This window comes from Dactylosporangium thailandense (assembly GCF_059739745.1).
In genome coordinates this window covers 3688112-3744159 of sequence record NZ_AP029195.1, presented here as the reverse complement: position 1 = coordinate 3744159, position 56048 = coordinate 3688112, and the positions used below count along the sequence as shown (strand labels likewise).

General features: G+C 72.7%; 54 protein-coding genes and 1 pseudogene (2 of these 55 running past the window's edge). 26 read left to right on the top strand and 29 right to left on the bottom strand.

Annotated features, from left to right (window positions below):
• The 4 genes in view from AC6JBM_RS16845 to AC6JBM_RS16830 are tightly spaced (at most 45 nt apart) and all read left to right on the top strand, a layout consistent with a single transcriptional unit that may run on beyond the window.
• Positions 1-1082 carry the final stretch of a PA14 domain-containing protein gene (locus AC6JBM_RS16845; RefSeq protein WP_497986478.1) on the top strand. It extends 2815 nt beyond the left edge of the window, so only the last 1082 of its 3897 coding nucleotides appear in the window; its start codon lies beyond the left edge, outside the window; the stop codon is at positions 1080-1082.
• Positions 1079-3148 carry a glycosyltransferase gene (locus tag AC6JBM_RS16840; RefSeq protein ID WP_497984530.1) on the top strand — a complete coding sequence of 690 codons (2070 nt, stop codon included), beginning with the start codon at positions 1079-1081 and terminating at the stop codon, positions 3146-3148. Before AC6JBM_RS16845 ends, AC6JBM_RS16840 begins: the two co-directional genes overlap by 4 nt.
• Positions 3149-3193: 45 nt before the next feature.
• A complete protein-coding gene (locus AC6JBM_RS16835) occupies positions 3194-4666 on the top strand; it encodes a glycosyltransferase (protein WP_497984529.1) in 1473 nt (490 codons plus the stop codon).
• Positions 4656-6269, top strand: coding sequence for a glycosyltransferase family 39 protein (locus tag AC6JBM_RS16830; RefSeq protein ID WP_497984528.1), 1614 nt, complete (start codon positions 4656-4658; stop codon positions 6267-6269). The genes AC6JBM_RS16835 and AC6JBM_RS16830 overlap by 11 nt, the downstream gene beginning before the upstream one ends.
• Positions 6270-6389: 120 nt before the next feature.
• Here AC6JBM_RS16830 and AC6JBM_RS16825 read toward each other — a convergent pair whose 3' ends face one another.
• The 3 genes from AC6JBM_RS16825 to AC6JBM_RS16815 all read right to left on the bottom strand — a co-directional run bounded on the left by AC6JBM_RS16825 (position 6390) and on the right by AC6JBM_RS16815 (position 9199).
• Positions 6390-6848, bottom strand: coding sequence for a flagellar basal body-associated FliL family protein (locus tag AC6JBM_RS16825; RefSeq protein ID WP_497984527.1), 459 nt, complete (start codon positions 6846-6848; stop codon positions 6390-6392).
• A gap of 10 nt (positions 6849-6858) precedes the next feature.
• Positions 6859-7761, bottom strand: coding sequence for an OmpA/MotB family protein (locus AC6JBM_RS16820; RefSeq protein ID WP_497984526.1), 903 nt, complete (start codon positions 7759-7761; stop codon positions 6859-6861).
• Between the two features lie 190 nt (positions 7762-7951).
• Positions 7952-9199: an MFS transporter gene (locus tag AC6JBM_RS16815; RefSeq protein ID WP_497984525.1), complete on the bottom strand. Its 1248-nt coding sequence runs from the start codon at positions 9197-9199 to the stop codon at positions 7952-7954.
• 154 nt (positions 9200-9353) lie between these two features.
• Here AC6JBM_RS16815 and AC6JBM_RS16810 point away from each other — a divergent pair, with 154 nt between their 5' ends.
• Complete coding sequence (locus AC6JBM_RS16810; RefSeq protein WP_497984524.1) at positions 9354-10676, top strand: pectate lyase family protein; 1323 nt, start codon at positions 9354-9356, stop codon at positions 10674-10676.
• A gap of 18 nt (positions 10677-10694) precedes the next feature.
• On the opposite strand, the gene AC6JBM_RS16805 is transcribed toward AC6JBM_RS16810, so the two are convergent.
• On the bottom strand, positions 10695-11240 hold the full coding sequence (locus AC6JBM_RS16805) for a TetR/AcrR family transcriptional regulator (protein WP_497984523.1): 546 nt from the start codon (positions 11238-11240) through the stop codon (positions 10695-10697).
• A gap of 415 nt (positions 11241-11655) precedes the next feature.
• On the opposite strand from AC6JBM_RS16805, the gene AC6JBM_RS16800 reads away from it, so the two are divergent.
• Together AC6JBM_RS16800 and AC6JBM_RS16795 are read left to right on the top strand one after the other, a co-directional pair.
• Positions 11656-12405, top strand: coding sequence for an aminoglycoside adenylyltransferase domain-containing protein (locus tag AC6JBM_RS16800; RefSeq protein WP_497984522.1), 750 nt, complete (start codon positions 11656-11658; stop codon positions 12403-12405).
• A gap of 9 nt (positions 12406-12414) precedes the next feature.
• Positions 12415-14691: an ATP-binding cassette domain-containing protein gene (locus AC6JBM_RS16795; RefSeq protein WP_497984521.1), complete on the top strand. Its 2277-nt coding sequence runs from the start codon at positions 12415-12417 to the stop codon at positions 14689-14691.
• Between the two features lie 772 nt (positions 14692-15463).
• On the opposite strand, the gene AC6JBM_RS16790 is transcribed toward AC6JBM_RS16795, so the two are convergent.
• Together AC6JBM_RS16790 and AC6JBM_RS16785 are read right to left on the bottom strand one after the other, a co-directional pair.
• Positions 15464-16543, bottom strand: coding sequence for a sensor histidine kinase (locus tag AC6JBM_RS16790; protein WP_497984520.1), 1080 nt, complete (start codon positions 16541-16543; stop codon positions 15464-15466).
• Positions 16544-16563: 20 nt separating this feature from the next.
• Entirely contained in the window at positions 16564-17226 is a 663-nt protein-coding gene (locus AC6JBM_RS16785; protein WP_497984519.1) for a response regulator transcription factor, read from the bottom strand.
• A gap of 85 nt (positions 17227-17311) precedes the next feature.
• Here AC6JBM_RS16785 and AC6JBM_RS16780 point away from each other — a divergent pair, with 85 nt between their 5' ends.
• From AC6JBM_RS16780 to AC6JBM_RS16770, 3 genes are read left to right on the top strand one after another with little or no spacing between them, the layout of a single operon-like run.
• Positions 17312-18244: an ATP-binding cassette domain-containing protein gene (locus tag AC6JBM_RS16780; protein ID WP_497984518.1), complete on the top strand. Its 933-nt coding sequence runs from the start codon at positions 17312-17314 to the stop codon at positions 18242-18244.
• Positions 18241-19773, top strand: coding sequence for an ABC transporter permease subunit (locus tag AC6JBM_RS16775; protein ID WP_497984517.1), 1533 nt, complete (start codon positions 18241-18243; stop codon positions 19771-19773). The genes AC6JBM_RS16780 and AC6JBM_RS16775 overlap by 4 nt, the downstream gene beginning before the upstream one ends.
• Positions 19770-20498: an ABC transporter permease gene (locus AC6JBM_RS16770; protein ID WP_497984516.1), complete on the top strand. Its 729-nt coding sequence runs from the start codon at positions 19770-19772 to the stop codon at positions 20496-20498. The genes AC6JBM_RS16775 and AC6JBM_RS16770 overlap by 4 nt, the downstream gene beginning before the upstream one ends.
• Before the next feature lie 221 nt (positions 20499-20719).
• Here AC6JBM_RS16770 and AC6JBM_RS16765 read toward each other — a convergent pair whose 3' ends face one another.
• Positions 20720-21631, bottom strand: coding sequence for an alpha/beta hydrolase (locus AC6JBM_RS16765; protein ID WP_497984515.1), 912 nt, complete (start codon positions 21629-21631; stop codon positions 20720-20722).
• A 16-nt stretch (positions 21632-21647) separates the two neighbouring features.
• On the opposite strand from AC6JBM_RS16765, the gene AC6JBM_RS16760 reads away from it, so the two are divergent.
• From AC6JBM_RS16760 to AC6JBM_RS16750, 3 genes are all read left to right on the top strand, one after another.
• Positions 21648-21992 carry a winged helix-turn-helix transcriptional regulator gene (locus AC6JBM_RS16760; protein ID WP_497984514.1) on the top strand — a complete coding sequence of 115 codons (345 nt, stop codon included), beginning with the start codon at positions 21648-21650 and terminating at the stop codon, positions 21990-21992.
• Positions 21993-22062: 70 nt separating this feature from the next.
• Positions 22063-24504, top strand: a complete 2442-nt coding sequence (locus AC6JBM_RS16755; protein ID WP_497984513.1) for a glycoside hydrolase family 3 N-terminal domain-containing protein — start codon at positions 22063-22065, stop codon at positions 24502-24504.
• A gap of 103 nt (positions 24505-24607) precedes the next feature.
• Positions 24608-24904, top strand: a complete 297-nt coding sequence (locus tag AC6JBM_RS16750) for a hypothetical protein (RefSeq protein WP_497984512.1) — start codon at positions 24608-24610, stop codon at positions 24902-24904.
• 83 nt (positions 24905-24987) lie between these two features.
• Here the strand turns inward: AC6JBM_RS16750 and AC6JBM_RS16745 are convergent, their stop codons facing one another.
• Entirely contained in the window at positions 24988-25803 is an 816-nt protein-coding gene (locus AC6JBM_RS16745; protein ID WP_497984511.1) for a tyrosine-protein phosphatase, read from the bottom strand.
• 63 nt (positions 25804-25866) lie between these two features.
• On the bottom strand, positions 25867-26304 hold the full coding sequence (locus AC6JBM_RS16740; RefSeq protein WP_497984510.1) for a VOC family protein: 438 nt from the start codon (positions 26302-26304) through the stop codon (positions 25867-25869).
• A 62-nt stretch (positions 26305-26366) separates the two neighbouring features.
• Between AC6JBM_RS16740 and AC6JBM_RS16735 the strand changes: the two genes are divergently transcribed.
• Positions 26367-26756 (top strand): VOC family protein, encoded by a 390-nt coding sequence (locus AC6JBM_RS16735; RefSeq protein ID WP_350626096.1) that lies wholly within the window; start codon positions 26367-26369, stop codon positions 26754-26756.
• Between the two features lie 37 nt (positions 26757-26793).
• Here the strand turns inward: AC6JBM_RS16735 and AC6JBM_RS16730 are convergent, their stop codons facing one another.
• From AC6JBM_RS16730 to AC6JBM_RS16705, 6 genes and pseudogenes are all read right to left on the bottom strand, one after another.
• The gene (locus AC6JBM_RS16730; RefSeq protein ID WP_497984509.1) at positions 26794-28491 is read right to left on the bottom strand and encodes a CBM35 domain-containing protein; all 1698 of its coding nucleotides are present in this window, start codon (positions 28489-28491) and stop codon (positions 26794-26796) included.
• Positions 28492-28520: 29 nt separating this feature from the next.
• A complete protein-coding gene (locus AC6JBM_RS16725) occupies positions 28521-30338 on the bottom strand; it encodes a glycoside hydrolase family 127 protein (RefSeq protein ID WP_497984508.1) in 1818 nt (605 codons plus the stop codon).
• Positions 30339-30353: 15 nt separating this feature from the next.
• On the bottom strand, positions 30354-31157 hold the full coding sequence (locus AC6JBM_RS16720; RefSeq protein WP_350626056.1) for a carbohydrate ABC transporter permease: 804 nt from the start codon (positions 31155-31157) through the stop codon (positions 30354-30356).
• On the bottom strand, positions 31154-32029 hold the full coding sequence (locus AC6JBM_RS16715) for a carbohydrate ABC transporter permease (RefSeq protein WP_497984507.1): 876 nt from the start codon (positions 32027-32029) through the stop codon (positions 31154-31156). The genes AC6JBM_RS16720 and AC6JBM_RS16715 overlap by 4 nt, the downstream gene beginning before the upstream one ends.
• Positions 32030-32644: an extracellular solute-binding protein gene (locus AC6JBM_RS16710; RefSeq protein WP_497986477.1), complete on the bottom strand. Its 615-nt coding sequence runs from the start codon at positions 32642-32644 to the stop codon at positions 32030-32032.
• Positions 32645-32730: 86 nt separating this feature from the next.
• Positions 32731-33249: pseudogene (locus AC6JBM_RS16705) on the bottom strand (extracellular solute-binding protein); the annotation flags it as partial.
• Positions 33250-33432: 183 nt separating this feature from the next.
• Between AC6JBM_RS16705 and AC6JBM_RS16700 the strand changes: the two are divergent.
• Positions 33433-34413 carry a LacI family DNA-binding transcriptional regulator gene (locus tag AC6JBM_RS16700; RefSeq protein WP_497984506.1) on the top strand — a complete coding sequence of 327 codons (981 nt, stop codon included), beginning with the start codon at positions 33433-33435 and terminating at the stop codon, positions 34411-34413.
• On the opposite strand, the gene AC6JBM_RS16695 is transcribed toward AC6JBM_RS16700, so the two are convergent.
• The 4 genes from AC6JBM_RS16695 to AC6JBM_RS16680 form a co-directional block, all read right to left on the bottom strand.
• Entirely contained in the window at positions 34363-35883 is a 1521-nt protein-coding gene (locus AC6JBM_RS16695; protein ID WP_497984505.1) for a TolB family protein, read from the bottom strand. The genes AC6JBM_RS16700 and AC6JBM_RS16695 overlap by 51 nt on opposite strands.
• The gene (locus AC6JBM_RS16690; RefSeq protein WP_497986476.1) at positions 35880-36398 is read right to left on the bottom strand and encodes a SigE family RNA polymerase sigma factor; all 519 of its coding nucleotides are present in this window, start codon (positions 36396-36398) and stop codon (positions 35880-35882) included. The genes AC6JBM_RS16695 and AC6JBM_RS16690 overlap by 4 nt, the downstream gene beginning before the upstream one ends.
• 72 nt (positions 36399-36470) lie before the next feature.
• Positions 36471-37241, bottom strand: a complete 771-nt coding sequence (map, locus tag AC6JBM_RS16685; RefSeq protein WP_350626046.1) for a type I methionyl aminopeptidase — start codon at positions 37239-37241, stop codon at positions 36471-36473.
• A 43-nt stretch (positions 37242-37284) separates the two neighbouring features.
• Positions 37285-37437: a hypothetical protein gene (locus AC6JBM_RS16680; RefSeq protein WP_497984504.1), complete on the bottom strand. Its 153-nt coding sequence runs from the start codon at positions 37435-37437 to the stop codon at positions 37285-37287.
• A gap of 99 nt (positions 37438-37536) precedes the next feature.
• Here AC6JBM_RS16680 and AC6JBM_RS16675 point away from each other — a divergent pair, with 99 nt between their 5' ends.
• Both AC6JBM_RS16675 and AC6JBM_RS16670 read left to right on the top strand, forming a co-directional pair.
• The gene (locus AC6JBM_RS16675; RefSeq protein ID WP_497984503.1) at positions 37537-38262 is read left to right on the top strand and encodes a laminin G domain-containing protein; all 726 of its coding nucleotides are present in this window, start codon (positions 37537-37539) and stop codon (positions 38260-38262) included.
• Between the two features lie 10 nt (positions 38263-38272).
• Positions 38273-39028, top strand: coding sequence for an arylamine N-acetyltransferase family protein (locus AC6JBM_RS16670; RefSeq protein ID WP_497984502.1), 756 nt, complete (start codon positions 38273-38275; stop codon positions 39026-39028).
• Here AC6JBM_RS16670 and AC6JBM_RS16665 read toward each other — a convergent pair.
• Together AC6JBM_RS16665 and AC6JBM_RS16660 are read right to left on the bottom strand one after the other, a co-directional pair.
• Positions 38994-39680: a response regulator gene (locus AC6JBM_RS16665; protein ID WP_497984501.1), complete on the bottom strand. Its 687-nt coding sequence runs from the start codon at positions 39678-39680 to the stop codon at positions 38994-38996. The genes AC6JBM_RS16670 and AC6JBM_RS16665 overlap by 35 nt on opposite strands.
• A complete protein-coding gene (locus AC6JBM_RS16660; protein WP_497984500.1) occupies positions 39677-40951 on the bottom strand; it encodes a sensor histidine kinase in 1275 nt (424 codons plus the stop codon). Before AC6JBM_RS16660 ends, AC6JBM_RS16665 begins: the two co-directional genes overlap by 4 nt.
• Positions 40952-41103: 152 nt before the next feature.
• On the opposite strand from AC6JBM_RS16660, the gene AC6JBM_RS16655 reads away from it, so the two are divergent.
• From AC6JBM_RS16655 to AC6JBM_RS16635, 5 genes are all read left to right on the top strand, one after another.
• Positions 41104-41790, top strand: a complete 687-nt coding sequence (locus AC6JBM_RS16655) for an ABC transporter ATP-binding protein (RefSeq protein WP_350626034.1) — start codon at positions 41104-41106, stop codon at positions 41788-41790.
• Positions 41787-44156, top strand: coding sequence for an ABC transporter permease (locus tag AC6JBM_RS16650; RefSeq protein WP_497984499.1), 2370 nt, complete (start codon positions 41787-41789; stop codon positions 44154-44156). The genes AC6JBM_RS16655 and AC6JBM_RS16650 overlap by 4 nt, the downstream gene beginning before the upstream one ends.
• Before the next feature lie 11 nt (positions 44157-44167).
• Positions 44168-44818, top strand: coding sequence for a hypothetical protein (locus tag AC6JBM_RS16645; protein WP_497984498.1), 651 nt, complete (start codon positions 44168-44170; stop codon positions 44816-44818).
• A 5-nt stretch (positions 44819-44823) separates the two neighbouring features.
• The gene (locus AC6JBM_RS16640) at positions 44824-45264 is read left to right on the top strand and encodes a hypothetical protein (protein WP_497984497.1); all 441 of its coding nucleotides are present in this window, start codon (positions 44824-44826) and stop codon (positions 45262-45264) included.
• 347 nt (positions 45265-45611) lie between these two features.
• The gene (locus tag AC6JBM_RS16635; protein ID WP_497984496.1) at positions 45612-46961 is read left to right on the top strand and encodes a DUF4132 domain-containing protein; all 1350 of its coding nucleotides are present in this window, start codon (positions 45612-45614) and stop codon (positions 46959-46961) included.
• On the opposite strand, the gene AC6JBM_RS16630 is transcribed toward AC6JBM_RS16635, so the two are convergent.
• Positions 46958-47236, bottom strand: coding sequence for an SCO0607 family lipoprotein (locus tag AC6JBM_RS16630; protein ID WP_497984495.1), 279 nt, complete (start codon positions 47234-47236; stop codon positions 46958-46960). The two genes, AC6JBM_RS16635 and AC6JBM_RS16630, sit on opposite strands and share 4 nt — an antisense overlap.
• A gap of 19 nt (positions 47237-47255) precedes the next feature.
• Here AC6JBM_RS16630 and AC6JBM_RS16625 point away from each other — a divergent pair, with 19 nt between their 5' ends.
• Entirely contained in the window at positions 47256-48845 is a 1590-nt protein-coding gene (locus AC6JBM_RS16625; RefSeq protein ID WP_497984494.1) for a HEAT repeat domain-containing protein, read from the top strand.
• Between the two features lie 216 nt (positions 48846-49061).
• On the opposite strand, the gene AC6JBM_RS16620 is transcribed toward AC6JBM_RS16625, so the two are convergent.
• Together AC6JBM_RS16620 and AC6JBM_RS16615 are read right to left on the bottom strand one after the other, a co-directional pair.
• Positions 49062-49376, bottom strand: a complete 315-nt coding sequence (locus tag AC6JBM_RS16620) for a hypothetical protein (RefSeq protein WP_497984493.1) — start codon at positions 49374-49376, stop codon at positions 49062-49064.
• A 19-nt stretch (positions 49377-49395) separates the two neighbouring features.
• The gene (locus AC6JBM_RS16615; protein WP_497984492.1) at positions 49396-50106 is read right to left on the bottom strand and encodes an HD domain-containing protein; all 711 of its coding nucleotides are present in this window, start codon (positions 50104-50106) and stop codon (positions 49396-49398) included.
• 33 nt (positions 50107-50139) lie between these two features.
• Between AC6JBM_RS16615 and AC6JBM_RS16610 the strand changes: the two genes are divergently transcribed.
• The gene (locus tag AC6JBM_RS16610; RefSeq protein ID WP_497984491.1) at positions 50140-50937 is read left to right on the top strand and encodes an expansin EXLX1 family cellulose-binding protein; all 798 of its coding nucleotides are present in this window, start codon (positions 50140-50142) and stop codon (positions 50935-50937) included.
• On the opposite strand, the gene AC6JBM_RS16605 is transcribed toward AC6JBM_RS16610, so the two are convergent.
• The 4 genes from AC6JBM_RS16605 to AC6JBM_RS16590 all read right to left on the bottom strand — a co-directional run bounded on the left by AC6JBM_RS16605 (position 50934) and on the right by AC6JBM_RS16590 (position 53684).
• On the bottom strand, positions 50934-51284 hold the full coding sequence (locus AC6JBM_RS16605; protein WP_497984490.1) for a hypothetical protein: 351 nt from the start codon (positions 51282-51284) through the stop codon (positions 50934-50936). The two genes, AC6JBM_RS16610 and AC6JBM_RS16605, sit on opposite strands and share 4 nt — an antisense overlap.
• 6 nt (positions 51285-51290) lie before the next feature.
• Positions 51291-51656: a TetR/AcrR family transcriptional regulator gene (locus AC6JBM_RS16600; protein WP_497984489.1), complete on the bottom strand. Its 366-nt coding sequence runs from the start codon at positions 51654-51656 to the stop codon at positions 51291-51293.
• A gap of 1158 nt (positions 51657-52814) precedes the next feature.
• On the bottom strand, positions 52815-53285 hold the full coding sequence (locus AC6JBM_RS16595; protein WP_497984488.1) for a DUF427 domain-containing protein: 471 nt from the start codon (positions 53283-53285) through the stop codon (positions 52815-52817).
• 144 nt (positions 53286-53429) lie between these two features.
• Positions 53430-53684 (bottom strand): hypothetical protein, encoded by a 255-nt coding sequence (locus AC6JBM_RS16590; RefSeq protein ID WP_497984487.1) that lies wholly within the window; start codon positions 53682-53684, stop codon positions 53430-53432.
• 168 nt (positions 53685-53852) lie between these two features.
• Between AC6JBM_RS16590 and AC6JBM_RS16585 the strand changes: the two genes are divergently transcribed.
• Both AC6JBM_RS16585 and AC6JBM_RS16580 read left to right on the top strand, forming a co-directional pair.
• Complete coding sequence (locus tag AC6JBM_RS16585; protein WP_497984486.1) at positions 53853-54944, top strand: TetR/AcrR family transcriptional regulator; 1092 nt, start codon at positions 53853-53855, stop codon at positions 54942-54944.
• A complete protein-coding gene (locus tag AC6JBM_RS16580) occupies positions 54941-55594 on the top strand; it encodes a lysophospholipid acyltransferase family protein (protein WP_497984485.1) in 654 nt (217 codons plus the stop codon). The genes AC6JBM_RS16585 and AC6JBM_RS16580 overlap by 4 nt, the downstream gene beginning before the upstream one ends.
• Before the next feature lie 297 nt (positions 55595-55891).
• On the opposite strand, the gene AC6JBM_RS16575 is transcribed toward AC6JBM_RS16580, so the two are convergent.
• A protein-coding gene (locus tag AC6JBM_RS16575; RefSeq protein WP_497984484.1) for a DUF1810 domain-containing protein crosses the window boundary here: on the bottom strand, positions 55892-56048 show its 3' end. It continues 263 nt past the right edge of the window; the window shows 157 of its 420 coding nt (coding positions 264-420); the start codon falls outside the window, past its right edge — the gene reads right to left on this strand; it ends in the stop codon at positions 55892-55894.

The following is a 56048-nucleotide window of genomic DNA, read 5'->3' as shown; positions in this document are numbered from 1 at the left end:
CCGACCAGACGATCGCGTTCGACTGGGGCGCCGGCTCACCCGGCGCGCCGATCAACGCGGACAACTTCGTCGCCCGGTGGACCAAGACCGACACGCTCGCCGACGGCGTCTACCGGTTCAGCGGCGTCAGCGACGACGGCATCCGCGTCTATGTCGACAACGCGCTGATCCTGGACCGCTGGCAGGACCAGGACGCGCCCTACTCGGTCGACAAGGTCCTCCTCGCCGGCACCCACACGATCCGCGTCGAGTACTACGAGCACGAGGTCGGCGCCCAGGTGTCCTTCGCGTACACCCGGATCGGTGCGGTCACGCCGGACGATCCCTGGCATGCCGAATACTTCGCGAACCCGACCCTCAGCGGCGTTGCGGCCGTGACCCGGCTCGACGACGCCCTCGACTTCGACTGGGGTACCGGCTCGCCGGACCCGGCGATCCCGGCCGACCAGTTCTCGGCCCGCTGGACCAAGACGACCCAGATCGCCGCCGGCACCTACGAGTTCACGGTGGTCAGCGACGACGGTGCGCGGCTCTACGTCGACGGTGCACTGGTGCTGGACCGCTGGGTTGACCAGGGCCCGGAGCCGCACACGGTCACCCTTGCCCTTACCGAGGGGACCCATACGATCGTCCTGGAGTACTACGAGGCGTTCGTCGGCGCGGTCGCCCGGCTCAGCTACCGCCAGACCGATGGCCCGGCCACCCCACCGGCCCAGTTCAAGGGCGAGTACTTCGCCAACCCGACGCTGTCCGGCACGCCGGCGGTGACCCGCAACGACGATGTGGTCGCGTTCAACTGGGGCGAGGGCTCCCCGGCACCCGGGATCCCGGTCGACGAGTTCTCGGCGCGCTGGACGAAGACCGAGAGTCTCGCCGCCGGAACCTACCGGCTCACCGTCACCGCCGACGACGGCATAAGGGTGCTGGTCGACGGCGCCGTCCAGATCAACGGCTGGGTCGACCAGGGCCCGACCACCTACACCGCCGACGTCACGCTCAATGCCGGCCAGCACACCATCGTCATCGAATACTACGAGGCCTTCGTGACCGCATCCGTCTCCTACCGCCAGACACGCCTGTGACCACTACGAACGGCAGCCCGGCCGATGTCGGACCGGACGATGCTCCGACGGTCGTGCTCACCGCCCGGCCCGAGTTCACGATCGTGATTCCCACCCGCAACGAGGCGCGCAACGTCGGACCGCTGCTCGACCGGCTGCGCTCGGCCCTCGGCGAGGTCCGGGCCGAGGTGGTGTTCGTCGACGACAGCGACGACGACACGCCCGAGGCCGTCCGCTCGGCGATGGGCGAGCCGGGCCCCGACGTGCGGCTGCTGCACCGGCCCGAAGGGGCGCGCGCCGGTGGCCTCGGCGGCGCCGTGTCCGCCGGCATCGCCAGCGCCCGCGCGCCGTGGGCCATCGTCATGGACGGCGACCTGCAGCACCCGCCGGAAGTGCTGGTGGAGATCATGGCCGCCGCCCGGGCCGGCTCCACCGCCGACGGCCGGCCGGTCGACGTGGTCGTCGCCAGCCGGTACACCGGGGACGGCGCCGCCCGCGGCCTCGACGGACGGTTCCGGCGCCTGGCGTCCCGGGCCTCGGGGGCCGTCGCGAAAATCGCCTTCCCGCGTCGCCTGGCGGCGGTCTCCGACCCGATGAGCGGCTTCTTCGCGGTGCGCTGCGACGCGGTCAGGCACGTCGACCTGCGGCCGGTCGGCTACAAGATCCTGCTCGAGATCCTGGTCCGGGCGCGCATCGACCGGGTCCGCGAGGTGCCGTACACGTTCGAGGCGCGCGAGGCCGGCGCCAGCAAGGCGTCGGCGCGGGAGGGACTCCGGTTCGGCCGTCACCTGGCCGGGCTGCGGCTGAGCGCAGCCGCCCGGCCCGGGCCGGGCTTCGGGCGGGCCCTGGCGTTCGCCGGCGCGGGCGCCACCGGCGTCCTGGTCAACTCGGCGGTGCTGTGGGCCCTCAGCGGCCTGCTGCACCTGCCGTACCTGCTGGCCGCGGTCCTGTCCACCCAGGCGGCGATCACCTGGAACTTCTTCGTCGTCGACCGCTTCGTCATGCCGGCCTCCGAGCGGCAGGTGCACCGCCGGTTCGGCCGCTTCTGGCTGATCAACAACTGCCTCGCGCCGGTGCACCTGGCCGTCCTCGCCGGTCTCGTGCAGGGCCTCGGCCTGCACCTGCTGATCGCCAACGCGATCGGCATCGGCGTGGTGTTCGTCCTGCGGTACGTGGCGACCAGCCGGTGGGTGTACGGCGAGCGGGACGGCGCGGTCGCGGGTGCGATCCGCCGAGTCGCGGTCACCGGGCGCCGGTCGGTGCCGACCCGGATCGTCCTCGTGCTGCTGCTGACCCTGGCCGCCTTCCCGGCCGTCGCGCTCGCCGTCTGGCGCGGATTCGCCCACGGCCAGCACGTCTCGCTGCTCGTCCCGCTCGCGGCGGCGGGGGTATTCCTCGCGGAGCGGCTGGCGCCGTCGCCGGCCGAGCCGAAGGTGCACGACCGGCAGGTCGACGGGCTGATCGCCACGGTCCTGCTGGTGGCCGCGGTGACCTTGGCCGGCCTGACGCCGGCCAAGCCCGGCGTGGGCGCCCTCGAACTCGGGCTGGAGGCCTCGGCGGAGAAGTCCTCGATCGGGCTGGCGACCTGGGCGACGCTCGCCATGGTGTGCTACCTCGCGGGCGCGACCGTGCTGCTGCTCGGCACCCGCACCGCCGCCAGGCTCCGGTGGGCGCTGGTGCTGCCGCTGCTCGCCGCGAACGAGGCCGCACCGGCCGGACTCGCGCGCCTGCTCGGGCCGGTCGGCGGCGCACCCGCGCTCAGCGCGGTGCTGTGTCTGATGCTGGCCGGGCTGAGCTGTTACGGCCTGAGCCGCCGGCTGCTGGTGCGGGCCCCGATCGCCGTCGCCGCGGTGGCGCTCGTCGGTGCCCTGGCCGGGCTGCTCGACCGCCGGCCGCCGGCGACGTCGGACCTTGCGCTGACCCTGACCGTCGCCGGTTTCACCTTCGCATGGTTGCGCGATGTGGCGATGCCTCGCGCTGATGGCGTGCACTATGTGCCGAGGGGCCGGCTGGCTCTGGCCGCGCTCACCGTGGTCGCGCTGGCCCTGGGGTTCCCAGGATCGCCGTTGCTGTCGGCGATCAGCTGAGGCCATGACCACACGCACCGAAACCGTATGGAAGGGACCGCACCGGTGACGGCGACGAGTCGCACGCTGAGCACGCCTTCAGCGAGTGAGGCGAAGCATCTGGCGGTCAGCATCCACGGGCTGCGCAAGCTGTGGCCGGCCCTGTCCGCGCACGTGGTGCTGAGCCGGGCCCAGAAGGTGGCGCTCGGTCTGAGCGCGTCGATCGTGGTCGCGGCGTTGGGGTGGGCGCCGATCGCCGCGCTCCAGGTCATCATCGGCTTCATCATCCTGGTGTACGGCGGCGCCATCGCCTTCCGGATCGCGCTCGTCTGGGCCGCCGGGCGGCAGGAGCACCGGGTCTGGGTCAGCGACGAGGAGGCCCGGGCGGTGCCCGACGACGAACTGCCCGTCTACACCGTGCTCGTGCCCGCGTACCGGGAACCCGAGGTGATCCATCTGTTGATGGAGCACCTCGCCGGCCTGGAGTACCCGGTCGCCAAGCTCGACGTGAAACTGCTGCTGGAGGAGGCCGACGAGACGACGATCGCGGCCGCTCGCGCGCAGCTGCCACCGGACTCGCACGTCCAGGTGGTGATCGTGCCGGAATCGCAGCCCCAGACGAAGCCCAAGGCGTGCAACTACGGTCTGCAGCTGGCCCGCGGGGGACTGGTCACCATCTTCGACGCCGAGGACCGGCCGGAGCCGCTCCAGCTGCGCCGGGCCGCGGTCGCGCTGGCCCGGCTCGGCCCGGCGTACACCTGCCTGCAGGCCGAGCTCGGCTATTTCAACACCTACCAGAACCGGATCACCCGCTGGTTCACGCTCGAGTACGCCTGCTGGTTCCGGTCCCTGCTGCCCGGACTGGTCGCGCTCAGGATGCCGATCCCGCTCGGCGGCACCAGCAACCATTTCCGCGCCGAGGCGCTGCGCACGCTCGGCGCCTGGGACCCGTTCAACGTGACCGAGGACGCCGACCTCGGCATGCGGCTGGCCCGCCTGGGCCACCAGGTCGGTGTGCTGCACACCGTGACGTTGGAGGAGGCCAACTCCGACTTCATCAACTGGGTCAAGCAGCGCAGCCGCTGGTACAAGGGGTATCTCATGACCTGGCTGGTCCACATGCGCTCGCCCCGGGAAACCTGGCGGCAGCTGGGCTGGCGTGGCCTGTTGTGCCTCAACGCCTTCGTCGGCGGCACACCGCTGACCGCCATGCTCAACCCCGTGTTCTGGGCGATGACGATCCTGTGGATGGTGGCCCGCCCCGCGATCATCCAGCAGCTGTTCGTCGCGCCGGTGTACTACCTCGGCCTGCTGTGCATGGTGCTGGGCAACATCACCGTCATCTATCTGAACGTGCTCGTCGCACGGCAGATGAACCGGCCGAACCTGCTGTGGTCCGCGCTGATCTCGCCGGTGTACTGGGTGATGATGAGCATCGCCGCCGCCAAGGCTGGACTGCAGTTGCTGCTCAGACCGTCGTACTGGGAGAAGACCACGCACGGGCTGCACCTGTCGAAGACGCCCGCCGATGGCAAGTGACCTGCGCCGGCGCGGGGAGATCGCCCCGGCTCCCCGGCCCCGGCCACGGCGGCCCCGCGTCACCGAGACCCGGCTCGTGTTCGCCGCGGCGCTGGCCGTCTACATCGCCGTGGCATGGTGGCTGTCGAGCCGGCACCTCGTTCCCCAGGACGCGATCAGCCGGTCGGCGAACGGGTACTACACGCTGTTCAGCCGCGACCCGCACCTCGCGGCGGTCGGGGCCGTGTGGAACCCGTTGCCGTCGCTGGTGCTGCTGCCCCTGCTGCCGCTCGCCCCCCTGGTGCCGACGCTGACCATGGACGGCCTGGTCGCCGGGGTGTGCTCGGCGCTGTTCGCGGCGACCTCGGTCGCCGTCTGCTACGACATCACGCGCCGCCTGGGGCTCAACCGGGCCACCCGGCTGACGCTGACCGCGCTGCTGGGCCTGCACCCGATGGTGCTGCTGTACGCCGGCAACGGCATGAGCGAAGCGCTGTTCCTGTGCACGCTCCTGCTCGCCACCCGCAGCCTGCTGCGATGGTTCGCCGAAGACCGGCCCGAGCGGCTCGTCTCGCTCGGCGCCGCCCTCGCGCTGGCGTACGCCTCGCGCTACGAGGCACTCGCGCCGGCGTTGGCGGCACCCGTCGCGGTGCTCGTCGTGAGCTGGTGGCGCACGCGCAGCGGCGGCCTGGCGCTCACCGACGCCATGCTGGCGATCCTCCCGCCCATGCTGGCGGTCGGACTGTGGGCGGCCTGCTGCAAGATCGTCGACCACCAGTGGTTCCCGACGTTCTCCTCGGAGTACGGCAACGCCGCCCAGGTCGCGGCCAACCGCACCGACATCGACTCGATGACCGGCTCGACCCTCGGCGACCGGCTCGGCTATGCGCTGCAGCAGATGCTCGGACTGCAGCCGCTCGTCCCGCTGGTCCTGCTCGTGGTCGCGGTCGTGGCCATCCGCCGCCGCGACGTCCGGTCGCTGGCGCCGCTGGCGGTGCTCGGCTCGGTGCTGCTCTTCGACAACCTGGCCTTCCTGATGGGCAGCTCCTTCGGCTGGCTGCGGTTCCAGATCACCGTGGTGCCGCTGCTGGTGCTGCTGGTCGCGATCCTGCTGACCTCGCCGCCCGCGCGATCCGCACCGCCGCCCCGGCGTTTGCCACGCGTCCTGGCGCTGACCGCGGGGCTGCTGGCGCTCGCGGCGGCGGTGCCGGTCACGGTGCACACGCTCACCGACACCAGGCTGGCCCGGGAGGAGTCGGCGTTCCTCAACGCCGACGGGGCGCGGCACACGCAGTACCTGGCCGGGCTGAACCTGCACATCAGCGCCGCGATCGACGCGCTGGACCTGCCCGACGGCGCCGTCCTGACCGACTCCGCCTACTCCTACGCGATCATCCTGGCCAGCCGGAAGCCCCGGCAGTTCGTCATCAACTCCGACCGCGACTTCGCCGAGATCCTGGCCGACCCGAAGCGCCACCACGTGCGCTACCTCCTCGTGTCCGGCAACGGCCCCGCGGACGCGGTCCGTGCCGAATACCCGCGGCTCGACGCGAACGCGGACGGCACCCAGTCCTGGCGCGACGACCAGGGCCGGACGCTGTTCACCCTGATCCCCGTCCGCTGAGCCCGGCCGGCCGCGACCGCCGCGCCCGACCGCGCCTGGGCCTGCTCATCGAAGGCGCCCTCCACAGCCTCCGGACACGGCGGCAGGAGGCCGCCCCGGGGGCGGCCTCCTGTATCGGTCCTACTGGATCACGAACGTGGTGAAGTAGATGTCCATGACCTCTTTCTTCTTGTCCACCGTGTAGGCCTTCACGACCTTCTCGACGAGCTCCTTCTTCGTCCGGTCGCGCTCCGCGTTCGACATCAGCTCGTCCATCTTGCGGCCGCTGTACAGGCTGATCGCGATGTCGAGGGCCTTGGAGCCGTCCGGGGCCTCGGCGGCCTCGGTGGTGGCCTGCAGGGTCATCTTGAGCTTGAGGTAGTGCCCGTCGGCGAGGTTGATGGTGATCGCGTCGAGCACGGAGACGACGCCGGGGGTCGGGGCCGGCTCGGCCGCGGCCTTCTTCGGCGCGAACATCATGTAGCCGCCGACGCCGCCGCCGATCAGCGCGACCAGGGCGATCGCGACGATCATGATGAGCTTCTTCTTGCCGCCGCCCTTTGCGGGGGTTTCCTCGGCGGCCTTCTCGTCCTTCGCCATTGCGCGCTCCTCAGTTCGTTGAAGCCGAGGGCAGCAGCGCCCGGGTGTCGGCCGGTAGGTTGGACAGGACGATGACCTCGACGCGGCGGTTGAGGGTTTCGGCGCGTGGGTCGGTGGTGGGGTAGAGGGGTTTGGTGTCGGCGTAGCCGGTTGCGAGGAGGCGGTTGTCGGCGATGCCGGCGTCGGTGTGGAGCATGCGCACGACGGCGGAGGCGCGGGCGGAGGACAGTTCCCAGCCGGAGGGGTAGGTGCCGGTGCCGCCGGAGAGCTGGTTGGTGTGCCCGTCGACTTCGATCTTGTTGGGCAGGGCGGCGATGGCGGGGCCGACGCTGTCGATGATCTGTTTGCCGGCGGTGAGGAGGTTGGCCTCGTTGCCGTTGAAGACGATGCCGGTGGTGACGATGGTGACGACGAGGCCGCGTTCGTCGACGGAGTATTTGACCTGGTCCTGGAGGCCTTGTTTGGTCAGTTCCGCGGTGATCTCGGCTTTGATTTTCTCGTAGCTCTGGATTTCGGCCGCGGCGGCGGCCTGGCGCTTGGAGGCGTCGGAGCGTTCCTTGGCCTGTACGGCGTCTTGGACGGCGGTGGCGTCGGAGGTGGTGCCGCCGATGCCGGAGGAGAGGTCCATCGGGCTGTTGGAGTCGGAGGACTCCATGAGGCTGGCCTCGCCGCCGTTGAAGGCGACGGAGGGGTTGCCGAAGCCGACGGCGAGGCCGTTCTTGAGCTCGGCGAACTTCTTCTGGTCGACCTGGGAGATCGCGAACAGCACGATGAACAGCACCATGAGCAGGGTCATCATGTCGGCGTAGGACACCAGCCACCGCTCGTGGTTCTCGTGCTCCTCCTCCTCGTGGCCGCCCTTCTTGTGCTTGGCGTGCGCGCCGGCCTTCGCCGCGTGTCCACCACCACTCATGTGCGGCGGCCCCCCTTCAGGTCGTTGTAACGCCGTCGGGGATTACATCGGGCCGATCGCCCGACAGAAGAGTGGCGGGGCGGTGCCGTGCGGGTGCGCGCCGGTTCCCACGGAATCGGGGCAAATACCCCGGCAGGCGAAAAATCCGTTATGTCGCGGTGCGGAGCGCCCGACATAACGCGCGGAGCGACTACTCGATCGCGGGTACCCGGTGGCCGTGGCGGGTGTAGAGCGCGGCCAGGCCCGTGCCCACGCACAGGGCGGCCGAGCTCAGCGCCAGCGACCAGTGCACGCCGATCGCCTGGCCCAGCACGCCCACCGTCACGCCGCTGCCCGCGCGCAGGCCCGCGGACGACACGTTGTAGACCCCGATGACCCGCCCGCGCTCGGCCGGCGGGGCCAGCAGCTGGGTCACGGTCTGGCCGATCGACATCGACGCCAGGTTGGCCACGCCGCCGATGAAGAGCAGGGCCACGGCCAGCCACAGGTTGCCGGCGACCGCGAAGAGGAGGCTGCTCAGGCCGTACACCAGCGTCGTCACCACGGCCGCGCGGACCGTCGGGCGCAACCAGCCCGTCGCCTCGAGCAGGAGGCCGCCGACCACGCCGCCCGCGCCGGCGGCGAAGAGCAGGATGCCGTACACGTCCGTGCTGCCCGGGCTCAGGTCCTCGGCGAAGTTCGGCATCGTCGCCTGCATCGCGGTGCCGACGAAGAACGACGCCAGGCCGGCCAGGATGATCATGCTGATCAGGGTGTGGTCGCTCGCCACCTTGCGCAGGACCTTCACGGTGTCCAGCAGCCCGACGCGCTGCGCCGCGGGCCGGCCGTGGCGGGTGTGGCCGGTGAACCTGGTGCGGAACAGGAACAGCGTCAGCGGCAGGTAGAACGCGATGTTCGTGAGGATGCCCGCCTTCGGGCCGAGCCAGAGCAGCAGCCCGGAGCCGACCGCGGGGCCGAACAGCACGCCGAGGCTGCGGAAGGTCGCGTTGAGCCGGACCGCCGAGACGAGGTCCTCGTCGCCGACGAAGTCGTGGAGCATCAGCTGCTCGCCCGGGCCCCACAGGGACCCCGCCATGCCGTGCAGCACCAGCAGTACACAGGCATGCCAGATCTGCAGCGTGTCGGTGATGAACAGGATCCCCCACAGCAGGGAGACCAGCATGAACAGCGCCTGGGCGACCTGGATGACCCGGCGGCAGTCGTAGCGGTCGGCGAGCCCGCCGAACCACACCGAGAACAGCAGGAACGGCACCCAGTGGCTGATCACCTGGAAGCCCGCGAGCGCCTCGGAGTGGAACTTCTGCCACAGCACCCAGTACGTGATCACGTGCTCCACGTTGTCGGCCATCATCGACAGCGCGGCACCGAAGAGGTACGGGCGGCAGTCGCGGTTGCGCAGGGCGGCGAACCGGCGGGCGGCCGGGGCGGCGGCGGTCATGGTGCAACCCTCTAATGCCCCTTACCGCCGGCCCGACCCACGGCCGCCGGAAGTGACGACTGCAACAAACCTGCAAACGCCACGCGTTGACTCGCCGTAGCGCCGGTGCCACCGTGGTCCCAGGAATGCGCTTTCCTGAATCCTGGAGGACTGCATGCACGTAGGTATCCGGGCCGGTCTCACCGCCGCCACGGTGGCCGGGCTGGTCGTGGCCGGGGCGGTCGTCGCCGCGCAGGCGAACGCCGGGCAGGTCAAGGCCGGCCCCCCGGCGGTGCCCGCCCAGGCGCGCGCCGTCCTGGCCGCGGGCGACGGCTGGGGCTCGGCGGGCGCCGGCACCACGGGCGGCTCGGCCGCCGACGACGCGCACGTGTTCGTGGTGCGCACCCGCGACGAGCTCGCCGCGGCGGTGGCGGGCAGCGCGCCGAAGATCGTGCTGGTCGCGGCCACGATCGACGCCAACGAGGGGCGCGGCTGCGCCGACTACGCGGACCCCGAGTACGACCTGCAGGCGTTCCTCGCCGCCTACGACCCGGCGACCTGGGGCCGGGTGGCGCCGACCGGCCCGCTGGAGGACGCCCGGGTGCGCTCGGCGAAGAACCAGGGCCTCAAGGTCAAGATCGAGGTCGGGGCGAACACGACGATCTACGGGCTGCGCAATGCCCGGATCAAGGGCGGCAACCTGCTGCTCACCAACGTCAACAACGTGATCATCCGCAACGTGGCCTTCGAGGACGCCTACGACTGCTTCCCGACCTGGTCGCCGACCGACGGTGACACCGGCAACTGGAACTCGCTGTACGACAGCGTGACGCTCAGCGGCGCGACGAACGTGTGGCTCGACCACAACTCGTTCACCGACGGCGCCAACCAGGACGTCAACCAGCCGGTCTACCTCGGCCGGCCGTACCAGGTGCACGACGGCGCGGCGGACATCATCAAGGGCTCCGACTACGTGACGGTGTCGTACAACAACCTGTTCGAGCACGACAAGACGATGCTGATCGGCTCGACGAACACCCCGGGCGTCGACGTGGGCAAGCTGCGCGTCTCGCTGCACCACAACCGGTTCGCCAACCTCGGCCAGCGGGTGCCTCGGGTGCGCTTCGGGCAGGTGGACGTGTACAACAACTACTACTACGCGACCGACGAGGACACCTTCGTCTACGCGATCGGCGTCGGGGTGCAGTCGCAGGTGTACGCCGAGAACAACTTCGTGCTCCGCAGCGCCGACACCCCGCTCAACGCGTTCGTCTACAACTGGGGCGGCACGCGGATGACGGAGAAGGGCACCCTGGCCCGGGTCGGCACCGGCCCGATCGTCGCGGTGAACCTGCTCGACGAGTACAACGCGGCGTTCGACCCGGACATCGCGACCGACGCCGGCTGGACCCCGACCCTGCGCGCGGGCCTGGACCCGGCGGCGAGCGTGCCGGGGCTCGTCACCAAGAACGCGGGCGCGGGCAAGCTGCCGGGCTGAGCCCGCGCCCAGCCGTGCTCATGCGGGCGGGCCGGCCGCGGTCGCGGCCGGCCCGCCCAGTGTCGTCTCGATGAGCTGGTCGAGCCAGGCGGCGAGCTTGGCCCGGCCCCAGCCGCGCTGCTCCACCAGCAGCGCCACGGTGTGCCACGTGACCAGCGCCCAGAGCGTGTCCGTGGCCCGCCCCACCGTCAGCCCGGGCCGCAGCCGCCCGGCCTCCGCGGCATCGCGCACGAGCGTCTTGAGCCGCGCGCGGCGGGCCCGCTCGTGCCGCCGCCACGCCTCGCGCAGCACCGGCTCGGCGTGCGCCGCCTCCTCGAAGGCCCGCTCAAGAGGATACCGCCGCAGCAGCGCGCCCGCGGTGTCCTCCGGCCCCGGCGCCGCCTCGCCGCGGCGCACCGCGAGCAGCAGCAGGCCCGGCTTGTCGGCGAGCGCGTAGACCGACTTCGGTGTGACCCCGGCCTCCTCCGCGACGGCCGCGATGGTCGTGCCGGCGTAGCCGTGCCGGGCGAAGAGACGCTCGGCCGCGGCCGCGATCGCCTCCCGCGTGAGTGCGGCCTGCGCCACACGACGGGGTGCGTAGTAATTTCTCACCGTGTTCGGTGCAGTCATGCTCACCTCATTTCACGAGAAGTGTATCGAATACAGATGAACAGTTGGTGGCGCTGGCACATGCGGTACGACGGAAGCGGTTTGCCGTTGAGAAGTCCAATGTGGACGAAAAGTGCCTACCTGAGGGCTTCCTGAAATCTTGGTGAAACCCTTTGTTCACCGCCGGTTTGGTCGTAGTGTCTGTGTCGTTGCCGAGCCCCTGGAGGTGATTCCCATGGCGAAGAAGTCCAAGAAGTCGAAGAAGGACAAGAAGAACAAGAAGAAGAAGTAACCTCTGCACAAGCGGTGGCCGAGGTCGGGGACCCCTCGACCCGGCCCGCCCGCAGCACAGAGTGGTCCGAGAGTGGCCCGCAGGGTTTACAACTGAGCGGTGAGCACACTCGACGGATACCTCGGCGCGGTCGTCGGCCGCCTCCAGGGCATCTTCGGCGGCCGGCTCGTCGGGGTGTACCCGGCTGGCTCGCTCGCCTTCGACGCCTATGTCCCCGGCCGCAGCGACGTCGACCTGCTGGCCGTCGCCGAGCGCCCGGCACCGGCCGAGATCGCGGCCGTCACCGCCGCGCTGGACCACGGGCGGCTGCCGTGCCCCGCCGCCGGCCTCGAGTTCGTCCTGTACGACCGGGCCACCCTGGCCGGGCTCTCCACCGAGGCCGGATTCGCGCTCAACCTGAACACGGGCGCGCAGCTGCCGCCGAAGGCCGAGACCGGCCCCGGCGACGGGCTCACCTTCTGGTACCCGATCGACCGCGACATGGTCCGCCAGCAGCGCCGCGCGCTCATCGGCCCGCCCTTCCCCGGCCTCGTGACCCGCGTGCGCCCGCGCGTGCTCCTGCCGGTCGTCGCCGAGTCGGTCGCCGCCCAGCTCGCCGGCCTCACGGACCACGGCGACAACGCGGTGCTCAACGGTTGCCGGGCGCTGCGGTACCACGCCGAGCACACCTGGTCACCCAAGCGCGCCGCCGCCGCGTGGGCCGCCGAGCACCTGCCGTCCGAGGCCCCGGTGATCCGCGCCGCGCTCGCGAGCCACGCCGAGAGCCGCGACGCCGGCCGCACCGTCGACCGGGCCGCCGCCGAGTCGTTCCTGCAGAAGGTGCATGCCATCGTGACCGCGCCCGGTTAGGGTGGCTCGGTGCATGTCGCCGACAGTCATGACCTCATCCAGGTCCACGGGGCCCGCGAGAACAACCTGAAGAACGTCAGCGTCGAGATCCCCAAGCGCCGGCTCACGGTGTTCACGGGCGTGTCCGGGTCCGGCAAGAGCTCGCTCGTCTTCGGCACGATCGCGGCGGAGTCGCAGCGGCTCATCAACGAGACGTACAGCGCGTTCGTGCAGGGCTTCATGCCGAGCCTCGCCCGGCCCGACGTCGACCTCCTCGAGGGGCTGACCACGGCCATCATCGTCGACCAGGAGCGGATGGGCGCGAACTCCCGCTCCACCGTGGGCACCGCGACGGACGCCAACGCCATGCTGCGGATCGTGTTCAGCCGGCTGGGCGAGCCGAGCGCCGGGCCGGCGTTCCACTACAGCTTCAACGTGCCCGCCGGGGCCTGCCCCCGCTGCGAGGGCATGGGCAACGTGACCGACATCGACCTCGACGAGCTGTTCGACAAGAACAAGTCGCTCGCCGAGGGCGCGATCACGGTCCCCGGGTACACCGTCGACGGCTGGCTGGTGCGCATCTTCGCCGCGTCCGGGTTCGTCGACGCGGACAAGCCGATCAAGGACTACACCGAGCAGGAGCGTCACGACTTCCTCTACAAGGAGCCGGTGAAGGTCAAGGTCGAGAGCATCAACATGACGTACGAGGGGCTCGTGCCCCGCGTGCAGAAGGCCTTCCTGCAGAAGGACAAGGAGGCCCTCCAGCCGCACCTGCGCGCCTTCGTCGACCGGGCGGTCACGTTCACCGCCTGCCCCGAGTGCGGCGGCACCCGGCTCAACCAGGCCGCGCTCGCCTCGCGCATCGGCGGGGTGAACATCGCCGACGCGTGCGCGATGCAGATCAGCGACCTGGCCGAGTGGGTGCGCGGCATCGAGGGCCGCTCGGTCGCGCCGCTGCTGGGCACGCTCCAGCGGACGCTGGACTCGTTCGTGGAGATCGGGCTCGGGTACCTCTCCCTCGACCGGCCGTCGGGCACCCTGTCCGGCGGTGAGGCCCAGCGCACGAAGATGATCCGGCACCTCGGGTCGTCGCTCACGGACGTGTCGTACATCTTCGACGAGCCGACCGTCGGCCTGCACCCGCACGACATCCAGCGCATGAACGGCCTGCTCCAGCGCCTGCGCGACAAGGGCAACACCGTGCTCGTGGTCGAGCACAAGCCCGAGACGATCGCGATCGCCGACCACGTCGTCGACCTCGGCCCCGGCGCGGGCGGGTCCGGCGGCACGGTGTGCTTCGAGGGCACCGTCGAAGGACTACGCCGCAGCGGTACCCTGACCGGCCGCCACCTGGACTATCGAGCCGGACTGCGGCCTCAGTTCCGCAAGCCCTCCAGCTTCCTGCAGGTGCGAGGCGCGAACACGCACAACCTGCGCGACGTGGACGTGGACATCCCGCTGGGCGTGCTCGTGGTCGTCACCGGCGTCGCCGGCTCCGGCAAGAGCTCGCTCATCCACGGCTCCATCCCCAAGAGCGCCGGCGTCGTCTCCGTCGACCAGGGCGCGATCCGCGGCTCGCGGCGCAGCAACCCGGCGACGTACACCGGCCTGCTCGACCCGATCCGCAAGGCCTTCGCGAAGGCGGGCGGGGTGAAGCCGGCCCTGTTCAGCGCGAACTCGGAGGGCGCCTGCCCGAACTGCAACGGCAACGGCGTCATCTACACCGACCTGGCCATGATGGCCGGCGTCGCCACGATCTGCGAGGAGTGCGAGGGCAAGCGCTTCCAGGCGTCGGTCCTGGAGTACCGCCTCGGCGGCCGCAACATCGCCGAGGTCCTCGCGATGCCGGTCACGGAGGCGCACGAGTTCTTCGCGACCGGCGAGTCGCGCATCCCGGCCGCGCACACGATCCTGTCCCGCCTGGCCGACGTCGGCCTCGGGTACATCAGCCTCGGCCAGCCCCTGACCACGCTCTCCGGCGGCGAGCGCCAGCGCCTGAAGCTCGCGATCCACATGGCCGAGAAGGGCGGCGTGTACGTTCTCGACGAGCCGACCACCGGCCTGCACCTCGCCGACGTGGAGCAGCTGCTGGGCCTGCTCAACCGCCTGGTCGACGCGGGCAAGTCGGTGATCGTCATCGAGCACCACCTGGCGGTGATGGCCTCGGCCGACTGGATCATCGACATCGGCCCCGGCGCCGGCCACGACGGCGGCACAGTCGTCTTCGAGGGCACCCCCGCCGACCTGGTCAAGGCTCGTTCCACGCTCACGGGCGAGCACCTGGCGGGCTACGTGACGCCCGCGTGAGCGGCGCCTTCGAGGGCACGCTCCACGCTCACGGGCGAGCACCTGGCGGGGTGCGTGGCGCCTGTGTGAGCGGCGCCTTCGGGGGCGCGCCCGCCGATCTGGTCGAGGCTCGTTCCACGCTCACGGGCGAGCACCTGGCGGGGTGCGTGGCGCCTGTGTGAGCGGCGCCTTCGGGGGCGCGCCCGCCGACCTGGTCAAGGCTCGTTCCACGCTTACGGGCGAGCACCTGGCGGGCTACGTGACGCCCGCGTGAGCGGCGCCACGGACACGGTGGTCTTCGAGGGCTCGTTCCACGCTCACGGGCGAGTACCTGGCGGGGTGCGTGGCGCCTGCGTGAGCGCCACCGGCGCCCGTGAGCGACCGGGACCACCGAAGCGGGAAGCGGCGCCTCGAAGTGCCACCCCTGCCCGTCGTGCCCAGGGGGCACCGTGGGCATCTCGGCCCGGGCGACCGGCACGGCTGGGACCGCCGGGGCCCGAGGCGTTCGGCGTCGGGCTCGACTGCCGCGCGCTCGCGGTGCGGGCGCACGACGAGCCGGGCGGCGGCTCATCACCGTCCACGCCGGCGCCGCGGTGGCTGGTCCGCCCGGAAGGCCTTGAGATCGGCCGCCGGGGCTTGCCGGCCGGCGGAGGCGACCTGCACGCGTTCGAGCGCGGCGCCTGGTTCTCTCGACCGGCCCGGACGGGCTCAGAGCAGCGTGACGGTGACTCAGAGGCCCCCGCCGGGCAGTGCGGTCGCGGTGGCTTCTGGTGCTCGATCGGGCTGGGCGGGCTCATGGGAACGTGACGGTGACTCGGAGGCCGCCGCCGGGTGGCGCGGTCGCGGTGAGGTCGGCGTGGTGGGCGTTCGCGATGGCCCGGACGATGGCCAGGCCGAGGCCGTAGCCGTCCTTCGTCGTGCGAACGCGCTGGGCGCCGAGGCGCTGGAACGGCTGGAAGAGGCGGTCCAGCTCATCCTCCGGCACGACGGGGCCCGTGTTCTGCACGCTCAGCGTCGCGCGGCGGCCGGTCACGCCGGTCGTGACCGTCACCGTGCCGCCCGGCACGTTGTGCTTCGCGGCGTTGTCGACGAGGTTCGCGACCAGGCTCTCCACCAGGTCCGCGGCGCCCTTCGCCGGGGCCGCGCCCAGGCTCGCGGTCAGCGTCAGGCCCTCGAGCGGGCGGTCGGCCAGGACGCGGCGGGCCACGTCGGCCAGGTCCAGCGGCAGCGCGTCCTCCACGCCCTGCTCGCCCGTCGCCAGGGTCAGCAGCGAGTCGATCAGCCTCGCCTGGGACTCGCCGAGCGTCAGCACTTCGCGGGCGGCCGCACGCAGGTCGGCGGGGGAGGCCTCGGGATCGGCGAGGGTCACCTGGAGCAGGGCGCGCTGGGCGGTCAGCGGCGTGCGCAGCTCGTGCGAGGCGTTCGCGACGAAACGGCGCTGGGCCGCGAAGGACGCCTCGAGGCGGGCGAACAGGTCGTCGAGGGTCTCGGCCAGCTCGGCGAACTCGTCGCTGCGGCCCATCTCGCCGAGCCGGCGATGCAAGTTCGTGGCGGAGATGTCCCGGGCGGTGTCGATCATGATTCGCAGCGGGCGCAGGAAGAGGCCGGAGACCTGCCAGCCGAGGACGACTGCGATGACCAGCATGGAGAACATCGAGAACACCACGAGCTTGATGAACGCGGGAGTCTGCTCCGACTCGATGCCGCCCAGCGGGGCCTGACCATCGCCGACCGGCGACGACACCCTCGTCCCGAGCAGCGGGATGAGCAGGAGCACGAGGCCGGAGACCAGGAAGGGGCCCGCATAGAGGAACGTCAGCTGGCGGCGGACCGTCCAGCGCCAGTTCATGCGCCAGTTCGTAAGCCAGTTCATGAGCCACTCTATGCGCCACCTCATGCCGGACCGACCCGATAGCCGGCCTCGCGCACGGTGTGGATGACGGGCGGGTCGCCCAGGCGCCCCCGCAGCCGCCGGATCGTGGTCTTCACCGCGGTCGTGAACGGGTCCGCGGCCTCGTCCCAGACGCGCTCGAGCAGCTCCTCGGCGGACACCGGGCGGCCGCCGGCGGCCATCAGGCACTCCAGCACACCGAACTCCTTCGGGCTCAGCTCCAGCCGCCGCCCGCCGCGGGTGGCGGCGTGCCGGGCGGGGTCGAGGGTCAGGTCGCCGACGGTCAGCACCGGCGGCAGCGCCGTGGTCGGGCGGCGGGCGAGGGCCCGGATGCGGGCCACGAGCTCGTCGAAGTCGAACGGCTTGGGCAGGTAGTCGTCGGCGCCGAGGCCGAGGCCCTGGATGCGGTCGCGGACGGTGCCCGCGGCGGTCAGCATGAGCACCCGGCTGGCCTGATGGCGCTCGACGATGTGCCGGCACACCGTGTCGCCGGCGACGCCGGGCAGGTCGCGGTCGAGGATGACGACGTCATACCGCGTCACCGCCAGCTTCTCCAGCGCCTCCGCCCCGTCGAGGACCACGTCCACGGCCAGGCCCTCGCGCCGCAGGCCGGTGCCGATGGTCCGGGCCAGGATCTCGAAGTCTTCCACGACGAGCACGCGCATGCGTCCACGATGCCAGGCCGCCGGTGTCAGCGCGGTGACAGCCGACGACACCGGGCTGTCACCGCCCGCCGCGTAGAACCGAACCATGCATGACGCCACCATCACCGTCGACGGGCTGCGCAAGCGGTTCGGCCCCAACCTGGCCCTCGACGACATGACCTTCACCGTGCGGCCCGGGCGCGTCACCGGGTTCGTCGGGCCGAACGGGGCCGGGAAGTCGACCACCATGCGGGTGATCCTCGGGCTCGACGCGGCCGAGGAGGGACGCGCGCTCGTCGGCGGTCGGCCGTATCGGGGCCTCGCCCGGCCCCTGTGCCACCTCGGCTCGCTGCTGGACGCCGCGGCGCTGCAGCCGGGCCGGACCGCCCGCAACCATCTGCTGTGGCTCGCCCACTCGCAGGGCCTGCCGGGCCGCCGCGCCGACGAGGTGCTGGAGCTGGCCGGCCTCGGCGGCGTCGGACGGCGGCGGGCCGGCGGCTTCAGCCTCGGCATGCGCCAGCGGCTCGGGATCGCCGCGGCGCTGCTCGGCGACCCGCCCGCGCTGATGCTCGACGAGCCGTTCAACGGGATGGACCCCGAGGGCATCATCTGGATGCGGACGTTCCTGCGCGACCTGGCCCGCGAGGGCCGGGCCGTGCTCGTCTCCAGCCACCTCATGAGCGAGCTGCAGGGGACCGCGGACCACGTGGTCGTGGTCGGCCGCGGGCGCGTCATCGCCGACGCGGGAGTGGCCGAGCTGCTGGCCGGGGCCGCCAACGGGAGGATCGTCGTGCGCTCCTCCGCGATCGACCGGGCTTCTGTTGTACTGCGGGAGCATGCCGATTCGGTCCTGCCCAACGGCGACGGCACGCTCACGGTCACCGGCGTGGCCGCCGAGGAGGTCATCGCGCGGCTGACCGCGGCGGGCGTGCCGTTCTCCGAGGTCTCCGCGCACCGCGCCACGCTCGAGGACGCCTACCTCGACCTGACCCGCGACGCGGTCGAGTTCCGCGCCGCCGCCCCCGGGGAGGCGCGATGACCTTCGCACGCGTCCTGCACGCCGAGTGGACGAAGCTGCGCACCGTGCGCGGCTGGGTGCTCGGCCTGCTCGCCGGGGCCGCGGTCATCCTCGCGCTCGGCCTCACGCCCAGCCGCGGCGGCTCCTGCGACGTCTCTGACTGCACTCCGGCGCACGGGCCCGAGGGGCAGGCGGTCGCCGACCAGTTCACCTACGTGCACCGCACCCTCACCGGCGACGGCAGCATCACCGCCCGGGTCGCGGACCTCACCGGGCGGCTGCCGACGTTCGACGGCGAGCAGGCGCGCGACGGGCTCGCGCCGTGGGCCAAGGCCGGCCTGATGATCAAGGACGGGACGAAGGCCGGCTCCGCGTACGCGGCGGTGATGCTGACCGGCGAGCACGGGGTGCGGCTGCAGTGGAACTACGTGCACGACGAGGGCCTCGACCCCGGCGCGAAGGTCAAGCCGCAGCCGGTGTGGCTGCGCCTGACCCGCGCCGGTGACACCGTCACGGCCGAGAAGTCCGCCGACGGCACGGCGTGGGTGGCGGTCGGCTCGGCCCGGCTGCCGGGGCTGCCGGCGACCGTCACGGCCGGGATGTTCGCGACCTCGCCGCAATACTCCGAGCAGGTCAACGAGTCCGTCGTGCTCTCCGGTGTCTCCGGCGCGCCGAGCACTGCCACCGGCACGTTCGAGCATCCGGCGACGACCGGCACCTTCTCGGCGGACTGGGAGGGCCCGCCCGGCGGCGCGGGGCCGGAGCCGGCCGGAACCGGTGCGCCGGACGGCGCGCGGGCTCGTTCGCAGGGGCCGCAGACGGGCGCCGCGCCGACCGCGGACGGCTGGACGGTGACCGGCTCCGGGGACATCGCGCCCGCGGTCTCGGGCGCGGCGGGGGGCAGCGTGACGATCAGCCAGACGCTCGTCGGGACCTTCCTCGGGCTGATGTTCGTGGTGGTGGTCGGGGCCGTGTTCGTCGCGGGGGAGTACCGCCGCGGTTTGATCCGCACCTCGCTCGCCGCCGCCCCGCGCCGGCTGCACCTGCTCACCGCCAAGGCGCTCGTGCTCGGCGGCGCCGTGTTCGGGCTCGGGCTGGCCGCGGCCGCGGTCGTGGTCGCCTTCGGCCCGCAGGTGCTGCGCGGCAACGGGGCCGCGGTCGCCTACGCCTCGGCGGCGACCCAGGTGCGGGTCGTGGCCGGCACCGCGCTGCTGCTGGCCCTGTGCGCGGCGCTCGCGGCCGGGTTCGGGGCGCTGCTGCGCAAGGGTGTCACCGCGGTCACCGTCTCGATCGTCGTGATCGTGCTGCCCTATCTGCTGTCGGTCACGGTGCTGCCGCTGCGCGCGAGCGACTGGCTGCTGCGGGTGACCCCGGCCGCGGCGTTCGCGCTGCAGCAGAGCGAGCCGCGCTGGGACCAGGTCGACAACATCTACTCGCCCGCGGACGGGTACTTTCCGCTGCCGGCGTGGGGCGGGCTGGCCGTGCTCGCCGTGTGGGTCGCGGTGGTGCTCGGCGGCGCCGGGTACCGGCTGCGGCGGAGGGACGCATGAGGGCCGCCGTGCACGCCGAGTGGACGAAGCTGCGCACGTCGCCGGGCAGCTGGTGGCTGCTGGTGGGGGTCGCGGCGGCCACGATCGCGCTGAGCGCCCTCGCCGCGGTGGCCGTGTCGTGCCGGGCCGGCTGCACCGCCGACCTTCCGAAGGTCTCGCTGACCGGGGTGCAGCTCGGGCAGGCCGTGGTCGCGATCCTGGCGGCGCTGGTGATCGGCAACGAGTACACCACCGGCATGATGCGGGTCAGTCTCGCCGCCGTGCCCGGGCGCACCCGGCTGCTGGCGGCCAAGGCGCTGGTGCTGCTCGCGACCACCTCGGTCGCGGCGGTCGCGGGCGTCGCCGGGTCGGTGCTCGCGGGCCGGGCGCTGCTACCCGCGCACGCGTTCGTGTGGCGGCCGGTGGTCGGGTCGGTGCTGTATCTCGAGCTCGTCGCGCTGCTCGGGCTCGGCCTGGCCGCGGCGGTGCGCAGTCCGGCGGGCGCGGCCGGGATCGTGCTGGCGCTGCTGTACGCGTGGCCGATCGTCGCCCGCGCGGTGACCGACAAGGCGTGGTCGCGGCGGCTCGACCAGCTCGGCCCGGGGACCGCCGGCGCCGCGGTGCAGGCCACGAAGGACCTGGCGGCGCTGCCGATCGGGCCCTGGGCCGGGCTCGGGGTGCTGGGGCTGTGGGCGCTGGGCGCGCTGGTGCTCGGCTGGCTGCTCCTGGTGCGCCGCGATGCGTAGGCTGCGTTCTGCGGATGGTGCCGGTGCGATCGGCCGGGGCGGGGCGTAAGGGTGCTCGGGCTGGCTCCTGGTGCGCCGCGATGTGTAGGCCGCGTTCTGCGGATGGTGCCGGTGCGATCGGCCGGGGCGGGGCGTAAGGGTGCTCGGCTGGCTCCTGGTTCGCCGCGATGTGTAGGCCGCGTTCTGCCGATGGTGCCGGCACGATCGGCCGGGCGGGGCCCCTAAAGGTGCTCGGCGAAGAAGTCGGCGGTCGTCTTCGCCGCGTGGGCGACGTGGGGCTCGTTGTCGTACAGGTCGATGTGCCGTTCGCAGTCGAGCCACTCGATGCGCTTCGGACCCGCCGCCCGCTCGAACAGGCGGGCGGCGAGGTCCGGGGAGCAGTAGGCGTCGACCTTGCCGTGCACGACGAGCAGTGGGGTGCGGCCCAGCAGCGGTGCGGCGCCGAGCGCGTCGAATGTCATCAGGCTGTGCAGCGAGCCGCGGGTCACCCGGTTCTCCCAGGTCGGGGCGGCTGAGCGGGCGGTGCCGTAGTAGGCCCACGGCTCGTCGCCGCCCATGGCCGCCTCCCCGCCGTCCTCCGCCACGGCCGGGATGAGCTCGTCGTAGTGCTCGACGAAGGCGCGCAGGGCGGCGCGGTAGCCGTCGGAGTGCTCGGGGCTGTTGTAGCCGCCCGCGATCCCGGCTACCGCCCGCACGCGCGGGTCCTGGGCCGCCGCCCGCACCGCGTAGCCGCCGCCGAGACACACGCCCAGCAGCCCGATGCGGTCCGGGTCGACGGCCGGGTGGGCGGCGAGCGCGGAGACCGCGGCGCGCAGGTCGGCGAGCTTGCCCTGGGTGTCCTCGTGACCTCGCCGGCCGCCGCTGGCCCCGAAGCCGCGGTGGTCGAAGGCGAGCGTGACGAACCCGGCCTCGGCGAGCCGCTGCGCGTACGTGCCCGCGACCTGCTCCTTGACCCCGGTGAACGGGCCGGTGACCGCGAGGGCCGGAAGCGGCCGCTCGGCGCGGGGGATGCGCAGGTGCCCGCCGAGCGCTATGCCTTCACTGACAAATGCAAGTGCTGCAAGGTGTACTGCCATGGGGCGACGATAGGCTTGCCGGCGGTACCGATGAAGAAGGCACTTTGCGGTGCCCATGCCGGCCGGAGGACCGATGGCGCTGGTGATCCCCGACGTCCTCGACGAGACGTGCGCGACGCGGCAGGCCCTCGAGCGGCTCGCCGCCAAGTGGCGCGTCCTGCTCATCTACGCCCTGGCCGCGGGGCCGCAGCGGCACGCGGAGCTGCGCCGGCGCGTCCCCGGCATCACGCAGAAGGTGCTGACCGAGACCCTGCGCGGCATGGAGGCCGACGGGCTGGTCGAGCGGCGGGTGCTGAAGGAGTCCGCGCCGCAGCACGTGGAATACGCCCTCAGCCCGCTCGGCAAGACGCTCGAGGGGCCGCTACAGGCCATCTGCGACTGGGCGTCGATGAATGTTACACCGCCACCATCGCCCTGAGCTGCACGTTCAGGTCCCCTACCCATCGACCGGCCAAAAACTGTCGTACCCCCAGCCTAAGGTCCGGGGCATGCGCCGCCCAGCCCTCATCGCCGCCCTCGCCGCCCTCTCGGCCGCCGCCGCCACGCTCGTCGGCGTGCTGCCGGCCGCGGCCGCCGAGCCCTATCTCGACCCGAGCCTGCCCGTCGCACAGCGGGTCGCGGACCTGATGTCGCGGATGAGCCTCGACGAGAAGCTCGGGCAGATGACCCAGGCCGAGCGCGGCTCCGCGTCCGCCGCCGACGTCACCAACTACCGGCTCGGCTCGATCCTGTCCGGCGGCGGCTCCGCTCCTTCGCCGAACACCGCGAGCGCCTGGGCCGACATGACCGACGCCTTCCAGCGCGGCGCCCTCGCCACCCCGCTGAAGATCCCGATCCTCTACGGGTCGGACGCGGTGCACGGGCACAACAACGTCGTCGGCGCGACGATCTTCCCGCACAACATCGGCCTCGGCGCCACCCGCGACCCCGCCCTGGCCCAGCAGGTCGGCCGGGCCACGGCCGACGAGGTCAAGGGCACCGGGGTGCACTGGACGTTCTCGCCGTGCGTGTGCGTGGCCCGCAACGACCGCTGGGGCCGCACCTACGAGTCGTTCGGGGAGAAGCCCGAGCTGCCCGTGTCGATGGCGACGATCATCGATGGGTACCAGTCCGGCGGCGTGCTCGCGACGGCCAAGCACTACGTCGGCGACGGCGGCACCACCGGCGGCGTCGACCAGGGCGACACCCAGATCTCCGAGGCCGAGCTGCGGGCCGTGCACCTGCCGCCGTTCCAGGAGGCGATCCGCCGGCACGTGGCCTCGGTGATGGTCTCCTTCTCCTCGTTCAACGGGCAGAAGCTGCACGGCAACGACTACCTGCTCAACGGCGTGCTGAAGGGCGAGCTGGGCTTCGACGGGTTCGTCGTGTCCGACTGGAACGGCATCGACCAGATCGAGGGCGGCGAGGGCTTCACCGCCTCCGAGGTCCGCCGGGCGGTCAACGCGGGCATCGACATGGTGATGGTGACGACCGCGTGGAAGCAGTTCATCGACGTCCTGCGCGGCGAGGTCCAGGCCGGGCGGGTCACCACGGCCCGCATCGACGACGCGGTGCGCCGGATCCTCACGAAGAAGTTCGAGTTCGGGCTCTTCGAGCACCCGTTCGCCGACCGGACGCTGACCGGCACCGTCGGCAACGCCGCGCACCGCACCGTCGCCCGGCAGGCCGTGCGCGAGTCGCAGGTGCTGCTCAAGAACACCGGGGTGCTGCCGCTGGCCAGGAGCGGCAAGATCTTCGTGGCCGGCAAGAGCGCCGACAACATCGGGCTGCAGAGCGGCGGCTGGACCGTCAGCTGGCAGGGCGCGTCCGGCAACACGACGCCGGGCACCACGATCCTGCAGGGCATTCGCGCCTCGGCCGGGTCGTCGGCGACGGTGACGTACAACGCGTCGGGATCCGGCATCGACCGCAGCTACAACGTCGCCGTCGCGGTGATCGGGGAGACGCCCTACGCCGAGGGCCAGGGCGACCGCCCGAACTCGCTCGGTCTCGACGCGACCGACCTCGCGACCCTCAACACCCTCAAGGCCTCCGGCGTGCCGGTGGTGGTCGTGCTGGTCTCCGGCCGCCCGCTGGACATCGCCGCGCAGCTGCCGGACTGGAGCGGCCTGGTCGCCGCGTGGCTGCCCGGCACCGAGGGTGCCGGCGTGGCCGACGTGCTCTTCGGCGACTACGCCCCGACGGGCAAGCTGCCGATGACGTGGATGCAGTCGGCGTCGCAGGAGCCGATCAACGACGGCGACGGCAAGACGCCGCTGTTCGCCTACGGCTACGGCCTGACGTATGCCACGACGCCGCCGCCGAGCGCGCCGGGCCAGCCGGGCACCCCCGCGGTCTCGGCCGTGACCAGCACCTCGGCCACGCTGACGTGGACCGCCCCGGCGACGGGCACGGCCGCGGTGTCCTACCGGGTGTACCGCGGCGACACGCTGCTGGCCACGGTCGCGTCGACCGCCTACCAGCTGACCGGCCTGACCCCGAACACGACCACCTCCTACACCGTGGTGGCCGTCGACTCGGCGGGCCGCACGGGCCCGGCCTCGGCCGCGGCGACGGTGACCACCCCGCCGGCCACGACCACGCCGCCGCCGACGAGCACGCCGCCGCCGTCGGCCGCGTGCGCCGTGACGTACTCGGTGAACGACTGGGGCGGCGGCTTCACCGGCACCGTGTCGGTGAAGAACACGGGCAGCACCACGATCAACGGCTGGACGCTGGGCTTCACGTTCCCGGGCAACCAGAAGGTGTCCCAGGGCTGGTCGGCCACGTGGACGCAGTCGGGCGCGGCGGTGACCGCGAAGAGCGAAGCGTGGAACGGCACGCTGGCCCCGGGCGCGTCGCAGTCGGCCGGCTTCAATGCGACGTACACCGGCGCCAACGCCCGCCCGGCGTCCTTCACGCTGAACGGCGCCGCCTGCAGCGTCTCGTAGGCTCGCGGCTCATGGACGCTCGTGCCGAGCGGCCGCACGGTGACGACGTGCGGCCGCACGATGCCTCGCTCCGGCGACCGTGCCGTCGACCAGCGTCGCGGTCATGCCGCACGACGTCGGGCTCCAGTCCGGGACGGCCGTCTTGCAGAGCGACAGCATCCGCGTGTCCCTGGTCCACCGTGTCGCCGCTGACGTCCAGCCCTGTTCGTACGAGCGGCTCGGCACGCCGAAGATGGTGCGGCTCGCCGCGGAGAGGATCGAGACCGCCTGCCGGCTGCCTCGGTTGCCTTCCGGTCGCGCTACGGCACGCGTCGCGCAGCGGCGGGCCGTTGAAGACTTCCCGTCGGGTCCCGGCGCGCAGGCAACCGGCGTCATTTTCCACCCGGCGGCGTTCGCGTAGCCCGGAGACCGTAGCCGATGGGCCGCGCAGCGGCCTCGCCGGCGACGCTGGAACTCGCCGACGCGGCCGGTGCTTGGCGGGTGTCAGACCAGCAGGCGCGCCTTGATGGCGGCGATGTCGGCGTCGGTGAGCATGAGGCCGCTGTGCAGGTACGCGGTGAAGCTGCCGTAGATGTGGTTCATCTCGGCGAAGGCGGCCCGCAGCCAGGCCACCTGCACCGCGTCCGAACGGCCCAGGTAGGTGTTGCTCAGCAGGAAGTCGGCCTCGACCGTCGCCATCGGCACGCCCAGCAGGGTCAGCAGCACCGCCGTGGCCCAGCCGGTGCGGTCCTTGCCGGCCGAGCAGTGGTACACCACCCCGCCCGAGGTGTTGGTCGCGACCGCGCGCAGCGTGTCGCGGAAGGCGTAGTCGGCGCCGACGAAGTTCACCATGAACGGGTAGCCGATCGACTGGCCGAGGTCGGAGGAGCCCGAGAGCAGCCCGGCCGCGATCGCCGCCGCCAGGGTCAGCGCCGCGTTGTCGTGGAAGCGGATGCCGTGGCTGAGCGAGGCGACGTCGGCGACCTGGTAGGCCACCCCGGCCGGCGCGTGGTCGGGCTCGTCGGAGCGCTCGACCGCGTTGCGCAGGTCGACGTCGCGGGTGATCCCGTGGGCGACGACGGTCTGCCACTCGGCGGCGGTGAGGTTGGACAGCTTGTTGGACCGGAACACCACGCCGGTGCGCACGGTGTGCCCGTCGGCGGTGGCGTAGCCGCCCACGTCGCGGAAGTTGGTGGCGTAGGCCAGACCGAGCGACCGTTCCCAGGTCGCCGCGGGCGCGGCCTGGGCCGGCGTGGCGATGGCGGCGCCGGCCAGCAGCGCCGCCGCGAGGGCCAGGGAGGCCCGGCGAGTGATCGTCATGGACCTGACCCTCGACCCCGGCAGTGACAGGCGTCTATCACCGGGGGTACGGGCGGATGACGTTCACACGACGCAGAGCTCGTTGCCCTCCGGGTCGAGGAGCACGACGTGGTCGGGGCGGCCCTCGAGGTCGAACACGGCCTGCTCGGTCGCGCCGGCCGCGATCAGCCGGTCGGCCTTGGCCCGGACCTTGGGCCAGCGCTCCTCCCACGGGGCCGCCCGTCCGCCGCCGACCTGCACGTCGAGGTGGATGCGGTTCTTCGCGGTCTTCGGCTCCGGCACCTTCAGGAACGAGATCCGCGGGCCGGCGCCGCTCGGGTCCTCGATCGCGGCGCCGTCGTCCCACTCGTCCTCGGGCACCTCGAAGCGGACCAGCCACTGCTCCCAGCTGTCGAACCCGGCGGGCGGGGCGGCCGGGACGTAGCCGAGGGCCTCGCACCAGAAGGCGGCCAGCGCGCCCGGCGCGGCGCAGTCGAACGTCAGGGTGAACGGCGTCGTCATGCTCCGGAAGTGTGCCGGGCTTGATAGGCAAGCCGCGACTTGCCTATGCTGTCGGGGTGACGATCCGAATCAACCTGGCGAGCGTGTTCGTGACCGACCAGGCCGCGGCCCTGCGCTTCTACACCGAAATCCTCGGCTTCGTGAAGAAGACCGACATCCCCATGGGCGGCGGCGTCAGCTGGCTCACCGTCGTCTCCGCCGACCAGCCCGACGGCGTCGAGCTGGTCCTCGAGCCCTCCGGGCACCCCGCCGTCGCGCCGTTCCGCGAGGCCCTCGTCAGCGACGGCATCCCGTGGACGTCCTTCGCGGTCGAGGACGTCCAGGCCGAATACGACCGGCTGGTCGCCGCCGGCGTGGTGTTCACCCAGCCGCCGACCGACATGGGGCCCGTGACCACTGCGGTGTTCGACGACACCTGCGGCAACCTGATCCAGATCGCGGCCCAGAAGTGAACGGGCGCTCCGGCGGGGAGCCGGAGCGCCCGGCACCTCACGACAGCGTGATCGCGTCCAGCTCGGCGTAGCCGGTGCCGCCCGCGAAGGACGGCGCACCCTTCGCGAGGCGGATGGTGTTGTACCCCGCGTTGAGCGAGACGGACACGTTCACGGACGCGCCGAACGAGCCCCACGCGCCCGTCGCCGGGTAGCTGACGGTCGACCAGCCGCCGCCGTTGTACGCCAGGCCCTGTGTCGCGGTCGCGCCCGTCCCGTTCGCGTAGCGGATGTTCATCGTGTACGACCGGGTCTGCGGGACGTTGACGATGAAGTCCACGAACGCGTCGTTGCGGCTGTTGGCCGAGCCGTCGATCTGCCCGACGTAGCCACCCGCCGACGCCGAGGAGGACGAGAACCGGTTGGCGTTGACGACCGCCGCGTTCTCGGCCTCGTACCGCTGCTGCCAGGTCGCGATCCCGGACGTGGGCGTGATGAGCAGCTGGTAGGCCGCCCACGCGTCCATCCCGCTCACCGGCACGCTGATCGCGCCGCCGGAGACGGTGTAGGTGGCGGTGGACACCGTCGTCGGCGCGCTCTGGTTCGTGGTGCGGCCGGTGGTGCCCGTGCGCGAGAGCGTCACCCGCACCTGGGAGCCGAGCGCGCCCAGGCCGGTGACGCGCACGGTGTTGGCGCCGCTGTCGCCGCCGAAGACGACGTTGACGAACTTGCGGGTCGGGTCGTAGGCGGCGACCCCCTCCAGCCAGGAGCCCGGCACCGTCTGCACGATGTTGCCGGCCATGTCGCCGTACCACTTGTAGGCCCAGTAGGACGCCGTCGGCGCGTTGTTGTAGAGCAGCCCGTTGAGCGTGCCGGCCTCGTACCAGTACGCGCGCTCGGCGTCGCGGATGCCGTACCGCTCGAAGACCGCCATGTAGTGCACGGCCACGCTCGGGATGTCGACCTGGCTCGGCGAGGCGTACTCGTTGATCGAGATCGGCCGCGGGGAGATGCCCAGCGACGACTCGATCGCCCGGTAGTCGGCCACGTGCGCGCCGACGTTGAGGTAGCTGTCGTTGTCCAGCTCGTGCCAGACGATCACGTCCGGCACCGTGTTCGTGTTCTTCGCGTTGGTGAGGAAGTCCACCATCCAGCCGTGGTTGTAGACCGAGTGGCTCGGCCCGACGATGGGGGTCACCGAGTCCAGCGACCGTACGAGCTGGAAGGTGCGGGTCCAGCCGGCGTTGAACGAGCCCGCCGAGGCGGTGTTCCACGTCCAGTCGGGCTCGTTCCACAGCTCGTAGCCGTCGACGTTGGTCACGCCGGTCGCGTTGACCCGCGCCTGCACCATGGTGCGGACCTTCGACTCCCAGTCCGCCCAGCTGACCCAGCGGTACGGGAAGTTCGGGTAGATGTCCGGCAGCCGGTAGAACTGCCGCGCGCCGGCGCTGGTCACCTTGCCCGCGACCTGCAGCCCGTCGCAGCAGGGCTGGGTGGCGCCGTTGCCGAGCTGCTGCCCGCCGGGCGGGGGCTGGGTGAAGTGGTTCATCCGCAGCGGGTACAGCTGGGCCAGCGGCGGCTTGGTGCCGGTGTCGACGCCGTAGAGGCCGCCCGACGCCACCTGGGTGACGGGCCGCACGACGGTGCCGACGTTGACGGTGAGGGTGTTGCCGGCCGCGTGGGCCGGGCCGGCGAAGACGCCGGTGGTGACGAGGGTGGTCAGGATCGCCGTGGCGGCGGCTGTTCGGATGCGCACTGCATCACCTCGGGGTGTTTTCGGGGGTGTTATGGGATGAGCGGAATCCAGACCCGCATGGGTCCGGGGCCGCGGTTGGCCCACAGGAAATAGGGGATGAGGGCCGCAAAGTCCCGAACGGACAGCGCGACCGGGGCGAGCGGATGGTCGCGCCTGAGCTCGATCGGGGCCTCGGGGTCGAGGTAGAGGTCTTCGAAGTAGCGGCCGGGCACGTCGGCGTGCTCGAGGCAGTAGACGATCGGGCCGCGGGCGAGGGCGGCGGTGCCCCGGACGGCGTCGACCCGCGGGTGAGGGCGCACGAGCCGGGGCGGCATGGGCAGGACGAGCTCGACCCGATCGCCGGCCTTCCAGACGCGTTCGAGACGGATCCAGCCATCCTCCACAAAGGACATTGGCGCGCCGTTGACGGTCACGCGGGCGTCGGTGCACCACGAGGGCACGCGCAGGGTGAGCGTCCAGGGCTCGCCGGTGGCCTCCGTGAACGTCAGTGCGACGGTCTCGTCCCAGGGGTACTCGGTGGCCACGGAGATCGTGTGGCCGCCGGCGGTGCAGGTGCCGGGGGAGTACAGATGCAGCTGCAGGCCGTGGTCGCCGCCGGTGGCCGCGTAGGTGTGCAGCGACGCCATCAGCCGCGCGAGGTTCGGCGGGCAGCAGGCGCAGCGGTACCACGGCAGCCGGGCGCCCGGGGCGTCCTCGTCCGAGCCGTCGTGCCCGGTGCGCAGCTGCAGCGGGTTGGAGTAGAAGAACGCGGTGCCGGACTGCGCGGTGCTGCCGGCGATGCCGTTGCACAGCAGCCGCTCCATCTCGTCGGCGTAGCGGGCGCGGCCGGTGGCCAGCAGCAGCCGCCAGGCCAAGTGGAAGGAGCCGATCGCGGCGCACGTCTCGGCGTAGGCGCGGTCCGGCGGCAGCTCGTACGGGTCGCCGAAGGCCTCGTCGCGGTGCCGGGAGCCCTGCCCGCCGGTGAGGTAGGTCTTGGACTCCATCGCCGAGTCCCACAGGCGCTCGGCGGCCCGCAGCAGCTCGCTGTCGCCGGTCTCGACGGCCACGTCGACGGCGCCGGCGAGGAGGTACACCTGCCGCACGACGTGCCCGGTGACCTCGGGGGCGTCGCGCACCGGCACGTGGTCCTGGTAGTAGGCGCGCTGGCCGAACCGGCTCTCCGGGCCGAGCAGCCCGTGGCCGCGGCGCTCCACGAGCAGGGCGGCGAGGTCCAGGTAAGGCCGGTGCCCGGTGACGCGGAACAGCTCGACGAGCGCGGTCTCGATCTCGGGGTGCCCGTCCACCGCCTCCTCGCCGCCGGCCCCGAAGCGCTCGACGAGCAGGTCGGCGAAGCGGCGCGCGACCCCGAGCAGCTGCTGGGCCGCCGGGTCGTCCGGGGCGCAGCGGGCCCCGGCGACCGCCGCCTGCACGAGGTGGCCGGCGGTGTACATCTCGTGGCTGGACGGCAGCTCGGCCCACTGGCGGTGCCGCTCGCCCGCCTGGAAGTACGACACCAGGTACCCGTCGGGGTCCTGGACCTTCGCCAGCAGCTGCGCGGTCTCGGCCACGAACGACGGGAACCCGCCGTCCCACAGCGCGGCCTCGAGCGTCTTGTGCACGTCGGTGTCGGCGAACCAGTAGCCCCGGTGCGGGCCGTCGAAGTCGCCCGTGACCCGGCGCAGGTTGTCGAGGTTGCCGTGCGCGTGCAGCTGCTCGACGCAGTGCGGCAGCGTGGCCGCGCGGTTGCGTTCCTGCCAGCCGCCGAGCAGGCCGCCGCGGTCGAAGCGGACGGCGTCGGCGGGCAGGGGGCGCAGCGCACTGATCGCCCGGTCGGTGGGCACGGCGGGGCCGAGGGAGGTGTTGTGCATGCGGGGTCCTTGTTCTCAGTCTTTGACCGCGCCGGCGGTCACGCCGGCGGCCACGTACCGCTGGGCCACGATGAGCAGCAGCGTCGCGGGGATGGAGGCGACCACCGCGGTGGCCATGATGGCGTTCCACTGCTGGTTGTTGTTGCCGATGTAGTGGTAGATGCCGAGGGTGATCGGCTGCTGGGTGCCGCCGCCGTCCAGGGTGGTGGCGAACACGAAGTCCGACCACGCCCACAGGAACGCGAACAGGCTGACGGTGACGACGGCGTTGCGGCTCACCGGCAGGATCACCGACCAGAAGGTGCGCCACGGGCCCGCGCCGTCGACCCGGGCCGCGGCGGTCAGCTCCGCCGGGATGCCGGACATGAACGCGGTGAAGATCAGCACGCCGAACGGCACCGCGATCGTCGAGTCGGCCAGGATCAGCCCGGCCGTGCTGTTGAGCACCCCGAGGCGCAGGTAGATGGCGTAGAAGCCCATCGCCATGATGATGCTCGGGATCATCTGGGCGACCAGCAGCACGAAGCTGAGCACGCGGGCGCCGGGCGGGCGCAGCCGGGCCAGCGAGTAGCCGGCCGGTGCCGACACGGCGACCGTGAGGGCCACGGTGCCGAGGCCGATGAGCAGGCTGTTGCCCAGGTACGGCAGCTGCTGGTCGAGGACCGCGCGGTACCCCTCGAGGGTGCCGTGCAGCGGGAACAGGTGCGGCGGGTCGTCGCGCATGTCGGTGTCCCGGGTCAGGGACACGTTCACCATCCAGTAGACGGGGAACAGCATGACGGCGGTGAGCAGTACGCCGATCGCGGTCTTGAATCTCATCGCTGGGTCCTGATGTAGACGAGGCCGAAGACCATCGCGACGACGATGAGCAGGTTGCCCACGGCCGCGCCCGGGCCGAACGCGGGCAGCAGGTTGCCGAAGCCGAGCCGGTAGGACCAGGTCGCCAGGGTGGTGGACGCGTCCGCCGGGCCGCCCTTGGTCATGATCCAGATGATGTCGAAGACCTTGAGCGTGTAGATGAGCCCGAGCAGCAGCGTGATCGCCGAGACCGGCCGCAGCAGCGGGAAGGTGATGCGCCAGAACGTGCTCCAGGGCCGGGACCCGTCCAGCGCGGCGGCCTCGTAGATCTCGGCCGGGATCGCCTGCAGGCCGCTGTAGACCACGACCAGGTTGAACGGGATGCCGATCCAGATGTTGGCGAGCGTCACCGAGGCCAGCGACCAGGCCGGCGACGTGAGCCAGTTGACCGGGTCGGCGCCGGTCAGGCGCAGGGCCGCGTTGACGATGCCCGAGTCGCTGTTGAGCATCCACGACCACGTCGACGCCGAGACGATCAGCGGCAGCAGCCACGGCACCAGGAACAGCGCGCGCAGCGTCGCCGACAGCGGGAAGTGCTGGTGGAAGAAGATGGCCAGGGCCATGCCGATGGAGAACTGGAACAGCAGCGAGACGCCGGTGAACGCCGCGGTGTGCCAGACCGCCGGCCAGAACACCGGGTCGCCGAGCACGGTGGCGTAGTTGCCGAGCCCGATGAACGGCGCGTCGCCGCGCACGAAGGAGCGCACGGTGTAGTCGCGCAGGCTCAGGTCGAGGTTGCGGTACAGCGGGTAGGCGTAGAAGGCGAGCAGGTAGACCGCGACGGGCGTCAGAAACGCCCACGCGGCCCACCGCCCGTCGCGGGTCCGGTGCATCTACTTGGCGGCCGCGGCCATGGCGTCGGCCGGGGACTTCGAGCCGCTCAGGGCCGCCTGCACGGCGGTCCACATCGGCTGGGAGATCTTCGGGTACTTCGTGCCGAGGTTGTCGCTGGTGCGGCCCTTGGCGGCCTTGACCGCCTCGACCCAGACCTTCAGCTCGGCGTTCGCGGCGACCTGCTTGGCCTGCACGGCGTCGGTCGCCGCGATGTAGGACAGCGTCGTGTCGGTGGTGAGCGCGTTCTCGGTGCTGCTGAGGCACGCGATGAGCTTCTGGGTGGTGGTGTACCGCGCGGCGTCCTTCTGCACCGGCGCCGTCACGAACTCGCCGCCCGTCGGGGCGGGCGCGGTGCCGCCGGCCTTCGCGGGGATGGGGATGATGCCGTACTCGAAGCCGGCCTTCTTCGCGTTGCCCAGCTGCCACGTGCCGTTCTCGGCGAACGCGAACTGGCCGGTGGCGAACTCCTGCCAGCTCGTCGTCTGCGTGTTGCCGATGACCGAGTTGGGCGCGTAGCCGTTCTTGAGCCAGTCCGTCCACAGTTGCAGGGAGGAGACGCCCTCGGGCGAGTCGAGCTTGGTGAGGTTCGCGCCGGCGCCCCAGAACCAGGGCAGGAACTGGAGCCCTCCTCGGTACCGATGGCCGAGAACGTGATGCCCTTCTTGCCGGTCGCCTTCACCTTGCCCAGCGCGGCCGTCAGCGACGCCCAGTCCTTCACCGCCGCCGGGTCGACGCCGGCCGCGGCGAGCACCGCCTTGTTGTAGTACAGCGCGAGGGTGTTGGCGCCGATCGGGATGCCGTAGGTCTTGCCGCCGATCTGCCCGGCCGCGAGGAGGTTCGGCTCGACGGCGGCGGTGTCGACCTTCATCTCCTCGGTGGTGGTGAGCACGCCGGCGTCGGCGAGGGTCGACACCACCGGGTTGTCGACGATGAGCACGTCGGGGGAGTTGCCCTGCTGCGCGGCGAGCAGCGCCTTGTTCGTCAGGTCGCTCGTGTCGTAGGCGGTGCGCTTGACGGTGACGCCGGCGTCGGTGCCGCACTTCTGCAGCAGCTTGACCCAGTCGGCGCTGTCGTCGAACTGCGGGTAGGGGTCCCAGATCGTGTAGGTGCCGCCGGCGGCCGACCCGGTGTCGGGGGTGCCGCTCGTGGTCGAGCAGGCGGCCAGGACGCAGGCGGACAATGCGAGAGCGGCGGCGGCTCGGGATACGGAAACTGTCATGGCGGTTTTCCTCGGTGGGGTGTTAGGAAAGTCGCGGAAAACGATTGCCTTGAAGTTAGGAGGGGCTTGTCGGGCTGTCAAGGCGCCGTTACAGTCACACCGCAAGGAAACTCGGAAACTTTCACGGCAACGTTTTTGGGGGCTGTTCTGAGCAACGTCGTCCGGCCGGCCACGATCAGCGAGGTGGCGGCCCTAGCCGGGGTCTCGACCGGGACCGCCTCCAAGGCGCTCAACGGCCGCGGCTCGCTGCGCGCCGAGACCCGCCTGCGCGTGCAGCAGGCCGCCGACCAGCTCGGCTTCATCGCCAACGCCGCCGCCCGGGGCCTGCAGACCGGGCGCACCTACACCGTCGGCATGATCACCACCGACAGCATCGGCCGGTTCAGCATCCCGCTCATGATCGGCGCGGAGGACGCCCTCGGCGCCGGGCAGGTCTCGGTGCTGCTGTGCGACGCCCGCGACGACTCGATCCGGGAGCAGTACTATCTGCGCACCCTGCTGAGCCGCAAGGTCGACGGCATCATCGTCACCGGCCGGCGCACCCAGGCCCGCCCGCCGATCGCGGCCGGGCTGCCGGTGCCGGTCGTCTACGCGTTCATCAGCTCGTCGAATCCCGAGGACTGCTCGGTCGTACCGGACGAGGCCGACGGTGCCCGCCGCGCCGTGCGGCACCTGCTGGCCATCGGCCGCCGCCGCATCGCGCACGTCACCGGCCCCGAGCACCACCACTCGGCCCGCGTGCGGGCGGCCGCGACCGCGGAGACGCTCGCCGCGCACGACCTGGACCTCGCCACCCCGACCCTGCACGGCGAGTGGAGCGAGGCGTGGGGCCGCCAGGCCGCCGGCATCCTCCTGTCCACGGGCACGCCCATCGACGCGGTCTTCTGCGGCAGCGACCAGATCGCCCGCGGCGTGGCCGAGGCGCTGCGCGAGGCCGGCCGCTCCATCCCCGGTGACGTGGCCCTCGTCGGCTTCGACAACTGGGACGTGATGGTGGAGGCCAGCCGGCCCCAGCTGACCAGCGTGGACATGGACCTGGAGGGCATCGGCCGCACCGCCGCCGAGCTCCTCCTGGCCGCCATCAACGGCGAGCCGATCGCGGGCCAGCGCGCCCTACCGTGCCGGCTGGTCCCGCGCGCCTCGACCGAGGTGGCCGGCCACTGACCGCCGGCGGCGCACGGCCCGCACGATCAGCCCGGCGACCAGGAGCAGCAGAACCGCCGGCGTGAGCGTCACCCAGTAGAGCCAGGACGCGGCCGGGAACGCCGCCGGGTCCGGGGACGGGCCGCCGAACCGGCCGTCGAGCAGCAGGTCGTGCGCGACGTCGATGTCCCAGACGTCCACGCCGTCCGGCTGGATCAGGCGGGTCGTGCCGCCGCCGCGATGGAGTGCGAGCAGGTCGGCCGCCGAGACGGTCCGGTACGCGACCGGGAGGTCGTACGCCGCCGAGCCGGTGCCGTCGTCCTCCTGGTCCCGGTACGCGACCACCACCGCGGTCCCGTCGCGCTGCCAGCCGGCCACGCGCGCCGCCGCCCCGGATACGGGATCGAACCGGGGGCGGAACGCGAGATCACCGGTGGCGACGTCGAGCGTCGACAGCTGCCAGAACCGCCGGTTCCGCACGCTGTTCGTGCAGCCTTCGGTGCAGCCTTGCAGGTCGAACAGGGCGATGCGGGCGCCGTCGGGCGTGAACGCGCCGGCGCCGGCCAGGCGCTGGGTGGCCGACTCGAGGGTGCTCAGCGTCCGTGAGCTGCCGTCGGACGTGTCCACGAGGACCAGCTCGCGGTCCCGCTGCACGACCAGGTGGCGGCCGTCGGGGGCGAACGCGGCCGAGTTGATCGGCTCGAACACCGCCCCGCCGAGGTCGATGAGCTTCCGCGTGGCGCCCGTGGCCAGGTCGAGCAGCCACAGCGAGCCGCCCGCGTACCCGTACCGGGCCTCGTTGCCGTCGTACGGCGGCGTCAGCCCGTCCATGATCGGCTGGGAGGCCGGCTGCTGCCACAGCAGCAGTGCCGTGCCGTCGGGCTTCCAGGCGACCGGGACGTCGGCGGGCAGGTCCGTGAAGTGCCGCGCCCGGCCGGTGACGAGGTCGACGACGCTCAGCCGGCCCGACCCGCGGCCCGGCCCCAGGTGGACCTCGACCGAGTCCGGGCCGGCCACGAGGCGGCCGTCGGGCGAGAGCATCACGTCCTGGCCCACCTGCAGGTAGGTGTCCGCGTACCGCAGCATCCGGTACGACCCGTCCCGGCCCACCGAGGCGATCTTGGACCCGTACGTCCCGGGCAGGTCCACCGAGCCGAGGCCGGCCCGGTGACCGGAGCCGCTGAGCAGCACCGCCGCGGGGCCCGCCGGGGACTGGGCGACCGGCGCCTGCCACACCCACGGGTCGAACACCCGGCCCGGCACCGCACCCCCGGCGGGCGCACCGGCCGGCGCCGGCGGGCCGGACGTCAGCGCGACCGGCAGCGCCAGCACCACGGCCAGCACCGCGGCGACGGCGGCGCCGATCCGGCGCCGGTGGCGGCGGCGCCCGCGGCGCCAGAGGTCCTCCGGCACGCGGGACGCGGGCATGCGGTCGGCCTCGTCCGCCATCACCAGCCTCAGCCGGAGCTGCTCCGGCTCGGTCCGCGTCATCGTCCGACCTCCGTCCGGGAGAAGTCCAGCTCGACGAGTTCGGGGGCGAAGCGGCGCAGCCGGGCCAGCGCGTCGCGGGTCTGGCTCTTGACCGTCCCGACGCGGCAGCCGAGCAGCTCGGCGGTCTCCTGCTCGGTGCGGTCCTCGTAGAAGCGCAGCACGAGGACCGCCCGCTGCCCGGGGGCCAGCCGGGCCAGCGCCCGGCGCAGCGTCAGGCCGTCGGCGACCGTCGCGGTCGAGTCGGGGATCGGCCGGTCCGCCGCCTCGGGCACCAGCTCCGGCCGCCGCCGTCCGCGCCGCCAGAAGGAGACGTGCTGGTGGTACAGCGCGCGCCGCACGTACGGGTCCGGGTCGCCGCCGGCCGCGATGCGCGACCAGCGGCCGACCAGGCCCAGCAGCGTCTCCTGCACCAGGTCCTCGGCCAGATGCGCGTCGCCGGTCAGCAGGTACGCGATCCGCGACAACGCCGCGGTCCGCTCCCGCACGTACCGTGCGAAGGACTCCTCCGCGTCCACCGCCACCTCCTCACCATCTGACACGCCCGCGGCGGGGGGTCAGGAGGGGTGCCGGCCGGAAGTCCCGCCGCCTCAGGCGGGCCGGCGGGTCAGCACCTGGGCGCCCGAGGGCGTGATGGCCACGGTGTGCTCGGAGTGGGCTGTGCGGGAGCCGTCCGCGGAGCGGATCGTCCAGCCGTCGTCGTCGTACTTGATCCGGTCCGTCGACTGGCACAGCCACGGCTCGATGGCGATCGTCAGGCCCGGCTCGAGCTTCATGCCCCGCTTGGCGCGGCCGTTGTTCGCCACGTGCGGGGCCTCGTGCATGGTCCGGCCGATGCCGTGGCCGCCGAACTCGTTGTTGACGCGGTAGCCGTAGGAGTGGGCGACCTCGCCGATCGCGGCGGAGATGTCGCCGAGCCGCCCGCCGGGCTGGGCCGCCTTGATCGCGGCCTCCAGGGCGACCTCGGTGGCCTCGATCAGCTTCTGGTCGGCCGGGTCCGGGGTGCCCACGATGCACGAGAGCGCGGAGTCGGCGACCCAGCCGTTGATGCCGACCGCCATGTCGATGCTGAGCAGGTCGCCGTCGCGCAGCACATAGTCGTGCGGCAGTCCGTGCAGCACCGCGTCGTTGACCGACAGGCACAGCACGTTGCGGAACGGGCCGCGGCCGAACGAGGGAGCATAGTCCCAGTAGCAGGACTCGGCGCCGCGCTCCTTGATCCGGCGGCGGGCGTGGTGCTCGATGTCCATCAGGTTGACGCCGACCGCGGCGACACCGCTCAGCTCGGCGAGCAGTTCGCCGACGAACTGGCCGGTCACCGCCATCCGGCCGATCTCCTCGGCGGACTTGAGCTCGATCACGACAGTTTCCCTCTCCCGGTGCGGTATTTCTGTACTGGTATTTTTATACCATGCTCCCGAGTGCGCCCCGGAGCGGGGTCAGCCACGCGTCCCAGCGTGCCACGACCGCGACCGGCGCGATCGCCGCCTCCGTCACGTGGCCGCCCGCGAGGCCGGACGGCGTCACGTCATCACGGTGGAGCTCGATGCGTCGCACGTCTCCATGATCGGGCGTTGCACGACTCGCTCAATGTCCGCATCAGCGGATGTTTCGGGCAATTAGGATGAACCGCATCACGATCGAGCGGGGGAATCCATGCGCAGTCGAGGGCGGTACGCCGTCGCCGTCACCTTCAGTACCGCGGCGACCCTCGTGGCCACCGCCGCGGGAGCCGGCGCCGTCACCGAGGCGTCAGCGGGGCACGTCGTCGCCCGCTACGACATGGACGAGGGCCCCGGCGCGCGCACGATGGCCGACAGCTCCGGCCACGGCCTCGACGGCACCGTCGGCTCCGAGGTGCAGACGGGCGTCGCGGTTCGGGGCGCGACCGGCTACCGCTTCACCCGCCTCGACCCCGACACCCCGCCGACCCACCCGCGCCACCTCGCGACCGTGAACAGCGCGGCCGACCTCAACCCCGGCAACCGGGACTTCGCGGTGACCGTCCGGCTGCGCACGCAGTACCACTTCGGCAACATCGTGCAGAAGGGCCAGGCGACCGTCGAGGGCGGGAACTTCAAGCTGCAGATCCCCAGCGGCATCGTGCAGTGCCTCTTCCGCGGCGACCGCGGCTCGCTGATCGTGTCCTCGAAGAGCCGGCTCAACGACGGGGACTGGCACACCGTGCGCTGCGAGCGCACCCGGGACGGGCTCGCGCTGGTCGTCGACGGCCGCACCGAGGCGCGCAAGTCCGGCTGGACCGGCTACATCGCCAACGGCTGGCCGCTGTCGGTCGGCGGGAAGACGAACTGCGACCAGGTCGACGTCGGCTGCGACTACTACGCGGGTGACCTCGACTACGTCCAGCTCGAGGCGCGTTAATGTCCCTGGGGTGGACGACTACCTGACGCGGATCGGCGCCGCCCGGCCCGCCGCGGCGGATCTGGCGGCGCTGCGCACCCTGCAGCGGGCGCACCTGGGCACCGTACCGTTCGAGAACCTCAGCATCGGCCTGGGCGAACCCGTCCGGCTCGACGACGAGGGCCTGCTCGACAAGATCGTGACCCGGCGCCGCGGCGGCTTCTGCTACGAGGTCAACGGGGCGTTCGCGCTGCTGCTGCGCGAGCTCGGTTACGAGGTCACCATGCACTCGGCCCGCACCTGGAACGGGGAGCGGTTCGGCTTCCCGTTCGACCACCTCGCGCTGCGCGTGGTCCTCGACGGCGTGCCGTGGCTGGTCGACGTCGGCTACGGCCGGTTCGCGCACCACCCGCTGCGGCTGGACACCACCGAGCCGCAGCAGGACCCCGGCGGGGAGTACTCGGTCGTCCCGCACGGCGACGAGCTCGACATCATAGGGCCGGGCGGCCCCGAGCACCGCGTCGACACCCGCGACTACGCCATGAGCGACTTCAGCCCGACGTGCTGGTACCAGCAGACCAGCCCGGACTCGTTCTTCACCACGCGGCTCACCTGCTCGCGGCTCACCGAGGACGGCCGGATCACCCTCGCCGGGGACAAGCTGATCCGGACCACCGCCGAGGGGCGCGACGAGCGGCAGCTCACCGAGCCCGAGGCGATGGAGTCGTACCGCACCGACTTCGGCATCGCCCTCAGCCGCCTGCCGGCCCCGAAGTTCCCGGCGTGACGAGCCCGGTCTCGTAGGCCACCACGATCGCCTGGGCGCGGTCGCGCAGGCCGAGCTTGGAGAGGATCCGGGCCACGTGCGTCTTCACCGTGGCGTCCGACAGGAACAGGCTGTCGGCCAGCTCGGCGTTGCTCAGCCCGCGGGCCAGCAGCGTCAGCACCTCGATCTCGCGCGGCGTCAGCGCCGACAGGTCGCGGTGCAGGGTGGCGGTGCGGGCGTCGCGGGCCGCGTACCGCTCGATGAGCCGGCGCGTGATCGCCGGGGCGAGCAGCGCGTCCCCGGCCCGCACCAGCCGCACGGCCGCCACGAGCTGCTCGGGGCTCACGTCCTTGAGCAGGAACCCGGACGCGCCGGCGGACAGGGCCGCGTACACGTACCGGTCCAGGTCGAACGTGGTGAGGATGACGACCCGGGGCGCGGCGGCCGGCTCGCCCCCGAGGATGCGCCGGGTCGCCTCGAGGCCGTCCATCTCGGGCATGCGCACGTCCATGAGCACCACGTCGGGCCGGGTGCGCCGGACCGCCTCGACCGCCTCGGCCCCGTTGGCGGCCTCGGCGACCACGTCGATGCCGTCGGCGGTGAGGATCATCCGGAACCCGGTGCGCACCAGGGCCTGATCGTCCGCGATGACCACGCGCAGCGGTGCCGTCAAGAGGAAGCTCCCAGGGGAATCTCGGCCACGACCCGGAACCCGCCGGTCGGGCGCGGGGCGGCGGTGAGCGTACCGCCGTGGACGGCGAGGCGTTCGCGCAGCCCGGCCAGGCCCCGCCCGCTGCCGCGGGCCCCCGGCACCGGCTCGCCCCCGGTGTCGGCCACGTCGACGCGCAGCGTCCGCCCGTCGGCCGTCACGACGACGTCGACCCCGGCGCCGGCCGCGTGCTTGACCGCGTTGGTGAGCGCCTCCTGCACGACCCGGTACGCGGCCAGGCCGACCCCGGCCGGCACGCCGGGCGCGGCGACGGCGAGGGTGACCGGCACCCCGGTCTCGCGGACCCGGGCGACGAGGGTCTCCAGCTGATCCAGGCCCGGCTGCGGGGCGAGGTCCTCGCCGTCGGCGTCGATGGTGAGCAGCCCGATGACCTGCCGCAGCTCGGTCAGCGCCGCCCGGCCCCCGGACTCGACCGCCAGCAGCGCCTCCTTCGCCTGGTCCGGCCGCGCGTCCATGACCTTGCGGGCCGCGCCGGCCTGCACGACCATCACGCTCACGTTGTGCGTGACGACGTCGTGCAGCTCGCGGGCGAGCCGGGCCCGTTCGCGGTCCACGGCCAGCCGGGCCGCGACCTCCTGCTCGCGTTCGGCGTTGCCGGCCCGCACCCGCCAGGTGTGCAGGGCGTTCGCGGCCAGCCCGACCGAGGCGAGCATGAGGAAGAGGACCAGGCCCTGCGGCACGTCCGGCAGGTTCTCCTGCAGGTTGCTGACGGCGAGCGCGCCCGCCACCACGACGCTGGCCAGGGCGAGGTTGCGGTAGCGGGAGTACATCGGGGCGCTGTAGGCGGCGACGACGGCCGCGACCACGGTCCACGTGGGATTGCCGTCCATCCGGAACACCCGGAACGCGCAGACGGCGATGACGAGGAACGACGCGAGCGGCCAGCGGCGCCGGGTGGCCAGCGGCAGGGCGGTGAGCGCGGCCACGACCAGCAGCGCCCTGGCCGGCTGCTGGTCCGGCGGCGGGAGCGTGAACACGGGCGGGTCGGGCGGCTGCGGGACCCGGTCGAACGGGCCGTACACGATGATCGGTCCCGGCCGATCCTGGTGGAGGGGTTCGGAGGCGCCGTTGACCGCGCCTACGGTGAGCACCAGCGCGAGGATGATGTCGGCGGCCCACGCCCAGGGTGTCAGGCGGGTCTGGCCCGGGGTGACCACCCGCAGCCAGGCCATCGCGGCCCGCCATCCGCGTCGAGACAGTTCCCGCAGCTCCACCCGCCCAGTCTGGCCCACGGGCGGGCCGGGGCGCGTCGGGACCGGTGCGTACATCGCAATGATGACGCCCGCGGCCGTACGCCCTGATGCCGACCCGAAACCCGCACGGCGGCCGACGTGGTCGTGTCCGATTCGGCCCTAGCGTTCGCGGCATGACCGAATCGGGTGTGCTCATCGCGTTCGACGATGTGACGAAGCAGTACGAGGGCGGGACCGCCGCCCTGGACGGGCTCAGCCTGCGGGTGCGGCGCGGGGAGGCCCTCGCGGTGCTGGGGCCGTCCGGCAGCGGCAAGTCGACGCTGCTCAACCTCATCGCCGGGCTGGACCGGCCGACGAGCGGCACGGTGACCGTGGACGGGGTGCGGGTCGACCGGCTGTCGGAGGCGGCTTCGGCGCAGTACCGCCGCACCCGCATCGGCATGGTCTTCCAGTTCTTCAACCTGCTCGACGACCTCACCGTGCTCGACAACGTCCTGCTGCCCGCCCAGCTGTCGGGCACGGCCCGGGGCCCGGCGCTCAAGCGCGGGCAGGAGCTGCTGGAGTACCTCGGCGTCGCCCGCCACGCGAAGGCCTTCCCGGGCCGGCTCTCCGGCGGCGAGCGGCAGCGGGTCGCGGTCGCCCGGGCGCTCATGAACCGGCCGCCGCTGCTGCTGGCCGACGAGCCCACCGGCGCCCTGGACACCGCCTCCGGGCAGGAGGTCCGCCGGCTGCTCACCGAGCTCAACCGCGACGGCCAGACCCTGCTGCTCGTCACCCACGACCTCGCGCTGGCCGAGGCCTGCGCGACCCGCACCATCTCGCTCGTCGACGGCCGGCTCGCCACGGGGGTGGCGGCATGAGCGGGGGTCTCGGCCGTGTGGTGCGCTCCGGTGTCGGCCGCCGCCGGGTGCAGACCGTGGTCATGGCGCTGACGACGCTGCTCGCGGTGACCGCGTCCGTCCTCGCCGTCGGGCTGCTCGTCGCCTCCTCGGCGCCGTTCGCCGAGGCGTTCGAGCGCCAGCACGGCGCCCACCTCACCGCCCAGTTCGACGCGGCCAAGGTGACCGCCGACCAGCTCGCCGCCACGCGGCAGGCGGCCGGGGTGACCGAGGCCGCAGGGCCCTTCCCGACGGTCGAGCTCGCCCCGACGATCGTCAAGAGCGCCCAGAACATCCCGGTGGGGATCGACCTGCCCGCGGCCACCATCGTCGGGCGCCCCGACCTCGGCACCGGCCTCGACCGCCTCGAGCTCACCGCCGGTCGCTACGCCACCGGCCCCGGCGAGATCGTCTGGGCCGGCTCCGAGGCGCCGTTCTCCGTCGGCGACCAGCTGCGCTACGACGACGCCCCGGGCGCCCCGACGCTGACCATCGTCGGCCTGGCCCGCTCGGTCGGCCGGACCAGCACCGCGTGGGCACTCCCGGCGACGGTCACGGCGATGACGCCGGCCGGCAAGGGCGGGTTCCAGATGGTGTACCGCCTCGCGAAGTCGGCCACCGACGCCGACGTCACCGCCGGGAGGAACGCGATCGCGGCCACCGTGCCCGACGGCGCGATGCAGGGCGCCGCCTCCTACCTGACGGTCAAGTTCAACACCGAGAAGGTGGCCGCGACCTTCGCCCCGTTCGTCACCGCGTTCGGCGTGCTCGGCCTGGTGATGTCGGTGCTCATCATCGGCATCGTGGTCAGCGGGGCGGTCGGCTCGGCCACCCGGCGCATCGGCATCCTCAAGGCGCTGGGCTACAGCCCGGCCCAGGTCGTGCGCGCCTACGTCATGCAGGCGCTCATCCCGGCCGCGATCGGCGCGCTCGTCGGCGTGCCGCTGGGCAACCTCGCGGCGGTGCCGATCCTCAACGACGAGGGCGAGGCGTTCGGCACCGGCGTGCACACCGTCGACTGGTGGGTGTCCGTGGCCGTCCCGCTCGCGGCCCTGGCCGCGGTCGCGCTCACCGCGTTCGTGCCGGCGCTGCGGGCCGGGCGGCTGCGCACGGTCGACGCCCTCGCGGTCGGCCGCACCCCGTCGCTCGGCCGCGGCCGGCGGGCCCGGCACGTGCTGGGCCGGCTGCCGCTGCCCCGCCCGATGAGCCTGGGCCTGGCCAACCCGTTCACCCGCCCCGGCCGCTCGGCGACGATCGCCGCGGCGGTCGCCCTGGGCGCGCTCGGCGTCACCTTCGGCGTCGGGCTGGCGATGTCCGTCGGCGCGGTGCAGACCGCCCTGAACAAGCGCACGGCCGGCGACGTCGAGGTGTACGCGGGACGCCCGCCCACGCCCGGCGAGCCGAAGTCCGGGCCGGTCCGGGAGCCCGACCTGGCCGCGATCGAGGCGGCGATCCGGGCGCAGCCGGGCACCGCCAAGTACTTCGCGAGCTCGTACGCCGAGGCGACCGTCGCCGGGCTCACCGGCACCACCGAGATCGTCGAGTTCGAGGGCGACTCCTCCTGGGCCGCCTACGAGATGATCGCGGGCCGCTGGTTCGCCGCACCCGGCGAGGTGGTCGTGCCCAGCGCGTTCCTCGCCGCGGCCGGGGTCAAGGTCGGCGACACGCTGACGGTGAGCGGCAACGGCCGGTCCGCGAAGGTCACGATCGTCGGCGAGGCCCTCGACCTCAGCTCGGACGGCCGCCGGCTCATCGCCGACGCGCGCACGTTCGACGGGCTCGACCTGCCGGGCACGCGGGGCGGGAAGCAGTTCGAGATCCTGGTGCAGGACGGGACGGATCTGGCGCAGTACACGAAGGGGCTCGAGGCCGCCCTGGGCGACAACGGCCACGCCGAGGTGAACGTGGCCGAGATCAGCGACACCGTGGTCGCCATGGACACCCTCGCCGGGACGCTCACCCTGATGCTCGTCGCCGTGGCCGGCCTCGGCGTGCTCAACACGGTGGTGCTGGACACCCGGGAGCGGGTGCACGAGCTGGGCGTGTTCAAGGCGCTCGGGATGGGACCGCGGCAGACCGTGGCGATGGTGCTCACCTCCGTCGCCGGGATCGGCCTGGTCGCGGGGATCGTCGGGGTGCCGGCCGGGATCGCGCTGCACGACTGGGTCCTGCCGCGGATGGCCACGGCCGCCGGGACGCGCTTCCCGCAGCACATCATCGAGGTGTACTCCCTGAGCGTCCTCACCCCGCTGGCGTTCGGCGGTCTCGTCATCGCCCTGGCCGGCGCCCTGCTCCCGGCGGGCTGGGCGGCCCGCACCAGCACCGCGCGGGCCTTGCGCACCGAGTAAGGTTCCCGGGCGTGGAGTTGCAGCGCAGACGCCGGTCCCTCGGCTTTGCTCTTCTCGTCGTCGTGTTCGGCCTGCTCGCCCTGGCCTGCGCCTGGGGCTCCGACAGCGGCGCCCGCCTGATCCTCGCGATCGGCGGGCTCGCCGCGCTCGTCCTCGGCGCGATGCTGGTCCGCGACGAGTTCCGCCCGTTCCGCTTCGCGATCGGCGCCGACGGCATCACCACGCGGGACGGCCTCGTCCCCTGGTCCGGGATCGACACGGTGACGCTGGACGAGCCCGTGCCGCCCGCGACCTCGGGCCCGCACCTGATCCTCGAGCCCGGCGGGCGCGTCGTGCTCAAGCTGCAGGACGTGCGGCAGTCGCAGGCCGACATCGCCGCCGCCCTCCAGCAGCACGGCGGCACCCGCTTCGACAACCGCATCGCCCGGCGCGGCGAGCGGCCGGGCTTCGCCACGGTGCTGCGCGGCTACGAGCCCGGCCGCGTCGACCGGCTGATCCGCCGTGCCCAGGACGCCCTGCTCGACGGCGACCCGGCCGAGCGCGCCGCGGCCCGGGCGGCCCTCGAGGAGCCGGACCTGGTGGTCGTGCCGCGCGGCTACGAGCGCACCGACGTCGAGTCCTACCTGCGCAAGCTGGCCGCCCGGCTGGGCCCGTCGCGATGACCGTCATGGCGTGGCTCGACGGGGAGCGGGAGGCGTGGCGGGCGCGGGCCGCGGCGCTGGACCACGGGCTCGAGGAGCCCGACTGGGACCGGGCCGCCACCGGCGCGAACACGCTCGGCAGCCTGACCGCGCCGCAGGCGACCTGGCTGATCGCGAAGGGGCCCGACGCCTCGGCCCGGGCGCTGATCGGCAAGGAGTCCTACCTGCGGCTGCGCCAGCGCATCGACGTGGGGCGGGTCGCGGTCGCGCGCTTCGAGCTGGACGCGCTGGCGTTCGCCGCCGGGCTGGCCGGCACCAGCGCCGACGAGCTCGGCATGCTGATGCTGCCGTTCCGGGGCCGGAGCCGGCCGCCCTGGTCGCGGGCTGGCTGCGGCACCTCGGGTCGGCGCGGCTGTGGGCCCGGCTGTGGCTGGAGCGGCACCCCGAGGCCGCGGCGCGGGCGCTGATCCCGGCGGCGGCCGGGCGCGCGGGCAAGCCGCGGCAGAACGCCGAGGACGCGCTGCGGTACCTCGCCGCGACCGGACACGAGCCGATCGTCGTCAAGACCGCCGGCGAGCTCGGGGCGGCCGCGCTCGCCACGATCTCGACCCTCCTCGCCACCGGCCCGGCACCGGCCACCCGGGCGAAGCCGCCGGCGTGGGCGCGGCCGGAGCTGCTGCCGCCGGTCCGCTCGGCCGCGGGAGCGCCGCTGCCGCCGGACGAGGTCGCCCGGCTGGTCGGCGCGCTGACCCGCTCGCGCCTGGCCGAGCCGCCGGAGCCGGCGCCGGGCGACCTCGCCCCGCCCGGCAGCGCCGTGCCGCTCGTCGTCGAGGGGTCGGCGGCCGCGCAGCCGATGGTGGCCCCGGCCGGCCCCGAGCTGGAGGAGCTGATCGCGGGCTGCGACCGGGCGAGCCTGGCGGCCTTCGGGCGGGCGCTGCTGCAGGCGTGGCTGGCGGCCGAGATGCCGGCGTCGGACGCGTGGGCGATCCTGGCGCAGGCCCACCTCGGCGACGACGCCACCTGGGCAGAGCTGGCGCCGCTGGTGCGGTCGTGGCCGGCGAAGAGCCGGTACCTGCGGGCGATCGACGGCCACGCGGTGCTGGCCACCGTGGGCACCGACGCGTCGCTGCGGCACATGCTGGCGATCGAGCACGTGATGTCGGGCGGCTCGATGAACGAGCGGGCCGTGGCCTACCTGACGCAGGCCGCCGCCCGGCGCGGGCTGTCGTGGACGCAGCTGGCGGACCGGCTGACGGTGACCCACGGGCTGGACGCCGGGATCACCCTGGACTACGGGCCGCGGGCGTTCACGGTCGTCGCCGACGAGCACCTGACCCTCTTCGCCGTCGACGCCGGCGGGCGCCGGCTCGCGAAGCCGCCCAAGCCGGGGGTCAAGGACACGAACCCGGAGGCGTACGAGCGGTTCCAGCGGCTGAAGAAGGACGTGCGGGCGACCGTGGTCGTGCAGATCGCCCGCCTGGAGCGCGACATGCTCGAGCACCGGCTCCGGCCGGCCCGCGACCTGCCGGCCGTCCTGCTGCCGCACCCGGTGCTGGGCCCGCTCGCGCGGCGGCTGCTGTGGGGCGAGTACGGCCCGGACCGCCGGCTGCTGCGGGCGCTGCGGATCGCCGAGGACGGCAGCCTCGCCGACCTCGACGACACGACCGCGACCGTCGGCGGCCACGCCGAGCTCGGCATCGTGCACCCCGCGGAGCTCGGCGCGGACCTGGACGACTGGGCCCACCTCTTCGCCGACTACGAGATCATGCAGCCGTTCCCGCAGGTGAACCGGCCGGCGGTGACGCTGACCGAGGCGCAGCGCGCGGCGACCAGCCTGCCCGGCGGTCTCGGACCGGTGCCGTCGAGCCGGATCTCGGCGCTGGCGGCCGGGTCGTGGTACGGCAACGACCACGACCACGGGGCCCGCCGCCACACCCAGCTCTCGCGCCGGCTGCCCGGCGGGCTGCGGCTGGTGGTCGAGCTGGACCCGGGGGTGCCGACGTCGTACGGCGCGACCGTGCCCGACGAGCAGCGCATCGCCGAGATCTGGGTCGACGACGCGTGGTCGGACCACTGGCAGCGCGCGCGGCGCATCGCGCTGGGCGCCGCGGACCCGGCCGCGCTGTCGGAGCTGCTGGTGGAGCTGTACGCGGCCGAACGCTAGGACACGACGGTGCCGTGCTCGTCCACGACCTTGGTCTGCCAGTAGCGGTACCACTCGTCGTCGACGTACACCGGCTCCTTCCCGGCGGGATAGCGCACGTATCCGGCCGGCGGCTGCTGGTCCTTCGGCACGCACGCGGCGCCTGTCCGATTCCCGACCGCCTTCACCGGGTACTCCTGCGACCGGCAGACCCGCTCGCGCATGTCGCAGCCGGTGGCGGGCAGCAGGGCGAGGATCATGACGGCCGCGGCGCAGCGGGTGCGGACCTGGTGCATCCCACTATGGTGTACCACGATGGCGCTGAATGACCGGCTGCGCGACGCGCTGCACGATCCGAACGCCGTGGTGCGGCTCGACGCGGCGCGCACGGCCGCCGGCACCGGTGACCACCGGCTGGTCGAGCCGCTGCTCGAGGTGGCGTTGCGCGACACGGCCGAGGTGCGGGTGGCGGGCGGCCTCGGCGAGACCTACGAGCACGTCGGCGACGCGGCCGCGGTCGCCCTCGGCGAGATCCTCGCGCGCCGGGGCGGCATCGACCCGCGGGTCGCGTTCGCCGCCGAGGACCTCGGCTGCGACGACGACCGCGTCGCCACCCTGCTGTACTACCTCGGCCCCCGCTACGAGCCGCTGCGTCAGCGCCTCGAGCACCACGAGGAGCCCCGGGTCCGGCTGCGGGCGGCCCGGGCCGTGCTGTCCATCAACCGCACCGCCGCCTTCGCCGCCAAGCTGCTGGGCGACCCGTCGCCGCTGCTGCGCCTGGAGGGCCTCCAGGTCCCGGCGCACCTGCGCGACGACGCCGTCTGCCTGCGGCTCATGCGCATCGACCCCGACCCGCGCGTGCGCGCCGAGGCCGCCACGCTGCTGCGGTTCACCAGCACCGGCGTCGAGCCGTTCGCCGCGGCCGCCCGCTGCGAGCCCGACCCCGGTGTGCGGGCCGCGCTCGTGGCCTGCCTCGCCCACCGCCGCCGCGACCCCGAGGCCGTGCGGGCCATCGCCGGGCTGCTCGGCGACCCCGGGGTGCCCGTCCGGCGCGCGGCCGCCGAGGCGCTGCGGGACGCCACCGACCCGGTCGCGGGGGCGGCGATCGGGCTGCGGGTGCTGGCCGAGCCCGACGAGGACGTGCTGGGAGCGCTGCTGCGGTACCGCGGCCTGCTCGAGGACGCACCGGAGCTGCGCCCGCTCATCGAGCGCCTGCATCGGTACGCCAACTTCGACGACGACCGCCGCACGCTCGGCGCGCTGCTCAACGCCCGCCGGCGCGCCGCCGCCACGGCCCGGTTCACCGGCGACGGCCGGCTGCTGCGCGCGATCCTGCGCCAGGCCGCCGACGCGCTCGGCTCGACCACGCTGCGCGACTGGCTCGACGACCCGGGCCGCCCGCTGCCCATCGGCCCGCCCGAGGTCGAGGAGTGCGTCCAGGCCTGGACGTCGCTGGACCCCGAGCGCGTGCTGACCGCGGGGGAGCACGCCGCCTACGCCGCGGCCCTCGCCGATCCCGCGCACGCCGCGCCCGACCCGGTCCGCGGCCCGACCACCGCCGCGCGCCGGGCACTGGAGCTCACCCGCGTCGCGCACGTCCTCACCGCCCGGCTGCTCGCGGCCGGGGCCGAGGCGCCGCCGGCCGCGCCGATCCAGCGGCTGGTGCTGCCCGGCGAGGACTCCATCGAGGCGCTGCGCTCGGTGCTGTCGATCGAGGAGTGCCGGCGTGCCCGGAACGTGACCTGGCTGCGGCTGCTCATGCGGCCGGCGGACGAGACGTGGTACCTCGAGGCACTGCGCGCCGCCCACCCGGATTCCCCGCCGGCCGAGGACGAACCGAGCGACTGGCACCTGGACCTCGCGGTCACGGCCGCCGAGGGCCGGCGCAGCACCGGCTACCACTGACCTCGTGTTCAACTGCGTTTCTTCGCGCCCGCGTCGCATGACCTCGCTGCCGCGGCCGCCGAGGGCCGGCTGTCACTGACCCCGGGTCAACTGCGTTTCTTCGCGCCTGCGTCGCATGACCTCGCCGCAGCGACGGCTACCACCGACCCTCGGGGTCTACACGCGACGGTCCACGATGGACGTGGCGGCGGCCGGGGGAACTGTTCGCCGATGTGGTCAGTCGGCCGGGCGGGGCATGAACGGGCGCAGCCGCTGCACCGTCGCGGCGAGCGCCTCCCCGAAGTGCGGGTCGGTCCAGACCGCGTCCTCGAGGGCCTGGATGACCCGCCGCCGGGTGCCCACGGTCGGCGTCGGCGACGACTCGGACTCCCGCTCCAGCGTGCGCAGCGCCGGGTCGTCCTCGAGCTTCGCCCGCACGAGCCCGGCCAGCCCGCGCAGCTGCTCCTCGATCGCGGGCTCGGCCTCCTGCGCCTGGCCCCGGTCGAACAGGTGCGAGGCCATCCAGCCGACCGCGAGTTCCACCATTGTCACAGTGAATACCTTCGCACATTCACCGCCCGTCAAGAATGGCCGCGAACCGCTCCTCGGCGAGGTCCAGCTGACGGAAGATGTGTTGCTTCACGAGTCGTGACAGAGGTGTGTCGGGCCGCCCGACGAGTTCGCGCAGCACCGGGACCATGGGGCGGTACTTCGTCGCCGACCGCTCGACCTTCGGCCCCGTGGTGTGGATCACACCGACGCCGTTGTCGGTGAAGTCGGAGACCTTGATGACCCGCGCCCACGGCTCCCGATCAAGGCTGGCCCTGACGTGCTCCCGGTACTGCTCGTGCTTGTCGTATGACGGGTCGTACTCGGGGTTGGTGACCGCCGCGACGAGCCCGGCGACCCGGTCGCCGAACCGGCCGGCGAGGGCCGCGACCGCCTGCTCGGCCGTCGCGCCCGGGTGGCCGGCCAGCTCCTCGGGGTGGTCCTCGACGGTGTCGTGCAGGACGGCCGCGGCGATCACGCCCACGTCGGACACCTCGTAGTGGTGCATGACGCGGATCGCGACGCGCAGCAGGTGGTTCACGTACGGCTCGCGCACCCGCCGGTCGTCGCGGTGCAGCTCGCCGGCGAGCTCGAGCGCCGCGGCGAGCCGGTCGCGGTCGGGCGGGGCGAAGCGCTCGATCTCGATGCGGTACCGCTCGCGCAGCCCCGGCTCGCCATAGATCTCCGTGATCGCGTGCATCGGCATGGTGCCGAGGTACGACGGGAAACTCATGAATATGAAATACCAGACGGTACGATCCCGGACGTGAACCGCCGTCACCTTCGCTGGATCGTGCCCGCCGCCACCGTCGTCATCGCCTCCGTGGTGGCCGTCGTGCTCGTGACCCAGGTCGGTGGCAGCGCCGCGTGCGCGGCGGGCGGCTCCGCGTCGTACTACACCGCCGGCCGCAACGGCATGTGCAACCTCGGCACGCCCGCGGACGGGGCCTACGCGGCGGTGGGGCGGGCCGAGTACGCGGGCGGGAAGGGCTGCGGCACCCTGCTCGACGTCACCGGCCCGAACGGCACCACCCGCGTGCAGGTGGTGGACCTGTGCCCCGGCTGCCCGGCCGGGAAGATCGACCTCGGCAAGGGTTCGTTCGCGAAGATCGGGGCGCTCAGCGCCGGGATCATCCCCGTCACCTACACCACCGTGCGCGACCCGCAGGTGGGCCCGCTGCGGGTGAAGGTCAAGGGCGGCAAGGGCTACTCGTCGCTGAGCGTGGTCGTCGACAACCACGGCAATCCGCTGTCCACTGTGGAGCTGCAGCAGGGCGACTCGTTCCTCGCCCTGCGCCACGGCGAGGACAACACCTGGACGGGCCCGTCCGGTCTCAACGGCCCGGTGACGCTGCGGATTTCCGATGTGTACGGCCACCAGGCGCTGGTCTCCGGCCTGGCCCTCGGTCAGAGTGACTTCCAGCAGACCACGCAGCCGCTGTACGGCGGCCCATCGCCGTCCCCATCCCCAGTTGCGTCCCTGTCGCCGTCCGCGTCGGCCGAGCCCACTGTCTCCCTGGTCCCGGCCGAGCTCGGCACCACCGCGCCGCCCGTCAAGTGCTAGCGGACTGAGCTCTCCACCAGCGCCACCACGGCCCGGGGGTCCTCGACCTCGATGACGAGCCGCGCGTACCGCTCGTCGGTGAGCTCGATGACCACGGCCTTGCGCGGGTCGTGCACGTCCCAGAACACCTTCTCCCCGTCGAGGTGGAAGGTGCCGGCGGTGATGACGTTGGGGATGTGCGCGCCGGGCGCGCGGATGCCCTTGGGCTCGCGGGCGATGCCGGGGTCGGCGGTCGCGCCGCGCACGTTGGCGAGCGGGATCGCGAGCCGGCTCTTGAGAGCCCAGAGCTTGTCGAGCCCCTCGATCTCCACGACGAGGTTGCCGTTGTCGACGGTCACGATGGCCATGGTTGTCTACTCCCCGGTGTCGATGCGGGCCCGCAGGCGCAGGCCCAGTAGTTGGTTGGCCGCATCCGGCCCCAGCACGTCGTCGAGGCGCGCGAGGGCCGCGCCGACGATCGAGCCGACCTCCCGGTCGTGCGGCGCCTGCTCGGCCGCGGCCAGGAGCAGCAGGTCGAGCGTGTCGTTCTCCTGAAGGTGTGCGGTGTCAGTGCTCAGGGCCGGCTCGAGCTTGTGCTGGAGATACCAGCGCAGCACGGTCAGGTAGAGGCCGCGCTTGCTGCCGAACGTCTTGTAGAGGCTGTTGCGGTGGACCCCGAGCCCGGTGACGAGGTCGTCCACCGACAGGCCGTCGTACGCCCGCGCGGAGAACAACGCCACCGCCTCACGGGTAACCGCTTCCTCGTCAAACCCCCGAGGTCTACCCATGCCATGAACGCTACCGCGTTTGGGAACGACCAGTCAAGAACGTTCGTTCTCGAACGCGGCGCGCGACCGCGGCCGGGTTCGTCGACGCCAGCGGGGCGGGCCGCGGCCTGCGGCTTCGACCTTCTGCCGCTGATCCGCCGGCGCCTTCTCCCGCCGCTGGGGTCCGCCAACTTCCTTTGCTGCCGGCTGGCCCGCCGACTCCTTTTGCCGCCGGGTGGCCCGCCCCGGCAACTTCTTGCTGCTGTCTGTCCGCGTGTTCTTGCTGCTGTTGCTCCGCGTGTTCTTGCTGCTGTTGCTCCGCGTGTTCTTGCTGTCGTTGCTCCGCGCCGCCCAATGCATCGCACCGACCCTCCCATGCCGGACTTATCGCACCTGGGACTTTTGCCGGATTGCGCTCGGCCTGACGCAGGCATCAGGGGCATTTCAGCGCCACGTCAGGATGGGTTGGCAATCTCTTCTGCAGCACCGCGATACGCCCCGCCCGGTTAACCGGCCAGCTGCCCAAATCCAACGGGACCGGCCGGGGCGTGTCGCGGTGATTACTCTTGCTGCACCCGCGTGATCGCTTGGCGCCGGACGCTGTACGCGCAGGCCGCCTGCGCCTGTTCCGTCTCGTGTTTCGGGTCGGCGGCGCGATCCGGGCGCGAACGGACACGGCGACTACTCTCCGCATTTGCTGACCGCTGCCGCTGCCGCTGTTGGCCGCCGCGGTGCCGCGCGCCGCCGTGGTTGGGCCGCCGCGGTGCTGGCCGTTGCCGTTGCCGACCGTTGCCGTTGCTGACCGTTGCCACTGCCGTTGCCGACCGCCGCCGTTGCCGGCCGATGCGGTTGCCGACCGCCGCCGTTGCCGGCCGATGCGGTTGCCGACCGCCGCCGTTGCCGGCCGATGCGGTTGCCGACCGCCGCCGTTGCCGGCCGATGCGGTTGCCGACCGCCGCCGTTGCCGGCCGATGCGGTTGCCGACCGCCGCCGTTGCCGGCCGATGCGGTTGCCGACCGCCGCCGTTGCCGGCCGATGCGGTTGCCGACCGCCGCCGTTGCCGGCCGATGCGGTTGCCGACCGCCGCCGTTGCCGGCCGATGCGGTTGCCGACCGCCGCCGGCGCCGACCTTTACCAGCCGAGCGTGCCGGGACCACCCTTGACCGGCCCGGTGGTGTCAGACGTCAGCCAGCCACCGTAGAAGTCACCGGGCTGGGGCGTGACCCGCTCGCCGTCAACGGTGCACTCGTCGAGCAGCCCCGGGTAGAACGCCAGATAGCCCGTGAGGATCTCGAACCCGGGACTCGGCCGCTCGTACGACCACGCCACATCCGGCACCGTGATCCCCCCGACGGTGAGATCCCAATATCCAGCAACGCCTTTGAACTCGCAGAACGTACGACGGAGCGAGGGACTGAGGGTGGCTTGAATGTCGGCAGGCGGGATGTAGTAAACCGGCGGATGCGAGGTCTCGAGAACACGCACAGTGTTGGTCGAGTCGAACACCACCACGCCGGCATGACGAGCCGCAATGCGCCGCGGCGTGCGCTCAGCCCGCGGCGGCCGCGGGTAATCCCACACGGACTCGGTGGCTCGCTCCATGCGCCCAGTCTGTCACCGCAACCGCAGCACCCCCACGGTCGCCTTGCCGCCCGCGCGCCTCGTCCTGGCGCGCTCGCCTCGTCCTTGCGCGCCCGTCTTGCTGTCCGCGCTCACCTTTCTTCTTGCGCGCTGTCTTGCTGCCTGCTAAGCCTTTCCGTCGCCGTCGCCGTCGCCGTCGCCGTCGCCGTCGCCGTCGCCGTCGCCGTCGCCGTCGCCGTCGCCGTCGCCGTCGCCGTCGCCGTCGCCGTCGCCGTCGCCGTCGCCGTCGCCGTCGCCGTCGCCGTCGCCGTCGCCGTCGCCGTCGCCGTCGCCGTCGCCGTCGCCGTCGCCGTCGCCGTCGCCGTCGCCGTCGCCGTCGCCGTCGCCGTCGCGTTCTGGGCGGGGGCCTGGAAGCTTCATGGCGTTGCTGCTGGTGAGCCGAATTACCGAATTATCGAATTACCGGTAATCGCAAACTCGGTAATTCGTCCCCGATTACAGAGCGTGTCCGTGCGTCGTGCGCGGTGGTCGTCGGCCGTCTGTCTTGTCCAGTAGACAGTGTCTACTTGCATCGTGTAGACACTGTCTATGCACGATGACGAGGGCCTTCGTGACCGCCTGGTGCGGGCCGGGGTCGAGCTGGTGGCGCAGGAGGGCTCGGCGGCCGTATCGCTGCGTGAGATCGCCCGCCGGGCCGGTGTATCCCATGGTGCACCGCGACGGCACTTCCCGACGCATGTGGGGTTGCTGTCCGCGATCGCCCGGCAGGGATTTGCCGACCTGACCGCCCGGTTCCGCGCGGTCCCCGAGACGGGCTCCTCCCGAGATCGTCTCGGCGGCCTCGCGCACGCGTATGTGCGGTTCGCGCAGGAGAACCGTGGCATGTATGAACTGATGTTCCGTCACGACCTGCTCCGCTCGGATCACCTCGGCCTGCGGGAGACGAGCCTGCCGCTGTTCGAGACGCTGGCGGCTCTGCTGATCTCGGTTTGGAACGACGGCACCGCGCCGGCCGCGAACCGCTCGGTCGCCATCACGCCTGCTGCCGATTGGGCGCGAAGTCCGCAGCGTGTGGTCATGAACGGCTCCAGCGCAGATGGTGCCGATCCGAATGTGGACGGTATACGCGGCTCTGCGCCGAGTGCAGGTGGCGTTTCGGACGCTGGCGGTTCGGGCTCCGCTGCGGAGGGTGAGCTGCGGCCTGATGCGGCAACGGCCGTGGCGGTGGGTGAGCTGCGCGCTGGCGCTGAGCTGCGGGCTTGTGCGGCAACGGTGGCGGATGAGCCGCGGGCTGGTAGTGAGATGCGGCCTGATGCGGCAATGGCGGGGGGACGCGACCTGCGGGCTGGTGCGGCAGTGGCGGCGGGGCGTGAGCTGCGGGCAGGTGCGGCAGTGGCGGCGGGACGTGACCTGCGGCCTGATGGGGGAATGGCGGCGGGGCGTGAGCTGCGGGCAGGTGCGGCAGTGGCGGCGGGGCGTGAGCTGCGGGTTGGTGCGGCAATGGCGGTGGGAAGTGAGCTGCGGGCTGATGCGGCGACGGCGGCGGGTGTGCTGTGGGCGAACCTGCACGGCATTGTGCAGTTGTGGCTGTGGGGCAGCCTTCCGCTCGCCACCGGGCAGACCGACATCGCCGTGCTGGTTGACGCGGCCCTCGACGCGCATGTCGGGGGTGCGCCGTGACGCCGGTGTTGTACGTGCTGACCCGCGCCACCGTTGGCCGCGCGCTCCGCATCGGGTGGCGGCCCGAGGTGCACGGTCTGCAACATATCCCGGCCGGCGGTGCGATCCTGGCCGGCAATCACCTGAGCGTTGCTGATCAGCTGTTTCTCGGGGCCGTGGTACCGCGGCACATCGCTTTCTGGGCCAAGGCCGAGTATTTCCGTGGTCGTCGGCTCGCCGGGGTGTTCGTGCGCGGGCTCGGGGCGATCCCGGTCGAGCGGGCCGGTGGGCGGGCCGTGCTCACCGCGTTCGACGCCGCGGTGCCCGTGCTGCGCGCGGGCGGGCTGGTGGCGGTGTTTCCTGAGGGCACCCGGTCGCCGGACGGCCGCCTGTACCGCGGGCGCACCGGTGCCGTCCGCCTCGCCCGGCAGGCCGGGGTGCCGATCGTGCCGTTCGGCGTCGTCGGCACCGACATCATCCAGCCGATCGACGCTCGATGGCCGCGGCGGGTGCCGGGTGCCCGGGTCGTGTACCGCTTCGGCGCCCCGATCGACGTCGCCGACGGGACGCCGCGGGCCGCCACGGACGAGGTGATGGGACGGATTCGGGAGCTCAGCGGGCAGGAGTACGTTCCGACCTACGCCCCGATGCTCCGCCTGGGCCAGGTCTGAGGCCTCGCGGAACAAGCCTGAGCGAATTCGCGCAAATACCGTCGCCCCGTGTTCGGCACCGGCACGGGCGGCGTTCTGATCCGTGCGGGCAGAGCGTCGCGGTCGCCGCGGGGTCTCGAGCGGTGCCTTGCCCCATCGGCTTGCGCGCGGCGCCGCACCCATGTGCAGACGGCGCCGCGCCCGTCAACAGGCGGTGCCGCGTCCGTCAAACGAGGCGGTGCCGCGTCCGTCAAACGAGGCGGTGCCGGGCACGTTTCGGGTGGGCGCCGCGCCGTCAACAGGCGGCGCGGCGCCGGGTTACAGGCGGCGGGCGGTCTCTACGTCCTCGGTGCCGGAGAAGTAGCGGTCCAGGACTCGGGCGAAACGGTTCTCGGCCGGGTCGGCGTGGGCGAACAGCGTCATCGACGAGCGCAGCTTCATGGCGTCGATCTCGCCGAAGATGTCCACGGCGGTG

Bases quoted from the DNA above. Each gene is read 5' to 3' on its own strand.
- AC6JBM_RS16830 (WP_497984528.1), top strand. From the start codon at position 4,656: ATGGCAAGTGACCTGCGCCGGCGCGGGGAGATCGCCCCGGCTCCCCGG.
- AC6JBM_RS16825 (WP_497984527.1), bottom strand. From the start codon at position 6,848: ATGGCGAAGGACGAGAAGGCCGCCGAGGAAACCCCCGCAAAGGGCGGC.
- AC6JBM_RS16820 (WP_497984526.1), bottom strand. From the start codon at position 7,761: ATGAGTGGTGGTGGACACGCGGCGAAGGCCGGCGCGCACGCCAAGCAC.
- AC6JBM_RS16815 (WP_497984525.1), bottom strand. From the start codon at position 9,199: ATGACCGCCGCCGCCCCGGCCGCCCGCCGGTTCGCCGCCCTGCGCAAC.
- AC6JBM_RS16810 (WP_497984524.1), top strand. From the start codon at position 9,354: ATGCACGTAGGTATCCGGGCCGGTCTCACCGCCGCCACGGTGGCCGGG.
- AC6JBM_RS16790 (WP_497984520.1), bottom strand. From the start codon at position 16,543: ATGAACTGGCTTACGAACTGGCGCATGAACTGGCGCTGGACGGTCCGC.
- AC6JBM_RS16785 (WP_497984519.1), bottom strand. From the start codon at position 17,226: ATGCGCGTGCTCGTCGTGGAAGACTTCGAGATCCTGGCCCGGACCATC.
- AC6JBM_RS16780 (WP_497984518.1), top strand. From the start codon at position 17,312: ATGCATGACGCCACCATCACCGTCGACGGGCTGCGCAAGCGGTTCGGC.
- AC6JBM_RS16775 (WP_497984517.1), top strand. From the start codon at position 18,241: ATGACCTTCGCACGCGTCCTGCACGCCGAGTGGACGAAGCTGCGCACC.
- AC6JBM_RS16770 (WP_497984516.1), top strand. From the start codon at position 19,770: ATGAGGGCCGCCGTGCACGCCGAGTGGACGAAGCTGCGCACGTCGCCG.
- AC6JBM_RS16765 (WP_497984515.1), bottom strand. From the start codon at position 21,631: ATGGGCACCGCAAAGTGCCTTCTTCATCGGTACCGCCGGCAAGCCTAT.
- AC6JBM_RS16760 (WP_497984514.1), top strand. From the start codon at position 21,648: ATGGCGCTGGTGATCCCCGACGTCCTCGACGAGACGTGCGCGACGCGG.
- AC6JBM_RS16755 (WP_497984513.1), top strand. From the start codon at position 22,063: ATGCGCCGCCCAGCCCTCATCGCCGCCCTCGCCGCCCTCTCGGCCGCC.
- AC6JBM_RS16750 (WP_497984512.1), top strand. From the start codon at position 24,608: ATGCCGCACGACGTCGGGCTCCAGTCCGGGACGGCCGTCTTGCAGAGC.
- AC6JBM_RS16745 (WP_497984511.1), bottom strand. From the start codon at position 25,803: ATGACGATCACTCGCCGGGCCTCCCTGGCCCTCGCGGCGGCGCTGCTG.
- AC6JBM_RS16740 (WP_497984510.1), bottom strand. From the start codon at position 26,304: ATGACGACGCCGTTCACCCTGACGTTCGACTGCGCCGCGCCGGGCGCG.
- AC6JBM_RS16725 (WP_497984508.1), bottom strand. From the start codon at position 30,338: ATGCACAACACCTCCCTCGGCCCCGCCGTGCCCACCGACCGGGCGATC.
- AC6JBM_RS16720 (WP_350626056.1), bottom strand. From the start codon at position 31,157: ATGAGATTCAAGACCGCGATCGGCGTACTGCTCACCGCCGTCATGCTG.
- AC6JBM_RS16715 (WP_497984507.1), bottom strand. From the start codon at position 32,029: ATGCACCGGACCCGCGACGGGCGGTGGGCCGCGTGGGCGTTTCTGACG.
- AC6JBM_RS16695 (WP_497984505.1), bottom strand. From the start codon at position 35,883: ATGACGCGGACCGAGCCGGAGCAGCTCCGGCTGAGGCTGGTGATGGCG.
- AC6JBM_RS16675 (WP_497984503.1), top strand. From the start codon at position 37,537: ATGCGCAGTCGAGGGCGGTACGCCGTCGCCGTCACCTTCAGTACCGCG.
- AC6JBM_RS16655 (WP_350626034.1), top strand. From the start codon at position 41,104: ATGACCGAATCGGGTGTGCTCATCGCGTTCGACGATGTGACGAAGCAG.
- AC6JBM_RS16650 (WP_497984499.1), top strand. From the start codon at position 41,787: ATGAGCGGGGGTCTCGGCCGTGTGGTGCGCTCCGGTGTCGGCCGCCGC.
- AC6JBM_RS16640 (WP_497984497.1), top strand. From the start codon at position 44,824: ATGGCGTGGCTCGACGGGGAGCGGGAGGCGTGGCGGGCGCGGGCCGCG.
- AC6JBM_RS16630 (WP_497984495.1), bottom strand. From the start codon at position 47,236: ATGCACCAGGTCCGCACCCGCTGCGCCGCGGCCGTCATGATCCTCGCC.
- AC6JBM_RS16625 (WP_497984494.1), top strand. From the start codon at position 47,256: ATGGCGCTGAATGACCGGCTGCGCGACGCGCTGCACGATCCGAACGCC.
- AC6JBM_RS16615 (WP_497984492.1), bottom strand. From the start codon at position 50,106: ATGAGTTTCCCGTCGTACCTCGGCACCATGCCGATGCACGCGATCACG.
- AC6JBM_RS16605 (WP_497984490.1), bottom strand. From the start codon at position 51,284: ATGGCCATCGTGACCGTCGACAACGGCAACCTCGTCGTGGAGATCGAG.
- AC6JBM_RS16595 (WP_497984488.1), bottom strand. From the start codon at position 53,285: ATGGAGCGAGCCACCGAGTCCGTGTGGGATTACCCGCGGCCGCCGCGG.
- AC6JBM_RS16590 (WP_497984487.1), bottom strand. From the start codon at position 53,684: ATGAAGCTTCCAGGCCCCCGCCCAGAACGCGACGGCGACGGCGACGGC.
- AC6JBM_RS16585 (WP_497984486.1), top strand. From the start codon at position 53,853: ATGCACGATGACGAGGGCCTTCGTGACCGCCTGGTGCGGGCCGGGGTC.